At 73.6% G+C, this 57,671-nt stretch carries 35 protein-coding genes and 1 riboswitch (1 of these 36 only partly in view); of the genes, 18 read left to right on the top strand and 17 right to left on the bottom strand.

Features of this window, described 5'->3' with window-relative positions:
* Positions 1 to 215: 215 nt before the first annotated feature.
* The gene (locus WME85_RS35830) at positions 216 to 5,150 is read right to left on the bottom strand and encodes a hypothetical protein (RefSeq protein WP_437827586.1); all 4,935 of its coding nucleotides are present in this window, start codon (positions 5,148 to 5,150) and stop codon (positions 216 to 218) included.
* Positions 5,151 to 5,749: 599 nt separating this feature from the next.
* On the opposite strand from WME85_RS35830, the gene WME85_RS35825 reads away from it, so the two are divergent.
* Positions 5,750 to 7,783: a protein kinase domain-containing protein gene (locus WME85_RS35825; protein ID WP_437827585.1), complete on the top strand. Its 2,034-nt coding sequence runs from the start codon at positions 5,750 to 5,752 to the stop codon at positions 7,781 to 7,783.
* Between the two features lie 51 nt (positions 7,784 to 7,834).
* Here WME85_RS35825 and WME85_RS35820 read toward each other — a convergent pair whose 3' ends face one another.
* Positions 7,835 to 8,944 carry a THUMP domain-containing class I SAM-dependent RNA methyltransferase gene (locus tag WME85_RS35820; RefSeq protein WP_437827584.1) on the bottom strand — a complete coding sequence of 370 codons (1,110 nt, stop codon included), beginning with the start codon at positions 8,942 to 8,944 and terminating at the stop codon, positions 7,835 to 7,837.
* Between the two features lie 302 nt (positions 8,945 to 9,246).
* Between WME85_RS35820 and WME85_RS35815 the strand changes: the two genes are divergently transcribed.
* The 8 genes from WME85_RS35815 to WME85_RS35780 all read left to right on the top strand — a co-directional run bounded on the left by WME85_RS35815 (position 9,247) and on the right by WME85_RS35780 (position 18,393).
* On the top strand, positions 9,247 to 9,597 hold the full coding sequence (locus tag WME85_RS35815; protein ID WP_437827583.1) for an SPW repeat domain-containing protein: 351 nt from the start codon (positions 9,247 to 9,249) through the stop codon (positions 9,595 to 9,597).
* Between the two features lie 239 nt (positions 9,598 to 9,836).
* A complete protein-coding gene (locus WME85_RS35810) occupies positions 9,837 to 10,574 on the top strand; it encodes a pyridoxine 5'-phosphate synthase (protein ID WP_437827582.1) in 738 nt (245 codons plus the stop codon).
* A gap of 566 nt (positions 10,575 to 11,140) precedes the next feature.
* On the top strand, positions 11,141 to 12,580 hold the full coding sequence (locus tag WME85_RS35805) for a pectate lyase family protein (RefSeq protein ID WP_437827581.1): 1,440 nt from the start codon (positions 11,141 to 11,143) through the stop codon (positions 12,578 to 12,580).
* 158 nt (positions 12,581 to 12,738) lie between these two features.
* A riboswitch (guanidine-III (ykkC-III) riboswitch) is annotated at positions 12,739 to 12,799 on the top strand.
* Positions 12,800 to 12,820: 21 nt separating this feature from the next.
* Entirely contained in the window at positions 12,821 to 13,138 is a 318-nt protein-coding gene (gene sugE, locus WME85_RS35800) for a quaternary ammonium compound efflux SMR transporter SugE (RefSeq protein WP_437827580.1), read from the top strand.
* Between the two features lie 74 nt (positions 13,139 to 13,212).
* On the top strand, positions 13,213 to 14,238 hold the full coding sequence (locus WME85_RS35795) for a dipeptidase (protein WP_437827579.1): 1,026 nt from the start codon (positions 13,213 to 13,215) through the stop codon (positions 14,236 to 14,238).
* Between the two features lie 82 nt (positions 14,239 to 14,320).
* Positions 14,321 to 15,085 carry a class I SAM-dependent methyltransferase gene (locus WME85_RS35790; protein WP_437827578.1) on the top strand — a complete coding sequence of 255 codons (765 nt, stop codon included), beginning with the start codon at positions 14,321 to 14,323 and terminating at the stop codon, positions 15,083 to 15,085.
* A 138-nt stretch (positions 15,086 to 15,223) separates the two neighbouring features.
* Complete coding sequence (locus WME85_RS35785) at positions 15,224 to 16,462, top strand: NAD(P)/FAD-dependent oxidoreductase (protein ID WP_437827577.1); 1,239 nt, start codon at positions 15,224 to 15,226, stop codon at positions 16,460 to 16,462.
* 155 nt (positions 16,463 to 16,617) lie between these two features.
* Entirely contained in the window at positions 16,618 to 18,393 is a 1,776-nt protein-coding gene (locus WME85_RS35780) for a serine/threonine protein kinase (RefSeq protein ID WP_437827576.1), read from the top strand.
* A gap of 38 nt (positions 18,394 to 18,431) precedes the next feature.
* On the opposite strand, the gene WME85_RS35775 is transcribed toward WME85_RS35780, so the two are convergent.
* The 3 genes from WME85_RS35775 to WME85_RS35765 are packed head-to-tail and all read right to left on the bottom strand — an operon-like array spanning position 18,432 to position 22,372.
* Positions 18,432 to 19,304, bottom strand: a complete 873-nt coding sequence (locus tag WME85_RS35775; RefSeq protein ID WP_437827575.1) for a hypothetical protein — start codon at positions 19,302 to 19,304, stop codon at positions 18,432 to 18,434.
* Positions 19,301 to 20,182, bottom strand: a complete 882-nt coding sequence (locus WME85_RS35770) for a hypothetical protein (protein WP_437827574.1) — start codon at positions 20,180 to 20,182, stop codon at positions 19,301 to 19,303. Before WME85_RS35770 ends, WME85_RS35775 begins: the two co-directional genes overlap by 4 nt.
* Positions 20,183 to 20,191: 9 nt before the next feature.
* The gene (locus tag WME85_RS35765; RefSeq protein WP_437827573.1) at positions 20,192 to 22,372 is read right to left on the bottom strand and encodes a TonB-dependent receptor; all 2,181 of its coding nucleotides are present in this window, start codon (positions 22,370 to 22,372) and stop codon (positions 20,192 to 20,194) included.
* Positions 22,373 to 22,694: 322 nt separating this feature from the next.
* Here WME85_RS35765 and WME85_RS35760 point away from each other — a divergent pair, with 322 nt between their 5' ends.
* The 3 genes from WME85_RS35760 to WME85_RS35750 are packed head-to-tail and all read left to right on the top strand — an operon-like array spanning position 22,695 to position 25,626.
* Positions 22,695 to 23,669: an MbnP family copper-binding protein gene (locus WME85_RS35760; protein WP_437827572.1), complete on the top strand. Its 975-nt coding sequence runs from the start codon at positions 22,695 to 22,697 to the stop codon at positions 23,667 to 23,669.
* 5 nt (positions 23,670 to 23,674) lie between these two features.
* Positions 23,675 to 24,934, top strand: a complete 1,260-nt coding sequence (locus WME85_RS35755) for an MbnH family di-heme enzyme (RefSeq protein WP_437827571.1) — start codon at positions 23,675 to 23,677, stop codon at positions 24,932 to 24,934.
* Between the two features lie 14 nt (positions 24,935 to 24,948).
* Positions 24,949 to 25,626 carry a hypothetical protein gene (locus WME85_RS35750; protein ID WP_437827570.1) on the top strand — a complete coding sequence of 226 codons (678 nt, stop codon included), beginning with the start codon at positions 24,949 to 24,951 and terminating at the stop codon, positions 25,624 to 25,626.
* Between the two features lie 24 nt (positions 25,627 to 25,650).
* On the opposite strand, the gene WME85_RS35745 is transcribed toward WME85_RS35750, so the two are convergent.
* The 3 genes from WME85_RS35745 to WME85_RS35735 are packed head-to-tail and all read right to left on the bottom strand — an operon-like array spanning position 25,651 to position 32,082.
* Positions 25,651 to 28,569, bottom strand: a complete 2,919-nt coding sequence (locus WME85_RS35745) for a hypothetical protein (RefSeq protein ID WP_437827569.1) — start codon at positions 28,567 to 28,569, stop codon at positions 25,651 to 25,653.
* 14 nt (positions 28,570 to 28,583) lie between these two features.
* Positions 28,584 to 30,377, bottom strand: a complete 1,794-nt coding sequence (locus WME85_RS35740; RefSeq protein ID WP_437827568.1) for a PEGA domain-containing protein — start codon at positions 30,375 to 30,377, stop codon at positions 28,584 to 28,586.
* Between the two features lie 25 nt (positions 30,378 to 30,402).
* Positions 30,403 to 32,082 carry a serine/threonine-protein kinase gene (locus WME85_RS35735; RefSeq protein WP_437827567.1) on the bottom strand — a complete coding sequence of 560 codons (1,680 nt, stop codon included), beginning with the start codon at positions 32,080 to 32,082 and terminating at the stop codon, positions 30,403 to 30,405.
* 375 nt (positions 32,083 to 32,457) lie between these two features.
* Between WME85_RS35735 and WME85_RS35730 the strand changes: the two genes are divergently transcribed.
* From WME85_RS35730 to WME85_RS35710, 5 genes are read left to right on the top strand one after another with little or no spacing between them, the layout of a single operon-like run.
* Positions 32,458 to 33,042 (top strand): hypothetical protein, encoded by a 585-nt coding sequence (locus tag WME85_RS35730; protein ID WP_437827566.1) that lies wholly within the window; start codon positions 32,458 to 32,460, stop codon positions 33,040 to 33,042.
* A gap of 49 nt (positions 33,043 to 33,091) precedes the next feature.
* Positions 33,092 to 34,870 carry an OmpA family protein gene (locus tag WME85_RS35725; protein WP_437827565.1) on the top strand — a complete coding sequence of 593 codons (1,779 nt, stop codon included), beginning with the start codon at positions 33,092 to 33,094 and terminating at the stop codon, positions 34,868 to 34,870.
* 3 nt (positions 34,871 to 34,873) lie between these two features.
* Positions 34,874 to 35,395 (top strand): Rab family GTPase, encoded by a 522-nt coding sequence (locus WME85_RS35720; RefSeq protein ID WP_437827564.1) that lies wholly within the window; start codon positions 34,874 to 34,876, stop codon positions 35,393 to 35,395.
* Positions 35,395 to 36,546, top strand: a complete 1,152-nt coding sequence (locus WME85_RS35715) for a sensor histidine kinase (protein WP_437827563.1) — start codon at positions 35,395 to 35,397, stop codon at positions 36,544 to 36,546. The genes WME85_RS35720 and WME85_RS35715 overlap by 1 nt, the downstream gene beginning before the upstream one ends.
* A 3-nt stretch (positions 36,547 to 36,549) precedes the next feature.
* A complete protein-coding gene (locus WME85_RS35710) occupies positions 36,550 to 37,311 on the top strand; it encodes a response regulator (protein WP_437303531.1) in 762 nt (253 codons plus the stop codon).
* Positions 37,312 to 37,458: 147 nt separating this feature from the next.
* Here WME85_RS35710 and WME85_RS35705 read toward each other — a convergent pair whose 3' ends face one another.
* From WME85_RS35705 to WME85_RS35665, 9 genes are all read right to left on the bottom strand, one after another.
* Positions 37,459 to 38,202, bottom strand: a complete 744-nt coding sequence (locus tag WME85_RS35705; protein WP_437827562.1) for a high-affinity nickel-transport family protein — start codon at positions 38,200 to 38,202, stop codon at positions 37,459 to 37,461.
* Positions 38,203 to 38,525: 323 nt separating this feature from the next.
* Entirely contained in the window at positions 38,526 to 38,768 is a 243-nt protein-coding gene (locus tag WME85_RS35700; RefSeq protein WP_437827561.1) for a hypothetical protein, read from the bottom strand.
* Positions 38,769 to 38,922: 154 nt separating this feature from the next.
* Positions 38,923 to 41,640, bottom strand: coding sequence for a vWA domain-containing protein (locus WME85_RS35695; protein ID WP_437827560.1), 2,718 nt, complete (start codon positions 41,638 to 41,640; stop codon positions 38,923 to 38,925).
* Between the two features lie 203 nt (positions 41,641 to 41,843).
* A complete protein-coding gene (locus WME85_RS35690; RefSeq protein WP_437827559.1) occupies positions 41,844 to 44,225 on the bottom strand; it encodes a protein kinase domain-containing protein in 2,382 nt (793 codons plus the stop codon).
* 45 nt (positions 44,226 to 44,270) lie between these two features.
* On the bottom strand, positions 44,271 to 47,909 hold the full coding sequence (locus WME85_RS35685) for a S8 family serine peptidase (protein WP_437827558.1): 3,639 nt from the start codon (positions 47,907 to 47,909) through the stop codon (positions 44,271 to 44,273).
* Between the two features lie 166 nt (positions 47,910 to 48,075).
* Positions 48,076 to 49,608: a hypothetical protein gene (locus WME85_RS35680; protein ID WP_437827557.1), complete on the bottom strand. Its 1,533-nt coding sequence runs from the start codon at positions 49,606 to 49,608 to the stop codon at positions 48,076 to 48,078.
* A gap of 8 nt (positions 49,609 to 49,616) precedes the next feature.
* Positions 49,617 to 52,304, bottom strand: a complete 2,688-nt coding sequence (locus WME85_RS35675) for a TonB-dependent receptor domain-containing protein (RefSeq protein ID WP_437827556.1) — start codon at positions 52,302 to 52,304, stop codon at positions 49,617 to 49,619.
* Positions 52,305 to 52,563: 259 nt separating this feature from the next.
* Positions 52,564 to 54,261: a serine/threonine protein kinase gene (locus WME85_RS35670; protein ID WP_437827555.1), complete on the bottom strand. Its 1,698-nt coding sequence runs from the start codon at positions 54,259 to 54,261 to the stop codon at positions 52,564 to 52,566.
* A 380-nt stretch (positions 54,262 to 54,641) separates the two neighbouring features.
* The gene (locus WME85_RS35665) at positions 54,642 to 55,883 is read right to left on the bottom strand and encodes a hypothetical protein (protein WP_437827554.1); all 1,242 of its coding nucleotides are present in this window, start codon (positions 55,881 to 55,883) and stop codon (positions 54,642 to 54,644) included.
* A 301-nt stretch (positions 55,884 to 56,184) separates the two neighbouring features.
* Here WME85_RS35665 and WME85_RS35660 point away from each other — a divergent pair, with 301 nt between their 5' ends.
* A protein-coding gene (locus WME85_RS35660; protein ID WP_436622006.1) for a protein kinase domain-containing protein crosses the window boundary here: on the top strand, positions 56,185 to 57,671 show its 5' portion. 199 nt of this gene lie beyond the right edge of the window; only the first 1,487 of its 1,686 coding nucleotides appear in the window; its start codon is at positions 56,185 to 56,187; its stop codon lies off the right edge, out of view.

Below are 57,671 nucleotides of genomic sequence, written 5' to 3'. Positions count from 1 at the left end.
GGGAAGCGTAGTGCCCCCGCGGCGCCGGTGCGACCGGGAAGGCGACGGTGAGGCCCGAGCGCGGGCGATGCCCGGGCGCCCCGGCCTGACGAGCTGAGGGCCCGCGCGAGGGATGCCCGCGCGGGCTCAGGTCGCTGGAGCTTGTGGGGGGGAAGGAGAAGAGGAGAGGAGGGCGAGGGCCCCGGCGCGGGGCCCCCGGCGGAGCGAGGAGCGGATCAGTCGGGGTACACGCCGAGCTGATCGGGCAGAGCGAGACCGAAGTAGGTCATCATCTGGAGCATGTAGTCGGGGACCGACTTGTAGCTCTTCAGCTCGTACGCGTAGTGGTTCTTGTAGATCGTGAGCTGCGTGCAGGTCGGGTTGACGTTCTGATCGCAGGCCGGCACCTCCTTCAGCGCGCCGACCGGGGGCACGTCCTTGATCGCGGGATCCGGGACGATGATCGCGACGCCATCCGGGTGGTACGTCAGCATCGCGCGGCCGTACTTGTTGAAGCCGGGGCCGTACTCGGCGGCGTACGCGGGATCGCCGGCGACGGCGCCCTCGTACCGCGCGTCGAGCTGATAGCCCTTCGCCGTGAGGGTGTTGGCGTACTCGAGCACGCGGGCCGCGATGCCCTTCTGCACCCAGTTGCCGCCGGTGCCCTCGCACGACGCCCGGTCCGCGCCGGTCCCGAAGAGGCACTCCATGCCGTACGTGCGGGCGTAGTAGACCTGCCCGGACGTCGGGTCCTGCCACTCGATGCGCTGCTCGATCCCGGGCTCGGAGTCGGTGCCGAGGCGGTAGACGCGCATCATGTCCATCCAGTTCGTCTTGCCGTTCGCGGGGATGTACGCGAGCGTCCAGGCGATCAGGAACTTCTGCACCTCCCAGCCGACCTGGGGGTCGACCGCGATGGTCCGGGACACGGTCTCCGGGTTGAAGTCGCCGCCGAGGTAGTTCGAGCAGAGGTTCTTCCCGTCGCTCGGGAAGCAGACCTTCGGCCCCTCGTTCGGCCACCAGCTGACCCAGCCCATCGGGCGCGCCGGGAACTCCTTCGCCATCGGGTCGGGATCCGTGCTGTTCGCGTCGAGCACCGGGCGGCCGTTCTCGTCAGCCTCGAGGCGAGGCGCGAGGAGCGCGCGGTCGCCGGTGAGGGCGTTCGCGAGCAGGCGGCGGTACCCCTCGGGCAGCACGTCGGCCATGCCGACCGCGCGGAAGCGCGCGTCGTAGAAGTCGCGGCGGGAGCTGCTCACGAACCGGTCCTCCGACTCCGAGAGCAGGATCGCCGTGCTGATCTTGTCGTAGTAGCTGCCCGCGTTGATCGTGAAGTCGGTGTCGAAGTCGCCGTTGTTCTCCGAGTTCGCGTTCTCGAGCGGGTGACCGCCGAACCCGATGTCCTTCATGTAGCCGGTCGAGCCGTTCGGGATCTGCACCAGCACGGGGCTGTTCGTCGTGCCGCCGAAGGAGCCGAAGTCGGTGCCGGCGCCGTAGTCGTCGCCGTCCTTGTTCGAGCGGAGGACCGGATCGTTGAACAGCGGGTCGCGCAGGTAGTGCGGCCCCTCCTCCGGGCGGGAGAGCTGCCTGGCGAAGTGGTCGAAGGCCACCGTCGCGGCCACGACGTTCTCCTGCAGGCCGCCGTCGATGAGGAGCGGCCACAGCGTGTCGAACGACAGGCCCTGGTTCGTCGCGAGATCCTGGTAGATCGTCCCGAAGAACCCGATACCGCCGGCGATGCCGAGCAGCTTCTCGTTGTAGCGGCTGTAGGACCGATCCGCCGCGCCACGGACGCTGAACGTCGTGCGGCCGCGCCGGAAGTTGTCGAAGATGTGCCTGTTCTCCTGGGAGGTGATCAGGAACATCAGCTGCTCGTACGGGTCGGCGCCGTTGTCGTGGCGGAAGACCGAGACGTTGCCGGTGTCGGCCCAGTTGTCGCTCGCGAACGCGTAGGGCACGCGGACGCGCTTCTTCTCGTCGACCGCCGGACCGCCGCGGAAGCTCGTGAGCGAGGTCTCGCCGTCCTGCGGCTTGCGCAGGTTGCGCCAGGCCACGTAGTCGACCGGCTGCTGGCGGCAGCGCTTCGTCTCGCCGTCCACCGTGACGACGCCGCCGTCCATGACCTGGTGCCACTTGCCGTCGAGCGCCTCGTTCCAGCTCGCGGGCGGCTTCGCCGGCACGTCGTAGCAGTCCCGGATCACGCTGTACTGCGACTGCAGCTGCGAGTAGTGGAAGTCCGTGACGCTGTCGTCACCCCTCGCGAACGTGCCGTACTTGATGCCGGCCAGCCCGCCGAAGTTGTCGGTCGCCGCGAGGAGCGCGCCGCCGATCTTGCCGCCGGCCTGGTAGTTCTTGTCGCCGTTGTCGTAGACGCTCACCGTGTCGCCGTAGAAGAAGCGCGCGGCGGCGAAGTCGTAGACGCCGAGGCCGACCAGGTCCTGCGAGACGTCGCCCGGGTAGTCCATGACCGTGGAGTGCTGGAACATCCAGATCATGTTCTTCTGCTCTTCGTCCGTCATCGCGTCGAAGTAGCGGGGGCCGACGCACTCCGACGGATCCTCGCCCGCCTCACCGGTGCACGCGGCCTTGATCTTCCCGTTCCGCGTCCTGAGCTGCCAGTACTGGGGCCGGAAGAAGAGCGAGGCGTAGGTGCTCACGAAGTTGTGCCGGAGGCCGACGGAGTGACCCATCTCGTGCGCGATGACCGCGTACTGGTACCGGCGCTGGATGTACTTGAACATCCGCTCGTAGCGGCCGCGCTTCTCCGCGTCCGTCTCGTTCTCGCCCACGGGGAACTTCTCGCGGAGCGCCTCGGCGAGGCCCGTCATCGACGAGGCCTCGGGGGCCTCGTGCAGGATGCAGGCGCCGCGCTCGGCGAGCGCGTTGTCGTGCATGCGGCGGAGCTGCGACTGCACCTTCGGGTTGTTCATCCCGAACGGCGAGGCGGCGTCGGCGATCGCGCCCTGGACCGGCATGCCGGCCGGGATGCCCGATCGCTGGAGCATCGCCGGGTTCATGAGCTCCGCCTCGGCGACGCTGCCGCGGGCGGCCCTCATGCGCGCGCCCACGACCGCCTGCTGCGGCGAGGGGAGGTCGCCCCGCACCGCGATGTCGGCCACCTCGGCCTTCATCGGCTTGAGGATCGCCTTGATCTGCTGGGAAGCGCCCTGCGCGACGAGGCTCTTGTACTGGTCGGGGTCGAGCTTCGTGGCGCTCGCGAGCCGCGACGTGACCTCCTGCTTCGTCATCGTGGGCCCCTGGCCGCCGCCCGAGATGCGGCTCGCCTGCGCCCAGTCGCGGATGTACTTGCCCTCGGTGATCTCCGAGGTCGGGAGCTCGCCGTTGATGTAGCGGACGAGGTCGAGCAGCTGCTGCGCCGCGGAGTCGGTGACGTGGCTCCAGATGTTGATGCTGGCGGCCACCTTCTCGCCCGTCACCGGGTCGTCGGCGTCGACCATGATGCCCCACGCCGAGGGGGTCTGCGGCTTGTCGATGACGAGCACGCTGTTGTAGCGGAGGTCGCCGAGCCGCGGGGAGAGCCCCTCCTCGCCGCAGGACGGGTGATCGCCCGCGATGACGGGGTTGTGGCAGAGCACGATCACGGACGGCTGCGTCACGACGCTGCCGATGGCGAGCGTCGACTGATCGTTGCCGCGCCGCTCCGAGAGCTGCGCCACGGCGCCCCTCGCCGCGTCGTCGCACGCCGGCGCGTCCCAGCCGTTCGCGCGGCGGCACGCGTTCAGGTCGCGGGAGATCGCGACGGCCTCGTCGATGTCCTCCTGCTGGCCCTTCCACATCGGGAACCGCGCGTCGCAGTCCTGGCCGCCCGCCTTCCGGCACTCGACGAGGCGCGACGTCTGGATCGCGGTCTTCATCGCGAGATCCCACTCCTCGGTCGCCCAGTTGGTCGCCTCGAAGAGGTCCTCCGACGAGTTGCCGCCGATGTACCAGGGGATGGTGACGGCCTCGCGCTGCGCGTAGGGCAGCGTGCACTTCTGCTTGAACACGTCGCACTGCGAGCCGGGGCCGGCCGCGGCGCACTCGTCCGCGGTGCCGTCGTTGTTCTCGTCGCGGTTCGGGTCCGCGTTCAGGGCGCCGCCGGCCTGGGTCGTCTCCGGGGTGGCGCAGGCGATCGCGCCCTCCATCGTCTCCGGGTTCGCGTAGAAGTGGCTGCGCTTCCAGAGGTTGTAGCGGGCCGCGAAGCGCCGCCACTGGTTGTCGACGATGCCGTAGTTGCGCTCGTAGCCGTAGCGGTAGTCGAAGTTGAAGATGCCGAACGCCTGGAACCGGACGCCGTCGAAGTCGACCGGCTCGTAGTCGTTGTCGACCACCTTCTTGAACGACTGCCGGATCGTGATCTCGACCGGGTTGCAGTTGCCGTACGGGTCGGTGCCGCCGGCGAAATCGCCCGGGAGCATGCAGGACGGGTACTTGTCGATGCCCCAGCCGAGGCTGGACAGGTCGATCATGGCGGGCGTGGCGAACGCCTTCGTCGTCACGTCGAAGTAGCCGTTCTTGGCGTCGAACTGCGGGGCGTCGGCCGCGGCAGGATCGTTGACGTAGTAGGCGAGCGGCTCGTACTCGACGCCTCCGTAGAGGCCGAGCTGCGAGAGGGTGTCGAAGTTGTAGGCGTCGGTGGCGAGGTTGCGCGACCAGTCGACGCGCATGTACTGGCGCTCGTACCAGGGCTTGTCCGTCGTGTTCTCGACCACGACGTTCGACTTCTCGCCCGTCGCCGGGTTGTAGTCGTAGATGATGTCGAAGTGCGACTCGATCGCGTAGCTCGCGACGATCTGGCCGTCGTTCGTGGTCTTCTTGGTGAGGCCGTTATAGGCGTTGCCCTTGCCGTCGGTGCCCTCGATGCGCTCGTAAGCGAGCCGAGCATTGATCTGGTGCTCGGTGACCTCCCACTTGATCCGGGAGACGGGCTGGGCGTACGTCGACGTGAAAAGGCCATCTTGGGCAGCGCCGTACCCGACGTCGACGATCGTGCCCCGCATGTAGAACTCGGGGTCGTCGCCGATGTCCCGCAAGTCGCTCCCGATGAAGAACGATTTGGCGAGCGCGTCGCTCTGCACCCTGTTCATTTCCTGCCGCTCCTCGGCGCAGCCCGCCCCCACGACGCTCAGCGCGACGGTGCCGAGGAGCACCCCACGCTTGAAAATTCGATTCATCAACGATCCTCCGAAGCTGCCTGTCGAGATCGATGCACAAGCTGGCCCTTCACGACGCACGCGGCGCGTCGCGAGGCATTTCCCCCCAGGCAAGAACGCTGCCAACGTTCGAAGCCGTTCCCTTTCGATAAGTTAAGCACCTGTCGCACATTTGCACCGGGGGTGGCGTTAAAGAGTTAACTGCTGCCTGCCGAGTCCGCGACCGGCGCCGTGTGCGGGGTGACGGCGGTCTGGACGGTCGTCGGGACGGTCGTCGGGACGATCGATTGCGCGCTCGCGCGCTCACCGATGACCGTGCCGCAGCGCCCGACGTCGGGCAGCTGCGCCGCGGCGCCGGGCGCTGCGGTTCCCGGCGCGGGCGGCGCCGCTCTGCCCGACGCGCGCCGCCGCCGGGGTCGACAAGTCGTCCCCTGTCACGTTCTTTGGTATGGTCGCCGCGTGCACTCCCCCTCGCATCGGTCGCGCGGGTCGCGTATGCGCGCGGACAGCCCTGGAGGCGGAGCTCTTCTGCGCGAGCGGCGCGGCGGCCCGGGAGCGAGCGAGCGGTACGGGCGCGCGCCGGGAAGCGGGCGGCGCGAGCGGCGGCGGGTGCCAGGCGCATGAGGCATGAAGCTCTCCTCGGCCGCAAGGTGGCCGGGCGGTTCACGATCACCCGGTTCCTCGGCGAGGGCGGCATGGCGAGCGTCTTCGTCGCCGAGCGCGACGCCGAGCCCCGCCGGGTGGCGATCAAGATCATGAACCCGGAGTTCACCGCGGATCGCGCGTTCGTCCGGCGCTTCCAGCGCGAGGCGAAGGCGGCCGCGCGGGTGAAGCACCCGAACTCCGTGAAGATCTTCGAGTACGGGGTCGAGGGCGCCCTCAGCTACATCGTCATGGAGCTGCTCGTCGGCGACGACCTCTACGCGCTCCTCGAGCGCCACGGCGCGCTCGGCCAGGCGAGGGCCGTCCGCATCCTCTCGGAGGTGTGCGAGGCGCTCGCGGTCGCCCACGAGATGGGCGTCGTCCATCGCGACCTCAAGCCCGAGAACATCATGGTGATCGCCGACCCCACGCACCCTCACGGCGAGCGCGTGAAGGTGCTCGATTTCGGCATCGCCAAGATCCTCGACACGGCGTCGGGCGACGAGCCCGACCCCCACGCCGATCCGATGTCCGTCGTCACGCGCGCGGGCACGTTCATCGGCACCCCGGCCTACATGTCCCCGGAGCAGTGCGGGCTGCTGCCCATCGATCAGCGGGCCGATCTGTACACGTGCGGCGTGCTGCTGTTCCAGCTCATCACCGGGCGGCTTCCGTTCGAGGGTGAGACGCCGCTCCACACGGCGACGCTCCACATCCACGCCCCGGTGCCGGCGCCGAGCAGCTGCGCGCCGGGGCTCGACTCGCGGCTCGAGGCGCTGATCCTGAAGGCGCTCGCCAAGCAGCCGGAGGACAGGCACCAGACGGCGCGCGAGCTCGGGTACTCGCTGCACACCTTGCTCGCCACCCTGCCGGACACGGCGGTGGGCCTGGGGCCGATCTCGGCGCGGCAGCCGAGCTCGCTGTTCAGGCGCGACGCGCAGTCGGGACGGGTGCCGCTTTCCTCGCTGCCGAGCTCGACGTCCGTGCCTCTCTCCCCGTCCGAGGGGAGGTCGGAGGTCTCGATCGAGTCGGCGCGGACGCTCGTGTCGGGGACGTCCGGTTCCGGGGCCGATCACCCGCCGCCGGCGCTGATCCACGACCCGACGTCGGAGTTCCCGCCGACGCTCGAGCCTCCGGGGCTCTATCCGTCGATCAGCGACGAGCCGCGCGGCGAGCCGCCGCGGTGGACAGGCGAGTCGGTGCCCGAGATCTCGCTCCAGCTCCCGTCCTGGTCCCACAGCGCCAGCGAGGCGCTGCTCTCGGGGAACGGGCTGGCCACGCCGATCCCGCCCGACGAGGGGGGCGAGGACGAGAGCACGCTGACCATGGTCCGCGAGGACGAGCTCCGCGGTCCGGCGAAGGTCCGCGTCCACACGGCGTCCTACGACGAAGGCGACGAGCTCGACATCACGCCGCCAGGCCGCGAGGTGAAGGCGACGCTCCGCTCCGCCGAGGACTTCGGGCTGGGCACGCCGGAGAAGCGGGCCGAGGTCGGCCTGGTGCGCGTCGACTCCGCGCCGGCCGTCCCGCCGGTGACGCCGCAGAGCCCGCAGTTCGACGCCGGCGCGGCGTGGGATCGGAGGTCGAGGCGCGTCACCAACACGCTCCGGCTCGTCTCGTCGCACCCGCCGGCCGACAGCCAGATGCCCACGGTGACGCCCGGCGAGCTCCAGGCGTCGAGCCTGCACGGGCTGGGCGCGGCGGCGAGCGCCCAGGCCGCCGGGAGCGCGGCGTCGATGGCGCGGGGGAGCGCCGTCGGGGCCGGCGCCGCGCCTGCGGTCACGCCGGAGCCGTTGCCGCTGGAGCTCGCCTCGACCCTCGCGGAGCAGCGCGCTCTCCTCGAGCGCCGCGCGACGGTGCCCGACACGTTCGTGGTGCCCCAGGCGCCGCCCGCGCCGTCGCCGGTGCGGGAGCCGAGCTGGCTCGCCGGCAAGCGCGGGCTCATCATCGGCTTCGTCGCCGGGATGCTCATCACGGCGCTGGCGATGTTCCTCCTGATGCGCCAGCTCTGACGCGCAACGCGGGCCGCGCGCAGCCGAGGCGCGGCGCGCGGGCCGCGCGCCTCAGGGGATGTCGTACGTGAGCAGCCGGCACTCGATCGGGCCGTTGAAGACGGTGAGCGAGCGCTCCGGCCGGCGGCGCATCGCGCGCTCGACCTCCTCGGTGCCGGAGAGGATGGCGACGCGGTGGCCCGAGAGCCGCGAGAAAGCGGCCGCCATGTCGCGGTAGAGCGCCGCCGTCCCGGGGAGGCGCTCGCCGTAGGGCGGGTTGGTCATCACGTGGCCCGGCGGCGCGGTCTTCGCGAGCGCGGTGATGGGCTCGCAGCGGACCTCGATCTGCACGCCGGCCATCCGGGCGTTGCCGCGGGTGATCTCGGCGGTGCTGGGGTCGATGTCGGCGGCGAGGATCGGCGGGCCCTCGGGCCGGATCCGCGCGCGCGCGGCGTCGCGGAGCGCGGTCGTGCGCTGGGCGGCGGCCTGGTCGTGGCAGGCCCACCGCTCGAAGCCGAAGCGCTGCGCGCGCAGGCCGGGGGCGATGTCGCGTGCCCAGAGCGCGGCCTCGAGGGCGATCGTGCCGGCGCCGCACATCGGGTCCACGAGCGGGCGGGCGCGGTCCCAGCCGGAGAGGCGGAGCAGGGCGGCCGCGAGGGTCTCCTTGAGCGGCGCCCCGCCGATGTGCGTGCGGTAGCCGCGGCGGTGGAGCGCGGCGCCGCCGAGGTCGGCGTAGAGCGTCGCGCGGTCGCGGACGAGGTGGACGAAGAGGGCGAGGTCCGGGTCCTCGAGGTCGACGGACGGGCGGGCGCCGACGCGCCGCCGGATCTGATCGACGATGGCGTCCTTGGTGCGCTGGGCGATGAACTGGGTGTGCGTCAGCGCGCTCGAGCGGCACGAGGCGCGGACGGCGAGCGTGTGGACCGGGCTCAGGTAAGGGGCCCAGTCGATGCTGGAGACGCCGTCGTAGAGCGCGTCCCCGTCGGGCGCGTCGAAGGAGGCGAGCTCGGCGAGCACGCGCACGGCGGTGCGGAGCTCGATGCAGGCGCGGAAGCCCTCGTCGGGGGCGCCGGCGAAGTGGACGCCGCCGCGATCGGCGCGGACGCCGCGGAAGCGGTGCTCGCGGAGCTCGTCGCGGAGGGCGGGCTCGGTGCCTTTGGCGGCGGTCGCGAAGAAGTCCATGGCGACGGGGCTTGTAGCCGATCGATCGCGCCGCGGCCCTCACGAACGCGCCCGCCGGCTCCCGCGCGGCGGGCGGCGGCCGTGGCACTGGATTCGCACGGTGGTCGTTGATGTGTGGGCCGGGCGCAGCCGCGGCGGCGAAGGGGAGAGGGGATGAGCGGACTCGGCCCCTGGGGGCGTCCCGGGGGAGCGACGCCGCGCGTTCCACGCGGCGCGCGGCGAGCGGGCGGATCGGGGCGATGAGCGAGAGGGTCGGGCGGCGGAGGGCGCCGGCACGGCCACGCGAGGAGGAGGGGAAAGCCATGCAGCAGCAGATGACGGCGGCGCGCGGCATCAACGTCGCGCTCGGGATCTGGTTGTTCATCTCCGCCTTCCTCTGGCGGCACAGCCAGGGGCAGTTCACGAACACCTGGGTGGTGGGCGCGCTGTGCGTCGTCTTCGCCCTGCTCGCGATCTGGGCGCCATGGGCGCGGTACCTCAACACGATCCTGTCGATCTGGCTCTTCGTGAGCGCCTGGGCGATACCGGCGCTGTCGGTCGGGACGGTGTGGAACAACGTGCTGGTCTCCGTGGCCATCCTCATCGTGTCGCTCCTGCCGACCGTGCCCGCGGCGCGCGGGGTGCGGGGCCCGCGCGCCGCGCCGCGGTTGTAGGGGCGCCGGCCGCGCCGGGCGGGGCCTCCGGGGCCGGGCCGCGCGGCCTTCGGGGCGGCGCCGCGCGGCCTTCGGGGCGGCGCCGCGCGTCCTTCGGGGCGGCGCCGCGCGTCCTTCGGGGCGGCGCCGCGCCAGCCTGTCGCGCCGCCGCGGTCGGCTCGTGGCGTGTTCGCCTCGCGGCGTCGATCGTGTATAGCGGCGTCGCGAGCCCGCGCACAAGCCCGCGAGAGGATGCCCCGATGAAGCTCAGCGTCAACGTGAACAAGATCGCGCTCCTGCGGAACTCGAGGGGACACGACGCTCCCAACGTCCTATCCTTCGCGCAGAAGATCGTGTCGTACGGGGCGCACGGCATCACGATCCATCCGAGGGCCGATCGGCGGCACATCACGCCGGACGACGCGCGGGCGGTGACTCGCCACATCACCACGGTGGAGACGAACTTCGAGGGCGACCTCCGCGAGGAGTTCCTGGATCTCACGCTCGAGCTCAGGCCGACGCAGTGCACGCTGGTTCCGGTCACGCCCGGGGAGCTCACCTCGCACCGCGGCTGGGACGTCGCGAAGTGGCGCTTCCTCCTCCAGCCGGTGGTGAAGCGGCTCAAGGAGGAGGGCATCCGGACGAGCCTCTTCGTCGAGGCGGACCCGTCCGTGATCCCGGCGGTCGCGGACATGGGGGCCGATCGCATCGAGATCTACACGGGGCCCTACGCGCAGGCGTTCGATCGAGGCGATCACCGCGCGGAGCTCGACAAGATCGTCGCGACCGTGGCGGCGGCGGTAGGCGCGGGGGTCGGGATCAACGCGGGGCACGACCTCACCGTGGAGAACCTCGCGCCGCTCGTGCGCGAGGCGCCGCAGATCCAGGAGGTGTCGATCGGCCACCACCTCGTGGCGCACGCGCTGGAGGTCGGCATGCAGCAGGCCGTGGTCGACTACCTCATGGCGGTCGAGGGGCGCTACAAGCCCGCACGGTAGCGCGGCGCGGCCAGCCCGCCGGGGGCAGCGAGCCGGAACAGGATGGCCGCCAGGGGCCAAGGGCGCCAGGAGAGCGCGAGCTCGCGTCGTGGCTTCCTTGAGGCTCGTCTTATCTTGTTGGCCTGTTGAGCCTGAAAAGAAAATCTCTGTCTGTCTGTCTGTCTTGGCGTCTCGGCGGTTCATCTTCTTTCCTCCTATTGCTTCTCGATAGCCACCTGTCCTCTGCGCGCCAGCTGCGACCTGGTGCTTTGATGTTCACGCGTCCTGGTGGGATCTGTGCAGTCGTCGAGACTGGCAATCTCCTGCCCGTTCTCGCGTTTCCCCTGCGTCCCGCGCCGGATGTCGTGGCGGGTGGGAGCATCTCGGCGCTCCATGAGTCCGCTCGTGCGCTGCCCGCGCAGGATAAACCAGGTTCGCGCCATCTGGCGAGTTGAAATCGATGGATCGGTTTCGATGTGCCCTGTCGCACAGATAGTCAATTGGCGATTGCCGTCGATAAGGCGAGTCCTGTAGGGTCATCACATTAGGGCTTTGTTCTTGGACGTACGAAAGGGGATCGAGACGTCATGACATATCTGCCTACTTGTTCTTTCATCGGCGCACAGGCTCTTCGCCGCTTCGGCTACGCGATCGCGGCGCTCTCGGCGCTCACCGCGCTGTCGACTCCGGCGAGCGCGCTCCCGGCGTTTCCAGGCGCAGAGGGCTTTGGCGCCGTCGCCACGGGCGGGCGCGGCGGGCGCGTCATCAAGGTGACGAACCTGCGGACGAGCGGGGCGGGGAGCCTCCAGGCGGCCCTCGACGCGACCGGGCCGCGCACCATCGTCTTTGACGTGAGCGGCGTCATCGAGGGAGATGTCGTCGTCCGGAGTGGAAACGTGACGATCGCCGGCCAGACGGCGCCAGGCGCGGGCATCACCGTGCACGGCCGCCTGCTCTCCAGATACGCTGAAGGGATCGACAACGTCATTGTAAGATTCCTGCGTGTCCGCCCGGTGTTCGGCGGCGGGGACGGCGCGCAGTTCGATGGGGCGCAGTTCTCGCTGAACTCGAAGCTGATCCTCGATCACGTCTCGATCGCGTGGGGCGTCGACGAGACCCTCGACCTCTACGAGGCGGACGACGTGACCGTGCAGTGGTCGACCATCGAGTCGTCGTCGACCACCGGTCATCCAGAGGGGGCGCACAATTACGGTCTCATCAACGGCCCTGATGGACACCGGATCACGCTTCACCACAACCTGTTCGCGCACCACAAGGCGAGGTGCCCCGCGGTCGCGAACGGCCCCGCCGATATACGCAACAACGTGGCGTACAACGTCAGGCACGGGTTCGTGCACCACAACCAGGCGAGCGGCCAGTTCAACATCGTGGGCAACGCCTACATCAAGGGGCCGAGCGATCAGCTGATCCCCTTCTATTTCGACGGCAGCGCCGGCGCGGGGCTCAAGTACTTCCTCGCCGACAACTACATCGATGACCCGGGTAGGTTCACTGGCGTCGTCGACAACCCGTGGCAGAAGCCGTATCTCCACCCGAGCTTCAGCCGGCTCAACAGGCCCGAGTCGTACCGCGCGTCGACGCAGTTCAACTTCTCGCGCGACGTCCCGGGGTACGTCCCCGTGACGACCCACCGCGCGCAGGACGCCTATCGGCTCGTCCTCGCCCAGGCGGGCGCGCTGCCGCGCGACGTCGTGACCAAGGGTGTCCTCGCGAACATCGAGCGGCGCGACGGCGCGTGGGGCGCTCGCTACGAGCGAAACCTGATGGAAGGGCTCACCCCGGGGACGGCGCCCGCCGACGCCGACCGCGACGGCATGGCGGACGCATGGGAGCGCGAGCACGGGCTCAGCCCGTCGAACGCAGGTGACCACAGCAAGGTGATGCCGTCCGGGTACACCGCGATCGAGGAGTACATCAACGAGCGCGCCGCCGCGCTGATCAGCGACGCAGAGGGGAGCCTGGCGGCGCTGCAGGGCGAGGACGAGCGCGAGGACGAGATCGAGTAGCGCGGACCGCGGACCGCGCGAGGAGGGCCGCGCGCCGCGCTGTCGACGGGAGCTGACCGGCCGGCGCGACGGAAGCAGCGGCGACCGCCCGGCCGGCGCCGCGCCGGCTCGCCCTTTGCACGGATCACCACCCCTGCTAGGTTCCCCGCGGCGCCCCCGCGACGCGAGGGCCGCCCCGGACGAGACGCGCCGTACCCGGTCAGGACAAGACGACGCAGTCACACCACGAGGAGAGTCGTCTTGTCCTGGCTGACGTTGCTCCTGGCAGGCCTGCTCGAGGTCTGCTGGGCCATCGGGCTCAAGTACACGGAGGGGTTCACGCGCCCGCTGCCCACCGTGTTCACCATCGCGGCGATCGTCGCGAGCCTGTACCTGCTCGAGTCCGCCTCGCGCACCCTGCCGATCGGCACGGCCTACGCCGTCTGGGTCGGCATCGGCGCGTCCGGGGCGGCGATGGCGGGCATCTTCCTGTTCGGCGAGCCGGCCACACCCGCGCGCCTCGGCTTTCTCGGGCTGCTCGTCGTGGCCATCCTCGGCCTCAAGCTGTCGAGCCCCTGAACGTCCGCCGCGCGCGGCGTGGCGTTGCGCGCGGCGCGCCGGCCGACCGCCCCCGGCTCGACTAACCTCCCTTCATGCACGGAAGCCCCGAAGCTCGCGCCCTGCACGCGCAGTTCCCCGCCATCGATCTCCACGCCGACAGCCTCATGTGGTCGCGCTGGGTCGGCTACGATCTGCACGAGCGCCACGAGCCCCCGCTGCCCTTCGCGGCCCTCGGCGGGCACGTCGATGTCCCGCGGCTCGCCGAGGGCGGCGTCGGCGCGCAGTTCTTCGGCCTCGTCTCGCTGCCGATCGGACAGCGGCGCGGCCTCGCCGCCGTCGTCCACGAGCAGATCGATCTCCTGGAGCAGGCCGCCCGCGCGCAGCCGGGGCGCCTCGTCAAGGCGCTCACCGCCGAGGACATCGAGGCCGCGAGGGCCCGCGGCGCCGTCGCGGCGCTGCTCGGGGTCGAGGGGGCGCACGCGCTCGAGGGCGAGCTCGAGACGCTCGACCGCTTCGCCCGCCGCGGCGTGCGCTACCTCGGGCTCTGCCACTTCAGCGCCAACGAGGCGTGCTTCCCCGCCTACGGCAGCGGCCGCAAGGACGGGGAGGGGCTCACCCCCTTCGGCCGCGAGGTCGTGCGCCGCGCCGAGGACCTCGGCGTCATCGTCGACCTCGCGCACATCAACCGCGCAGGCTTCCTCGAGGCCTGCGCCCTCGCGCGCCGGCCGCCGGTGGTCAGCCACACCGGCGTCGCCGGCGCGTTCGCGCACTGGCGCAACATCGATGACGACCAGCTCCGCGCCGTCGCCGACCGCGGCGGGTGCGCCGGGATCATCTTCTGCCCGCTCTACCTCGGCGGCGACGGGCTCGCGCCCGTGGTCAAGCACCTGCTCCACATCATCAACGTTGCAGGCGAGGACACCCCCGCGCTCGGATCCGATTGGGACGGCTTCATCATCCCCACGCGCCAGCTGCGCGACGCCGCGCACCTTCCGCTCCTGACGGATGCGCTGCTTCAAGCGGGCTTGAGCGAGCGTGTGATCGGCAAGATGCTGCGAGGGAACGTGATGCGCATTTTGAGGGATAACCCGATTCCAACGGGCGTCTCGGTTGCGTAGCCTCAGCCTCCGAGGGGGGCAGTCGGGGCGGGTGGTCCCTCCGGCGCTGCATGGGATCCCTCTCGCGGAGCGGATGCAGCCTATGACTCTCCATCGCCTCGCTGCGCAGGGGTACGCGACTGCAGCGGATGCCTACGAGAAAGGGCGCCCCGACTATCCGCGCGCCGCGATCGAGCTCCTGCTCGACTCGCTGCGCATCGACGCCGCGAGCACGGTGCTCGATCTCGGCGCGGGGACCGGCAAGCTCACGCGCCTCCTCGCGCCGACGGGCGCGCGGCTCCTCGCGCTCGAGCCGGTGGAGGGGATGCGCCGCAAGCTGGGCCAGATGGTCCCGTCAGCCGCCGTGCTCGACGGGGTCGCCGAGGCCATCCCCCTGCCCGACGCGTCGGTCGACGCCGCGGTCGCCGCGCAGTCGTTCCACTGGTTCCACGGCGATCTCGCGCTCGCCGAGATCCAGCGCGTGCTCCGGCCGAGGCGGCGCCTCGCCCTGCTCTTCAACCTGCGGGACGAGCGTGTCGACTGGGTCGCCCGCATCTCCCGCATCCTCGACCGCTACGGCCGCGATGCCCCGGTCCACCGGATCGGCGCGTGGCGCCGGTCGTTCGTCGACAGCCGCCTGTTCGCGCCGCTCGGCGAGCACGAGTTCACCCACGCGCAGGAGCTCGACCTCGACGGGCTCCTCGAGCGGGTCGCCTCGATCAGCTACATCTCCGTGCTCCCCCTCCACGAGCGGTACTCGGTCCTGAACGAGATCCGCGATCTGGTCGGGACCCACCCGGACATGGCGGGCAAGGGGACGTACCTCTTCCCGTACCGCACGGTCGTCGCCCTGTACGAGCGGCGCTGAGCCGCCGGTCGAACGAGCGGCGCTGAGCCGCCGGTCGAACGAGCGGCGCTGAGCCGCCGGCGCGCGGCGCCGGACGCTGCGCGGGGCGCGAGCATCCCGCGCGCCCGCTGAGGGGGCGCCGTGCTAGAGCGGCGCCGCATGTCGGCGAACGAAGTCGTGATCGTCGGCGGCGGGCCGGCGGGCATCAGCACGGCGATCTTCCTCGCCCACCGTCGCCCGGCCCTCGCCGACAGGATCGTGGTGCTCGAGAAGGAGCGCTACCCCAGGGACAAGTTCTGCGCGGGCGGGCTCGGCGAGCGGGCGGACAGGGCGCTGTCCGCGATCGGGGTGAGGGTCGACGTGCCCTCGGTCCCGGTGAACGGCGTCAGCGCGGCGTTCCAGATCGGCGAGATCGCGCTCCGCGAGGGGAGCATCGGCCGGGTCGTCCGGCGGGTCGAGTTCGACCGCGCGCTCGCGCTCGCCGCGCGGGCGCGGGGCGTCCGGATCGTCGAGGGGGCGCGGGTCACCGCCGCGTCGACGAGCCCGCGCGGCGCCCTCGTCGAGAGCTCGGCCGGGACGTTCGCCGGCCGCGCCGTCGTGGGCGCCGACGGCGTCGGCAGCGTCGTTCGCCGCGCGCTGGGGCTGCCGTTCGGCAGGCTGCGCGCGCAGGCCGTCGAGGTCGACACCGAGCCCGTCGCGGGCGATCGCTCGCGCGACCTCTTGCACTTCGAGATGCGGGATCGCTCGTTCCCGGGCTACCTCTGGGACTTCCCGACGGTCGTGGACGGGCGGGAGCTCGTCTGCCGGGGCGCGTACGTGCTGCACGAGGGCGCGCTCGGCGTCGGGAGCGGCGCGGGCCCCGCGCCTGACGCCGAGCGCGTCCTCCGCGGCAGGCTCGCGGCGCTCGGGCTCGACCCGGACCGCTACCGGCGGAAGCGCTTCGCCGAGCGCGGCCTCGACCGCGCGGCCGCGATCGCCCGGCCCGCGGCGCTGCTCGTCGGCGAGGCCGCGGGCATCGATCCGATGCTCGGGGAGGGGATCGCCCAGGCGGTCGCGTACGGCGCGCTCGCGGGCGAGTACCTCGCCGAGAAGCTCGAGGCCGGCGACCTCCGCTTCGACGACTGGGACCGGCGGGTCGAGCGATCGCTGCTGGGGATCGACATCCGCTTCCGGCGCCGGGTGATGCGCGCCTTCTACGGAGCGCCGCGCGAGCGTGTGGAGCGCTACCTCCTCGACGAGCCGTCGTTCCTGCGCTTCGGCATGCGCCACTTCGCCGGCAGGCCGCAGCCGGCGCCGGACGCGCTGCGCGCCGCGGCGACGGGCGTGCTCGTCGTCGGACGGATCGGGATCGAGCGCCTCCTCGCGTCGCTCCCGCCGCGCGCCGCCGCGCACCTGTAGCGAGCGCGGCGACGACGCCCCGCGCGGCGCGGCGTTGCGCGCGCGTGGCGTGGCTTGCGTTGCGCGCGGCATGGCGTTGCGCGCGGCATGGCGTTGCGCGCAGCGGTGAAGAGGGCGAACACCCCGCGGCGGCGAGCGTGATAGCATCGGCCGCCATGATCGCGCCGTTCCAGCCGGCGGCCGGGATGCTCTTCGGGGAGTTCCGGATCGTACGGCCTCTCAGCGCCGGGGGCATGGGCGCCGTGTACGTCGCCGAGCAGGCGAGCACCGGCAAGCTGCGGGCCCTCAAGCTGATGCACCCCCAGCTCTGCGCCGACACCCGGCTGCGCGAGCGCTTCGAGCAGGAGGCGCGCGTCGGCGCGCTCGTCGAGAGCGATCACGTCGTGCAGGTGATCGGCGCCGGCATCGACGCGGCGAGCGGCGTGCCGTGGCTCGCGATGGAGCTGCTCGACGGGGAGGACCTCTCGCTGCGGATGCGGCGCTGCGGGCTGTTCTCGCCGCAGGACATGTACGAGATCTTCCGGCAGCTCTGCCACGCGCTCGGCGCCGCCCACCGGGCCGGCGTCGTCCACCGGGACATCAAGCCGCAGAACATCTTCCTCGCGAAGAAGAGCAGCGCGACGGCGCCGTGGTCGATCAAGGTCCTCGACTTCGGCATCGCCAGGGTCGCCGCGGAGGCGAACACGATGGCGACCGCGTCGCTCGGCACGCCCCTCTGGATGGCGCCCGAGCAGACGGAGGCGCGCGGGCAGATCACGCCGGCGACCGACGTGTGGGCGCTCGGGCTCATCGCGTTCGCGATGCTCACGGGGCGGATGTACTGGCGCGCCGCGAACGACCCGATGGGCACCGCGATGCCCGTGCTGCTCCGCGAGATCCTCATCGAGCCGCTCGACCCGGCGTCGGTGCGCGCGACGGCGCTCGGGCGCGCGGGCTGTGTCGTGCACCCGTTCGACGCCTGGTTCGCGCGCTGCGTCGCGCGCGAGCCGTCGCACCGCTTCCCGACGGCGCACGAGGCCTTCGACGCGCTCGGGCCCGCGCTCTTCGCCGACCCGCGCGCCGTGCGCGCCCCGATCTCGGTGACGCCGCCCGGGGCCGCGGCCGTCGGGGCGGGGTCGCCGCTCTCGCTGAGCGGACCGACCGAGGTGTCCCTCGACACGCAGCGTCCGCCCCCCGCGACGGACGGCGCGCGCGGGCGCGCGTCGCTCGCGGCGGAGCCGGTCGCCGCGCGGTCTTCTCCTTCTCCTGGCGCGCGCCCGGGCGCGTCGGTCCCGCCGGCGAGCGCGCCGCTCCTGGCGAGCAGCGCGCCCGCGGAGGGCCCCCGCAAGCCGTCCCGGTGGGGGCCGCTGCTCCTCGCGTTCTGCCTGCTCGGCGGCGCCACGCTGGCGGCGATCGCGTACCACGCCGGCAGCGCGCCGCGCGAGGTCCGCCTGGCGCAGCGCCTGCCCGCGCCGGCGCACCCCACGCTCGCCAGCGCCGCCGGCGACGCGCGCGCGACGGCGCTGGCAGGCGCGCAGGAGAAGGAGAAGGAGAAGGCGGCCGGCCCCCCGCACAACCCGATGCCGCTGCTCCTGCCCAAGGCGCCGCGCCCCACGCGCGACGCCGACGCCCCCGCGACGACGTCGCAGCCGGCGGCGACGACGCCGCAGTCAGCCGCGGCGCGGCCGTTCGATCACGCCGCGGCGCACGCGGCGCTGCAGCAGAAGGGGGCGACCGCGCGGTTCCACTGCAAGGGCAAGGCAGGGCCGAAGGCGGTTTCGGCGCGGGTGTTCTTCAACCCCGCGGGCGCCGCGCAGCGCGTCATGATCGATCCGCAGGTCGCGACGACCCAGTCCGGGCTCTGCGTGCAGATGATGCTCAGCAGCACGCGGGTGCCGGCGTTCGACGGGACCGAGCTCCAGGAGGTCCCGACGACGGTCGCGATCGAGTGAGCGCGCTCGCGCTCGCGCTCGCCGCGCGCCGGCGCCGGTCACGGATCGACGGAGACGCACTCGCCCTCGCCGCGGTAGTGCCCGATCGTGCGCGAGAGCGCCGCGACGAACGCGCCGAGGTCGTCGACGTTCCCCGCGCTGCCCGTCCCGTACGTGCCCTCCTCGATCGCGCCGAGGCGCACCGCGGCGAGCTCCTCCAGGGTGACGGCCCCGTCGTCGTCGGCGTCCGCGGCCGCGATGGGCGCGAAGCGGCGCGCCGCGGTCGCGGCCTGGAGGTCGTCGTAGAAGAAGTGGTCGCCGTGGATCGTGAGCTCGACCGTGTCCGTGCCGCCGTTCGTGACGAGGACGCCGTCGGTCTCCTTGCCGGCCCGCTCGCCCTTGCAGTCGGCGTAGCGCGTCGCGAGCGAGAAGGTCCAGTCGAGGCGCTTCTCGACGTCGCCTTTGCGCGCCGTCGCCTCGATGTGCACCGACGCGCCCGCCGCGAGCATGAGCGCCCGGTCCTCCTCCGTCGCCCCCTCGAGCGCGGTGTCCGCGTCGACGGGGCCGATCTCGTAGGAGACGCTCTCCCAGGGCCTCGCCTCGAGGTCGTCGAACGTCACCACCGGCTTCGCGCCGGCCTTCGTGTGATCGAACAGGATCGAGCCCTGCATGCGCGCCCCGACGTTCCCCTCGCGATCGGCGACGGTCACGTTCCGGAGGACGAACAGGAACTTCTGGTACTGGATGCTCCAGCCGTCCGCGAGATCGGCGGCCGGGATCTCCTGCTCGATGTAGTCCTCTCCCCACGTCGAGAACGCCACGCTCCCGGTCCCCGACGCGCCGTCGCCGCCGCAGCCGGCGAGCGCCCCCGCCGCGAGCGCCGCCACGGCGAGCGCCCGCGCCGCCGCGCCCTGTCCTTCGCTGTACCTCATCGGTCTTTCTCCTCCAGCTCCTCCGGGGAGCCTGGCGCGAACGAGAGCGCGTAGGCGGTCCCCTTCTTCAGCCCGCGCGTGAAGCCGCGCAGCGCCTGGCTCTCCGGCTCGAGATCGACAGGCGCGCCGCCCTCACCCTCGGCCACCTCCTCGAAGTCGACCTGATCGAGCCAGACGGCGGGCTTCACCACGAGCGTGACGACGCCGGGCCCGTCGAGGAAGACCTCCTCGAAGACGCACCCTTCCACCGCCGGCTCGCCGGTCACGTCGCTGGCGACGTCCGCGGCCATGGCGCGCGCGCGAAAGACCCGCGCGAGGTCGCCCTTCTCGGCGCGGCCCTCGACGGCGACGACGTGCCCGTCGAGCTCCGCGGCGAACGGGCCCGCGGGCGGCGCGCCGAACGTGAACCGCGCGGACCGCACGACGCCGCTCACCGCGTCCGCTTCCGCGAGCGCCGTCGTCCCCCGCAGCAGGTCGACCGAGGTGGGCTCCGCCATCAGGCCCCGCGCCTCGCCGGCCTGGTAGTGGCCGGGGTGCGCGTGCGCCTCGGGCACGGCCCACCGGGCGAGCTGCTCGAGCAGCGAGGGGGCGCGGGCGGGCGGCGCGCGCCGCGCCGTGACCGGGGCGCCCTCGAAGTAGTGGAGCGCCCCGATCGAGAGGTGCGCTTTCGAGAGCGTGACGGTCCAACCGAGCCCGTTCGTGAACGGCTCGACCGAGGCCGCGTCCGGGGCGACCTGCGTCGCGAGCGTGAGGCGCTTGCCGGTCGTCGTCTCGCCGTCCCCGGCGCCGCACCCGGCGGCGAGCGCGCCCGCGGTGAGCGCGCCCGCGGTGAGCGCGAGGAGCCGCCGTGATCTGCCTTGTGTTGCGGTGGATGTCATCGATGGACCTCAGCCGATGGTGAGCGAGAGCGACGCGAAGAGGCTGCGCGGGGCGCCGACCGTCACGTGCCGCGCGGGCAGGAGATCGGGCGCGGCGCCCCGGGTGAAGCTCGACGGGTAGACGAACTCGCCGTCGAACCAGGCCGCGTCGAGGAGGTTGTAGACGTCGAGCCCGAGCTCGACGCGGTGGTAGCGGAGGTGCGCCGTCACGTCCGTGAGGAGCGCGTCGTGGCCGATCTCCCCGTAGGGCAGGGGGCGGCGGTGGAGCAGCGTCACGCCGGCGCCGGCGCGGGCCTCGAGGCGCCGGCCGAAGAGCGCGCCGAGGCGCGGCGTCACCGCGAGGTCGGCGCGCGCGACGACCTGCGGAACGAACGGCAGGAGGTCGCCCGCCGCGTAGCGCCCCCCGGCGGCGGTGAAGGCGGCCCGGGTGTACGTCAGGCCGACGCTCGACACGAGCCACGGCGCGGGGTGCGCGACGGCGTCGAGGGCCACCCCGGTGCGGGCCGTGGCGGGCACGGGCTCGTTGCGGCCGGTCGCCTCGTCGAAGACGAGGTCGTCGCTGAGGCGCGTGTGGAACAGCGCCGCCGACGCCCTGACGCGCTCGTCCGCGTAGCGGAGCCCTGCCTCGGCGGAGAGCACGCGCGTGAAGGGCGCCCGCTCGCCGTCGCCGAGGCTGCGCGCCTGGGGCGAGCGGAACCCCTGGCCCACGCTGGCGAGCGCGTGCAGCCCGGGGAGCAGCGCCGCGTCGACCGTGCCCTTGCCGCCGACGTGGACGCCCTGCGCGCCGCGCGCCGCCGCGCGCTCGTCGGCGCCGGCGCCGTCGAGGACCTGGTACGCGAGCCCGTCGGCGCGCAGCCCGCCGCGCACCTCGATCCGCCGCGCCGGCCGGATCGACGCGTCGAGGTAGCCGGCGATGTCGGTCGCGCGCACCCGGCCGTCGACGAGCGTGGCGGTCGGCCGGTCGTCGACGGCCGCGAGGCGCCGCTGCGACTGCTCGATCCAGTCGCTGCGCGCGACGACGCCCGCCTCGAAGGTGTCGCGCTCCGAGAGCAGCGGGAACCTGAGCCGGTACGACGCCGTCGCGCCCACCGTGACCGCCTCGTTGAGCTGCTGCGTGGCGTCGCCGGAGGTCGGATCCTCCAGGTAGCCGGTGAAGTTCGAGCGCAGCCGGAGCGCGCGCAGCACGACGAACGGCGCGAGCGACAGGCCCTCGCCGGGGGCAGCGCCCGCGGCGCGCAGATCGACGACGAGCTGCGCGCGCGACGAGTCGCCGCCCTGGTCCGGGTCGTACGAGGCGAGCCGGTCGACCCTTCCCGCCTCGAGGTCGTCGAGGCGCAGGACGCCGGCGGAGGCGAAGCGCGCGGCGAACGCCGACGCCATCACGCGCGCGCTGACCCCCGCGGCCAGCGGGTAGACGCCCTGGGCGACGAGCGAGGTCCGGCTGGCGGCGCGGGCGGGGCCGAAGCCGTCGGTCGCGTACGCCTCGAACGCGGCGAACGTGGCCTCGTCGGCCTGCTCGGGGTGGTAGGCGAGGAAGAGCCGGCGCGCGCCGTCCGACCCGGCGCCGGCGGCGACGGTGATCCCCGGCTCGTCGTAGCCGAGCTCGAACCGCACGGTGCCGGCGACGGCGAAGTCTCCCTGGCGGGGGTCGTACGACCCGGGCTGGGCGCGGAGCTCGCGGATCACCTCGGGCATGATGAAGTGGAGGTCGGCGTAGCCCTGCCCGTGGACGTTGGAGACCTCGTTCACCGGCGCGCCCGCGACCCAGAGCTCGAGGTCCTGCCCGTGGACGGCGTCGAAGCCGCGGAAGAAGATCTGGTGCGCCTTGCCCTCGCCGCTGTGCTGGGAGGCGAACAGGCCGGGCACGAGCTGCAGCACGTCGCTCGCGGTCCGGTGCGGCGCGGCCCTCACCTCCGCCCGCTCCCGCACCGTCTCCGAGGCGCTGCGCGGCGCCGGCGCGCCCTGCACGACGACCGTGAGGGGCGCGCCGACGGCGGTCGCGGCGGGGTCACCGCCGCCCTCCGGCGCCGCCGCCGGGGTCCCGGGAGCCGCGGCGGGGTCACCGTCGCCCTCCGGCGCCGCCGCCGGGGCGCCGGGAGCCGCGGCGGAGGCTGCCGGCGCGTCGTCGTCGCCGGCGCGCGCCGGCACGGCGGCGGTGGTGATAAGGAGCGGCACGAGCGCCGTGCGCAAGGAGAGGATCATCCAGCCGGGCGGGACCGTAGCACGATTTTTCTATTTCGTGCTACGACCTGAAGGCGCGGTCGCCCGCGGCGCTGGCGTGCCTGTGCGGCGTCCTGCGCGACGTTCCCGCCGGTGGTCGCGCGGCGTCCGCGGCGCTCCCGGTCGCTCGCTGGCCGCCGGGCGCGGCGACGGGGCGGTGGAGGCTCTTTTGTGACGTCGACCCGACTCGCGCTCTGGATCCGATCGCGATAGCGATCGCGACAACATGTCGCATTCAGCTTGGTTGCGACGCGGCCTATCGTGGCGCGCGTCGTTCCCCAGGAGGGCTCTCATGAAATCCGGTATTCGTGCAACAAGGCTCCTGTTCCCGCTCGTCGGGGCGGCGCTCTCGGTGATGGCGTGCGGCGGCGAGAACGGTGTGAATCCTGTCGATGCCACATCGACCTCGACGGGCTCTGGCGGCGCCGGCGGGAGCGGCGGGGCGGGCGACGCCGGCGGGAGCGGCGGAGCGGGAGGCGACGCCGCAGGGGGCGGCGGGGCAGGCGGCGGCGACGGTACGATTCCTGTGGAGCTGAAGTTCGAGGGGCGCGTCGGTGATGACGTGTTCTCCTGCGAGGAGTCCTACGCTGTCGGCACCTCGGCGACGGAGGTGAGGCTCAACGACTTCCGCCTGTACATCCACGATGTACGCCTGCACCGCGCAGACGGCGAGACGGTGCCGGTGGCGCTCGAACAGGACGAGCTATGGCAGTTCCAGGACGTCGCGCTGCTCGATTTCGAGGACAAGACGGGCAGCTGCGCCAACGGTACGCAAGAGACGAACTCCACGGTGCGCGGGTCGGTTCCGGCCGGGGAGTACGACGGCCTCTCGTTCAAGCTGGGCGTCCCGTCCGAGCTCAACCACGGCGACGCGTCGTCAGCGCCCTCGCCGCTCAACCTGTCGGGGCTGTTCTGGAACTGGACCAACGGTTACAAGTTCCTGCGCATCGACAGCGCCGCCGAGGCGGACCAGGGCGCTTTCCTCGTGCATGTCGGCAGCACCGGCTGCATCAACGGCGCGGACGGCAAGGTGACGTGCGATCGCCTCAATATCGCCGAGGTCGTCCTCGAGGGGGTCGATCCGCTCACGACGAAGGTGCTCGTCGACTACGCAACGCTCGTGCTGGACAGCGACGTGGCGGGGAGCGAGGGCTGCATGTCGGAGCCGACCAATCCCGAATGTGCGCTGGTGTTCACCCGGCTCGGTATCGATATCACCGATGGCTCGCCTCGCCCCGAGCATCAGGCGTTCTTCAGGGTAGAGTAGGAGCCATGCCGATGTCTGGTCTGGTGATCGCCCTACGTCGCTTCGCGACCTCCTCCGTCGTCCTCGCCGCGCTCGCGGCCCTCTCCTCTGGCTGCGGCGGCGGGGGCCAGCCGGACCCGGGCGTGTCGGCGGGGGAGGGCGCCGGCGGCCAGGGGGGCGGCGCGGGCGGCGCGGGCGGCGCGGGGGGAGAGGACGCGGGCGTCTACGACTGGGGGCTGCCGCCGGGGTTCCCGGTGCCGAAGGTGCCGGAGGGCAACCCGATGTCGGCGGCCAAGGTCGAGCTCGGGAGGCGGCTCTTCTACGACAGGCGCCTGTCGGGCAACGGCACGTACTCCTGCGGCTCGTGCCATGCCCAGGAACTCGCGTTCTCCGACGGCCTCGCGTGCGCCAAGGGGTCGACTGGCCAGATGCACACGCGCGGCTCGATGAGCCTGGCCAACGTCGCGTACCTCACGACGTTGACCTGGGGGAATCCGCTCATCGACACGCTCGAGGAGCAGGCGCTCTCCCCGATGTTCGGCGAGACGCCGGTCGAGCTCGGGCTGGCGGGCAGGGAAGACGAGATGATCGAGCGGCTCCAGGACGAGCCGCTGTACCGCGATCTCTTCCCCGAGGCCTTCCCGGGCGACGGCGACCCCATCCGCCTCGACAACATCACCAGGGCGATCGGCGCGTTCGAGCGGTCGCTCCTCTCGTACCGCTCGCCCTATGATCGGTACCGCTACGACGGCGACCCCTCGGGGATGCCGGAGGCGGCGCTGCGCGGCATGGATCTCTTCTTCTCCGAGAAGCTGGAGTGCTTCCACTGCCATGGCGGCTTCAACCTGTCGGACTCGGTGCAGCACGACGGGACCACGTTCACGGAGGTGATGTTCCACAACACGGGCCTCTACAACATCGGCGGGACCGGGGCTTACCCGGAGGGCAACGCCGGGGTGTACGAGATCTCGGGCAAAGAGGCGGACATGGGCCGGTTCCGCGCGCCCACGCTGCGCAACATCGCGGTCACGGCGCCGTACATGCACGACGGCAGCATCGAGACGCTCGAGGAGGTGCTCGACCATTACGCGGCGGGAGGGCGCACCATCGAGTCCGGTCCCAACGCCGGTGTGGGGAGCGAGAACAGGTTCAAGAGCGAGCTCATCAGCGGGTTCGATCTCACAGCAGAGGAGAAAGCAGACGTGATCGCCTTCTTGAAGACCCTGACGGACGAAGCGTTCTTGACGGACCCGCGCTTCGCGGATCCGTGGACGGAGGCGCCGTGAGCCGCGGACCCTCCATGCGCCGAGCGCTCCTCATCCCCGCCCTGGCGGCGCTCGCGTCGGCCGCGATGTACGCCGGAGCGTGCGGCGGCGGCCACGACCACGGCGACGCGTCGAGCGGGACGTCGTCCGGGCCGAGCCTCGACGACGTGATCTACGAGGGGGGCGCGACCGACGAGGCGCTGGTCGTGCTGCTCGCGGCGGAGCCGAAGGACGACGCCTCGCAGGCGACGGTGTTCGACGCGCCCGAGGAGGGCGCGGCGCTCCCGGGCGACGCCGCGCCGGAGCTGACCTTCCACATCGCGGGCGCGGCGCAGGGGGCGGCGCCTCGGGCGGCCCCGTGGCGCGCGGCGGGCGCCGCGCCGGGAGCGCGGGAGTCCGGCCCCGTGGGGGCGTCGGTGCTCGCGGAGCTCGGCGCGCTCCTCGGGCCGGTGCGCGCGGCGCGGGCTCACGGCACGCCCGTCAACGGGCGCGCCTACTTCCTGGTCTTCTCGACGGCCGAGCGCGAAGGGCTGCTCCGGGTGTTCACGACCAAGCTGAGCTACACGCCCGACGCGGCGGCCTGGGACAAGCTCCGCGCGGCCGGCGCGCCGATCACGGTCGACGTGGTCAACGCGGTGTTCGAGAACAACCGCATCGCGCCGGGCGGGGGGCCCTTCACGGGCGAGCCGGTCACGTTCTCCGTCGCGCCCTGAGGGCGCGGCGGGGCCCCCCCGGGCTCAGCGCCGGCCGCGGCCGCTCGGGCTGCCGCGCGGCGGCGAGCGCCTGCGCGCCATCGCTCCCGCGGCGGCGAGCGCGACGAGCCAGCCCGACCGGGGCAGCTGGCCGCTCCCCGGCGCCGCGCAGCCGCAGGCCGGCGGCTCCGTGGTCCAGCTGCCGGGCAGCACGCAGGTCCTCGTCGTCGCGTCGCACACGGCGGGCGCCGCGCAGTCGTCCACCGTGGCGCACGCGACCGAGGGGACGCAGGCGCCGCCGCTGCACGCGTAGCCCTTCGCGCAATCGTCCTTGCCCTCGCAGCGCGTCTTGCAGGTCCGGGCGTCCTCGCAGACGAACCCGTCGCAGGACACCTCGAGCGCCGCCGCGCACCGGTGCTCGCCGTCGCACTCCATCACCGAGAAGCGGGCGCCGTCGCACGCGGCGCCGCACCTCGTGCCGGTCGCGGGGTACGCGGCGCACGTGTCCGGATCTCTGCCGTCGCACTGCGGCTGGTCGCAAGGATCCTCGCCGGTGGGGCACCTCGGTCGCCCCCCGTGCGGCTCGCCGGTGACGGGCGAGCACGTCCCCCGCGCCGCGCCGTCGCACGCCTCGCACTGGCCGTCGCACGCCTCGTTGCAGCAGACGCCGTCGACGCAGAACAGCCCCGGCTCGCAGACCGCGCAGCCGCTCTCCAGGCACTCCGCGCCCGGCTCGCACGCCTCTCCGCGCCGCCTCTTCGGCACGCGCGCGCACGTTCGATCGGCGGCGCAGCGGCTCCCCTCGGCGCACTCGGCATCGGAGCTGCAGCGCGTCAGGCAGACGTCGCTGCCTTTCCTGCACGTGTACGGCGCGCACGTCAGCTTCGTACACACCCCGTCCGCCGTCGCCCCGAGGCTGGAGGCGCACACGTCGCACCCGTCGTCACAGGCCGTGTCGCAGCAGAGCCCGCGCACGCAGTGCCCCGTGGCGCACTGGTCATCTCGCTCGCACCGATCTCCACCCACGCGCGCGAGCGTGAAGACCCGGGCGAAGCCCGCGCCGCCGCCGTCCTCTGACCTGACGACGATCGTGTCCCCCGAGATCGCGACCGCATCGCCGAGCAAGCGGCCGTCCGAGCCGTCGGGAGACAGCAGCTCTTGCTGCTCGTACCAGGCGGCGCCGGCGCGCGCGAAGACGCGGGCGAAGCCCGACTCCGCGCCGTTGTCGTCCTTGAAATAGGCCCCCACGACGATCGCTTCCCGCGCGATCGCGTCCCCCGCGATCGCGACCGACGAGCCGAAGAAGTCGGACGAGAGGCCGTCCGCGAGCGCGAGCCTTTGCGGCTCGGACCAGCTGGAGCCGGCGTGGCCGAAGACGTAGGCAGCGCCCGAGTTCGCGCCGTTGCGCTCGTCGTCCTCTCCGCGCGCACCCACGACGATCGTGCTCCCCGAGATCGCGACCGACGAGCCGAACCGGTCGCCTGTCGCCGGGCGCAACGGCAGGAGCTTCTGCCGCTGCGACCAGGCGGAGTCGGCGCGGGCGAAGACAACCGCGGAGCCCGACCCCACGCCTCGAACGACGTCCCCGGGCGACCCCACGACGATCGTGTCCTCTTCCACCGCGAGCGCGTGGCCGAAGTGGTCGCCCGCTGCCCCGTCGGCGGGCAGGAGCTTCTGCTGCTGCGACCAGGTTGAGCCGACGCGGCCGAAGATGTAGGCGGCGCCCGACCCGGCGCCCCGGTCGCCGTCCTCGTCGGCCCCCACGACGATCGTGTCCCCCGAGATCGCGACCGACGAGCCGAACCGGTCGCCCGCCGCCTCGCCGTCGGGGAGCAGCTTTTTCGGCTGAGACCACGCGGAGCCAGCGCGGGTGAAGACGTAGGCGGCGCCGGAAGCCACGCCCCGCGCGTCGTCCCCGGGCGCGCCCACGACGATCGTGTCCCCCGAGATCGCGACCGCGGCGCCGAACTGGTCAGCCGGCGACGCTCCGGCGGCGGGGGCGAGCCGTTGCTGCTCGGACCAGGCGGAGCCCGCGCGGACGAAGACATGGGCAGAGCCCGATGCGCCGCCGCGCTCGCCGTGCTCGTTGACGCCCACGACGGCAGTGTCCTCCCAGACGGCGACCGACCGCCCGACAGGGGCCTTGCCCGGCTCGCTGGCCACGAGCACGCCCTGATCCGCCCAGACCAGGGGATCGATCACCACCGGATAGACCGCGCCCGCCGCGTCGACCCGGATCGCCAGCCGCCGCTCCTCCACCTCGAGCCGCGCGGGCAGCGCCCGCCCCGCCGCGTCGACCCCGTGCAGGTCCGTGTACCGCAGCACCTCGCGGCCAGAGGGGGCCCGCAGCGACACGGCGGCGCCGCCCTCGACGAGCGTCGCATCGAGCCCGTCGCCGAGCGACAGCTCGATGACGACCTCCGCGCCCTCGTCCGCGCACGGGCGCGCCGGCAGCGTGAACCCCTGCTCCAGCCCGAGCGGGCCGTTGACGTACCACTCCGTCAGCCCCGCGCGCCGGTACTCGATCCGGTGACCGCGCGCCTCGGGCTCCGCGGCCGCGACAGGCGCGAGCTGGCCCGCGCACCCCCAGCGCGACGCGGCGATGGACCAGCTCCAGCCGGCGTCGCGACGGGGCGCGAGCCGCACGCCCGCGCCGGTGAGCCGGGCGGCGAACCCCTGCGCCGGGTTGTCGACGCGCACGCCGTCCGCGGTCGGCGCCGCGCTGTACGCCGCGGGAGCGCGCGCCTGCACGGCCTCGATGTACGCGGCCCGCGGCGTGGCCAGCGCCGTGTCCGGCGCCGAGGCGGAGGAGGCGCCGGCGGGCTCGCCCGCCGGGCTGTCCGGCGTGCACGACACGGCGGCCACCCCGCCGGCGGACACGGCGGCCGCGACGCCGAGCCCGAGCCCCAGCCGCCGCGCCCAGGGGATCCCAACGTGCGCGGTCTCGCAGGCGACTCGCACCATCGCGCTCTCCTCCTTCAGAACTGATACAGCGCGATGAGCCCCGGTGTGAAGGCGGTGAGCACGGAGCCGCTCACGCGCGCTCCCGGGAATTGACCCTGACCGTCGGAGCCAGCCAGGACATAGCCCTCCTCGGGAGCCCACCGGGGCTGCCTCGGGAGCACGACGACGATCGCCCTCACGCCGGCGCCGAGCTCCAGCCGCTCGCCGAGCCGCGCCCGGATGTGGACCGCGGGCGCGACGTAAAGCCCGTGCGCGGCCAGCGCCTCGGTCGCGCCGACCTCGTACGGGGAGCCCGAGCGCGGCGTGAAGCGGCCGTTGCGCCGATCCACGAGCGTGCCGAGGAACGCGCCGGCGCCGAGCGCGAACGTGAGCGGGACAGGCGCATCGAGCCGCACGCCCGGCGACACGCCCAGGAGCGCGCCGCGGAGCAGGAGCGTGTCGTCCGCCGTACCGGGGTTGGGCGCGAGGCCCGTGGGGGTCACGGCCTCGGGGCGACCGGCGATCGTCTGGCGCGCGGTCAGGTAGCCCGCCTCGACCGCGAGCAGGACGCCCGCGGGGAGGCGGTAGCCGGCGCGCCCGAGCGCGGCGAAGGCGAGCCCCGGCGGCGCCGAGCAGCCCCCCGCGCACCGCCCCGCGACGTCGCCCCCGAACCCGGGGAGCACGCCCAGGTAGCCTTCCGCCTCGACGAAGGGCCGCGCCTGCGCCCACCAGAGCGGCGGGCCCCGGACCGGCTCCAGCGCCGCGCGGAGCACCTCCCGCGCGCTCTCCCGCAGCGTCACGTCGCGCGCCTGGGGGACGAACCCCTCGGCGGCGATCGCGACGCGGTGCACCCCTGGCCGGAGGGCGCCGTCCCAGCTCCCGCGCCCGACGTTGACCCCGTCGATGACGACGCTGGCGCTCGCCGGCGTGGGCTCGACGCGCAGCGCGGCCGAGAGCCTCTCGGCGAGCAGCTTCAGCTCCGTGACCTGGTTGAGCCGCACCGACGCCGGGGCCGGCTGCGTCCCGAGCCGTCCTTCGCCCCTCGACTCGCCCCTCAGGAAGACGACGTGATCGCCGGGTGGGACCAGCCCCTTCCACGGCGTCTTGCCGACGACCACGTTGTCGACGACGACGTCGAGCGCCTTGCCCGCGACCTCCTCCACCCGGATCCACCCGGAGTGCACGAGCGGCGTGAGCTCGATCCGGACCGGGACCGACTGCCCGCCCGCCACGTCCACGCGCACCTCCGCCGGCGCGAATCCGGGCTTGAAGACGCGCACGACGCGCGATCCGGCCGGCACGCGGAGCGGCGCGGGCGCGGGCGTCGCGCCGCGGGCGCGGCCGTCGATGGAGATGGCGGCGCCGGGCTCGGCGACGTCGAGCACCAGCGAGCCCACGAGCCCGCGGACCGCGGCGAGCTCGCGCTCGGTCCAGGCGCGCTCGGGCGCGGTGAGCTCCGGGAACGCGAGCAGGAGCTCGAGCATCTCGAGCTCCTCGTCGTACCGCCCGAGGCGGCGGAGGCAGAGCGCCGCGTTCTGGGTGGCCGCGCGGGTGGGATGGAGGCTGCGCGACCGGAGAAACTCGGCATACGCGGCGTCCCAGGCGCCGGCGTCGTAGAGCGAGAGCCCCTTGTCGAAGTGCCAGCGCGCGCTCTCCCGCGCCCCGGTCTCCTCGCCCCCGGGACGGGCCTCCGCGCCGGGAGCCGGCGCGCTCGGCGCATCGCGGGGCGCGTCCGGCGCGGCCCCCGCGGGCACGGGCGGCGACGAGAGCGCGACAAGGCCGGCGATGGCCGCGGCGCGGCGCCGCGATCCCGCGCTCGCCTTGATCATGAGCCTCGGCGCGCTCTGGCCTGGCTCACTCGAACTGCCTGTTCAGGTCGGGCTCGAGCGGCGCGGCGGCAGGCGTGGCGGCCGACGCTCTCGCGGGAGACGCGGATCGATCGGCGCGGGCGGAGGCCTGCGCCGGAGCGGGCGCGCCGTCGCGCGGGGCGGAGCTGGCGCGCCGGGCGGGCGCATCGCCGCGGGTGGGCGCATCGGCGCGGGCGGGCGCCGGCGCGGCGAGCACCAGCCTGTCCGGCACGGCGCCCGACGCCTCGACGACGACGGCGCGGGTCATCTGGCGGCCGTCCTTCTGCACGTCGACCACGTGCGTGCTCCCGATCGCGCCGTGGATCTCGACGGCGCCGCCGTCCACGGCCACCGCGCGGCCGTCCACCTTCACGATGGCGCCGGGCGGCTCGATGGCGAGCCGCACCGGCGCGCCGCGGGCCGCGGGCGACGTGAGCGCGGGCGGTGCGGGCGCAGCAGCGGGCGCCTGGGCCGACGCTGCGGGGGCTGCGGCCGCGGTCGGTTCCCCGGTCCCGCGCTCCGGGCGCAGCTTGAGCGCGGCAGCGGCGGCCATGCCCGTCGCGCCCGCGGCGAGCAGCCAGGCCAGCTTGCCCCAGGCCCGCTTCTTCTTCGGCGCTCGCGTGGCGAGCGCGGCCAGGGTTGTGTCGTCCGCCGGGGCGCGCGGCGCGACCTCCGGCGGCGCGACCTCCGGCGCCGCGGCCGGCGCGACCTCCGGCGCGGAGCCGGCGCCGTCGTGGCGCGCCGCGATCCCGTCCTGGGGAGCCGTCGACGCCGTGGGATCGACCGGGGCGTCGCTCCTCTCCGCGCGCAGCAGGGCGGACTCCGAGCGCATCGGCGGCCGCGCCCCCACGAGCGCGGCGAAGGCGTCGACCATCTCGTCCGCGCTCTGGAAGCGCGCCGCCGGGTCACGCTCGAGCGCGCGGGCCATGAAGCGGTCCACCCCGGCGTCGAGCGCTGGCACGAGCGCTGACGGGAGCGGCCACGGCTCGGCGCAGATGGCGATGATCAGCCCGCCGAGGGTCTCGTCCTCGAACGGCGTCCGCCCCGTGAGCGCCTGGTACACGATCACGCCCATCGACCAGAGATCGCTCCGGTGATCGAGCTGCTTGGCCGCGCGCACCTGCTCGGGGCTCATGTAGCGCGGCGAGCCGATGATCACGCTGGAGGTCGTCACCGCGGACGGCGGCTGCTCGTGGACCTGCTTGGCGATGCCGAAGTCGAGCACCTTGACGATCACCTCATCGCCGCAGCGCGCGAGGAAGATGTTGCTCGGCTTGAGGTCGCGGTGCACGAGGCCGATGCTGTGGGCGCGCCGCAGCGCCCTGCCGAGCGGCGCGAGCAGCTGGTAGGTCGCCTCCAGGGAGAGCCGCCCGGCGCGCTCGAGGTGGGCGCGCAGATCCTCGCCCTCGAGCAGCTCCATCACCATGAACGGCGTGCCGTCCTCGACGCCGTAGTCGAGCACCTGCACCACATGAGGGCTCTTGATACGGAGCGAGGCCTTGGCCTCTTGCAGGAACCGCGCGCGCAGCGACCCTGGCGCGTCGCCCTCGGTGTTGATGAACTTGACCGCGACGTCCGTGTCGAGGAGCAGGTGCCGCGCGACCCAGACCGCCCCCATTCCGCCGCTGGCGAGCGGTCGCTCCAGGCGGAGCTTGCCCGCGATGAGCGCGCCCTCCCTAGCGAGCACAGAACGCTTCGAGGTCGTGGCGTCGCTGACCACAGGAGAGCGCCCCCATGCGCTCCCTTGTATCATGAGCCACAGCGCTCGGGGAAACTCAGGTCCTCCGAGCTCCCCCGCGCGGCGCGGCGCGCCCCTCGGCCTCCCCGCGCGCTGCGCCGGCCATGCCTTCTCGAGGGCTACCAGCGGCCATGGCGCTGACCCATGGAGCGCGGTGCGTGACGCGATGAACGAGGGCCTCGTATCCAGACAAGAAAGAAAACCCTGAGCGGGCCGGCGTCGCGGGCGCGACCGCGCGACTGGCAGGGTGCGGTGACGGGCGGGCTCGGCTCTCACCGTGGAACACGCGCCGCACGCAGGGGAGAGGGGGAATTGATCATGGTCATGAGGGTGAGCGGACGGACGGAGCACGATGCGAGCGCAGGACACGCAGAGTCCGCCGTCATCAACAGCCTGGAGCAGGTACGCGACATCCTGTGCGGCGCGCAGCTCCGCGAGTTCGCTCGCCGGCTCTCGCACACCGACGCGCAGCTCGCCGCCCAGGCGGAGGAGATCCGGGGCGAGGCGCGACGGCGCCTGGACGTGCTGGAGGCCCACGTGCGCAGGGAGATCGAGTCGCTCAGCGCGTCGCTCGAGGCCCACCGTTCGTCCGGCGCCTGCGCGCTCGGCAACGTCGCGCGCGAGTCGAGGGAAGCGCTCGGGCTGTTCGAGCAGCGGGTCCAGCGGCTGGAAGATCTCGTGGCGCGCACGCAGCGCGAGTTCCGGCAGCAGCTGCTGGAGCAGTCCAAGTCGTTCCTGGACGAGACGCGGCGCACGCGGGACGAGCTGAGCGCCGCGCTCGAGCGCGAGCTCGCCGCGGCCTGGGACGACAGCGCCGACGCAGGCGCGCCCGACGCGCCCGCGGCCGAAGGGAGCGCGGAGGCGGAGCGGTACCAGAAGGCGGAGCGCCGCTCGGACGAAGCCGCGTGACGCGGCGCCGCCGCCTCGGCGAGCGGGCACGGACATCCGGAGACGAACGATGGGACCACCGAGAGCGCGCCGCGGGACACCCCCGCCGCCGAAGACGCTCGAAGACCTCCGCCCCCTGCTCGTGGGCCCCGAGCAGCGCCGGATCCGGCGGATCGAGGAGCGGCTGGACGGGTCCATGGCCGGGATGGTCGCGGACGTGCTGCCGCAGGCCGTCGTCGCGAGCCGCAAGAGCGGCGAGGCGCTCGCGTGGGCGATGGATCCGCTCATCACCCGCGCGATCCACGAGAGCGTGCGCAGGGACCCCGGGGCGTTCGCGGAGGCGATCTCCCCCGCGATGGGGCCGGCGATCCGCAGGTCGGTGACCTGCGTCCTCCGGGCGATGCTCCAGCGCCTCGACGAGGCGCTCGCCCTCGGCTTCTCCCTGAAGAGCGTGCGCTGGCGCATCGAGGCGCGGCGCACGGGGCGCCCTTTCGCGGAGGTGGTGCTGCTCCGCACGATGGTTTACCGGACCGAACAGCTCTTCCTGGTCCACCGCGGCACGGGGATCGTCCTCGGCCACGTGAGCGCCGAGGGGGTCCCCTTCAGGGATCCCGATCAGGTCTCGGCGATGCTCACCGCGATCGACGCGTTCGCGCACGACGCCTTCCGGACCGAGGAGCGGCTGGAGCACTTCCGCGTGGGCGATCTCACGGGGTGGGTCGAGCACGGCCCTTCGGCCCTCCTCGTGGCCATCGTGCGCGGCGCGGCGCCGCAGGAGTACGAGACCGTCCTGCGCGAGGCGCTGGAGCGCCTCCACCTCACCTACGGGGATGAGCTCGCCGGATTCCGCGGAGATCAGGCGCCGTTCTCCGGCAGCCGCGAGCTGCTGGCGAGCTGCCTGCGCGAGCAGCGCAACCCGGTCTCGCGCGGGGGTCGGCCCGCGCTCGCGGTTGCCGCCGTGCTGGCCGCGATCGGCGCGATCGTCCTCGGCTCCTGGGCGAGCTCCGCGTGGCGGGATCAGCGCCGCTTCGCCGGCTGCGTCGAGGCGCTGCGGCGCGAGCCAGGCCTGCTCGTGAGCGCGGCGGAGCGGCACGACGGTCAGTATGCGTTCACTGGCCTGCGCGATCCGCTCGCCGCGGACCCGAGGGCGGTGATCGAGCGCGGCGGCCCCGTGCGCCGGGCCGTCACGCTGCGCTTCGAGCCGTTCTACTCGCTGCACCCGCAGATCGTCGAGCAGCGGGTGAGGCAGGCGCTGCGGCCGCCGCCGGGGGTCTCTCTGGTCCTCCGCGGCGGCGCCCTCGTGGCGAGCGGGGTCGCGCCCGAGCGTTGGATCGAGCGCGCGCGGTGGTCGGCGGCGGTGCTCCCGGGCGTGGCGTCGTTCGACGGCGAGCGCCTCCAAGCGCAGGAATCGGTGGATCGGGCGCGCGCCGCGGCGAGCGCCGTCGAGGCGATCGAGCTCCGCTTCTCCCGCGGCGCCGCCCGGCTTACCGCCGAGCAGGCCGCGCGCGCCGGCGAGGCCGCGGCCGCGGCAGAGCGGCTGCTCGCGCTCGCGCGCGAGGCCGGCATGGCCGCCGAGATCCGCGTGATCGGCTATGCGGATCCGGCCGGCGCGGAGGCGTCGAACCAGGCGCTCAGCCTGGCCCGCGCGGAGCACGTCGCGGCCGAGCTCCGCGCGCGCGGCGTCCCGCCCGACCGGCTGCGCGCGGTCGGCGCGGGCGTGCGGCCCGCGCCCCTCTCCCCGTCCTGCGAAGGACGAGCGGCCGGCGCCGGGTGCGCTCCCGGCGAGGCCGAGCGGCGCGCGCGCAGCGTGATCTTCCTTGTGGACCTGCGCGCGGCGTCCAAGGACTAGCGCATGGCGGAGAAGCGCAAGGTCTGCATGCTGGGAGCCACCGGGGTCGGCAAGACCAGCCTCGTCGACCGCTTCGTGCGCAGCATCTTCTCCGGGTCTTACCGGACGACCATCGGTGTGACGATCGAGACGCGGCGGGTGAGGTGCGATGATCGAGAGCTCGATCTCATCCTCTGGGACCTCAGCGGAGAGGACGAGTTCCAGGAGGTCCAGATATCGTATGTGCGCGGCTCCGCGGGCTTCCTCCTCGTCATCGACGGCACGCGGCGCCCCACCGTGGAGACCGGGCTCCGGCTCCACGCTGCCGCGCGGGCGGTCGCCGGGGAGCTCCCGTCCGTCATCGTCCTGAACAAGGCCGATCTCGCGGCCGCCTGGGAGATCGACCGGGCCGCCGAGGCCGCGCTGGAGAGCGCCGGCGCGCTGGTCACGAGGACGAGCGCCAAGACCGGCGCCGGGGTCGAGGGCGCTTTCAGCGCGCTCGCGCGCGCGATGCTGGCGAGCGAAGCGCTCCTGTGGCGAGGCTGATGGACGTGGCCACCTCGCTCCTCTCGGCGCTGGACAAGCTCGTGATCGAGCGCCTGCACGACGGCAGCTTCGTCGTCCGCGGGGAGCCGCCGCCGTGGTTCCTCCGGCTCGAGGGCGCGGCGTCGTGGCGCGAGGAGCCGCTCCGGCTCGACGGCGCGCTGCCGTTCCTGGAGGTGTTCCTCCCCGAGGCGGAGCGGGCCTGGGTGACCGAAGGAGCGCCGATCGCGCGGTCCGACTGCTGGACGCAGAGGACCGACGACGACGAGGCGCTGCACCTGGAGGCGACGGCGCTCCGCGTGGGCCCGTCGCGGCTGCTCGTGATCACCCGGAGCGACGCGCTCGTGCACGAGCGCCGCCGGGTGCTCCAGCGGGCGCGCGAGCTGCGCCTCCTGCACGAGGCGCTGGCGCGCGAGGTCGAGCGCAAGGAGGTCCTGGTCCACTGCATCGTCCATGACCTCTCCGGCCCGCTGAACAGCCTCCTCGGCGCCCTGTCCCTCCTGCAGGAGCAGCCGCTCCCGCAGAAGAGCGCGGCGCTCGCCGACCTCGCGCTGAGGGCCGCCCTGCGCCAGCGCGAGCTGATCCGCGAGATCCTCGACGCCTTCGCGGGCGACGGGGCCGCGCTCGAGGACCCCGGCGACGACCTCCCCGTGTCGGCGGACCTGCGCGGCACCATCGCGCAGGTCCTCGAGGCGCTCGCGCCCGCGGCGTGCGGCCGCGGCGTTCGCCTGGAGGGGCCGCCGGAGCCCTGCGGGGGACCGCCGTGCAACGTCGTCGGCGAGGAGCGCAGGCTCGCCCGCGTGCTCTCCAACCTCGTCGAGAACGCGCTCCGGTTCACGGTCGCGCGGACGTCGGTGCGTCTCCTGGTGCACGAGGAGCCCGGGTGGGTCCGCGTGACGGTGGACGACGAGGGGCCGGGCGTCTCGCCTTCCGTGGCGCCGCACCTGTTCCAGAAATTCGCGCGCGGCGGCGATCCGGGGGCGGGCAGCGGCCTCGGGCTCTACGGCGCCCGGATCGCGGTGGAGGCGTGGGGCGGCGCGATCGGGTACGAGGCGCGCCCGGAAGGCGGAGCGAGGTTCTGGCTCCGGTTGCGGCGTGCCGGCGCGGGTGGCGCGACGGGCCCAGGGGCCCAGGAAGGGACGCAGAGAGGGTGAGCCATGGCCAAGCTCTTGGTGATCGACGATGACTCGGGGACGCTCGCGTGGATGGCCGAGGCGCTGGAGGGCGCCGCGCACGACGTCCGGGCCGTGAGCAGCGGGAGCGCGGCGCTGGAGCTGCTCAGGACGTGGAAGCCGGACCTCATCGTCACCGACTTCCTGATGCCCGAGATGGACGGCTTCACCTTCAGCCGCCTGGTGCAGTCGCGCGATCGGGTGCCCGTGATGCTCGTCTCCGCGGTGAACAAGCCGGCGGAGGCGATCCTTCGCGGGGTCGCCGGCTACGTGGAGAAGCCCGTCACCATGCAGGAGCTCCGGGCCGCGGTCGAGCGCGTGCTCGGCGCTGCCGCCGAGGGGGTCACCCTGCTGGTCGTGGACGACGACGCCAGCATCCGGGAGTGCTACCGGATGATCCTCGAGCCGCGCTTCGTCGTGCGCGAGGCCGAGAACGGGCGCGACGCCCTCGCGCTCCTCTCGACCGAGGCGGTGGCGCTGGCCATCGTGGACGTCCACATGCCCGTGATGAACGGGGTGGAGCTCATCCGCGCGATGCGCGACGACGTGCGGTTCTGCACGATCCCGGTCGTGGTGCAGACGAGCGACCGGACGGCGGCGCGCGCCCCCGTCTGGACCGACCTGCACGTGGCGCAGACGATCATGAAGGACGAGTTCATGGACTGGCTCCTGACCCAGATCGACGCGCACATCGCGCCGGCGCCGCCGCGGGAGGCCGAGCGCGCGTGGTCGGCCGCGAGCCGCTGAGCGGCGCGAGCAGGGAGAGCTGGAGTGAGCTCACCGACGTCGGCGCGGCGAGGAGCGCCGAGCTCCCCGCCACGGTTCCGCCGCGGGCCTGGCGAGGGCAGGTGGCCTGTCCGTCATCGAGCCGACGAAGGGTCGGCCCGGGCGCCTTCAGCCGGGCGTCCACTGCGGGTTCGCCGTGAACAGGCCGGACCCGACGCTGATATCGTAGGCCAGGAACAGGCCGAAGCCCACGCTGACGACGGCCGCGACCGCGGCGAGCGCGTTGTGCATCCCGCTGGAGCGCGCGCGCGTGAACGCGAACGGCACCGCGAGCGCCCCCGTGATCAGCATCATCCCGGCGACCGTGCCCACGCCGAACAGCGCGATGTAGCCGACGCCCCACCGCGGGTCGCGCACCGTGGTGAGCACGAGGAGCGCCACCGCGGCCGAGCCCGCGAGCCCGTGGACCACGCCGATGAGCAGCGGCCGGAGGCTCACGTAGACGCGCGACGCTCCGAACGCGCGGTCCACCCAGCCGAGGTCGTGCCGGTGGCCGTCGCGGTGCTCGGCCGCGTGTCCCGGCGACCCGCGCGACCCGCCCCGCCGCGCCGCCCGGCGGAGCCGCGTCAGGTGGTACCCCCCGAGGCCGATGAGCATCAGCGCGACGGCGAGCTCCATGGCCAGGCCGACGTGCGGCGGCACCACGAGGCCGAACAGCAGGATGGCGCCGCCGATGATCATCAGCGTGAGCGTGTGGCCCAGGCCCCACATCGCGCCGATCAGCAGCGCCACGCCGAGGCTCCGCACCCGGCTCACGACCGTCGCCACGGCGATCACGTGATCCGCGTCGGTCGCGTGGCGCATGCCGAGGGAGAACCCGAGGAGCAGCAGCGGAAACGCCGAGGCGAGCATGCCCCGTCTCGTAGCACGGACCGCGCGTACCGTGCTACGGCGGCGTACGGTGGCCCGATCTTCCAGCGCAACCGGCCACAGCCGGCCTTCCAGCGCGACCGGTCACGCCGGCCGCGGGCTCATCGCAGTCATCACAAGAGGAGATCTGGCGAGCTCACCAGGTCAATCCGGAGACACCCGATCAGCGCGGCCTCTCTGGCGCGCTCATCCATGACAGGGAAACAGCGATCGTCCTCTGGCGCACTGCGCTTCTTCCAGCTCGCCTCGAGGAATACAGACTCCTTGTACCCAGCGTCAGGAGCGGCGCTGTTCAACCGAGCATGTCAGTTCGCGGTGTCTCGACTCAGCGCGTCGATGGCCTGCTGCATCCAGATCGCGTCCTCCTCGGCTTGCTTCAGGCCATGCATCATCTGCGCGCGCAGCGTCCCCGAGGTCTCGCGGATCCCGCGCCGAAAGACCTCTGCCGCGCGCTCGTGGACGACCTTGAGCCACGGGGCAAGGAGGCGTCTGTCGAGAGGGCCGGGGGTGTCCAGGACGGTGATGCAGGCCTCGATGGCCTCGCGCATGGAACGGGATTCGAGCGCGTCGGCGAAGGCGGAGAACTGGAGAAGCGACTCTCGCAGCGCAGCGCGACCGGTCGATGAGACTCTCTCTGTCATGGCCGCGCTCAGCCTACCACCTGACCGGCGCCTCCGCCCGTGCGCGCGCGGCGATCGCGCATCAATGCAGGTGCGATCGCCCCGCCGTCTCCAGCAGCATCGCGAGCACGAGCGGATCGCCGAGGCCTTGCTCTGCGCCCATGTGCGCGCGGAGGCGCGCTAACCGCGCCGCGTCCTCCAGGAACAGCGGCTCGTTCAGCCGGGCCGCGGCCTCATGGAGGATGCCCTCGCGCTCGGCGAGCAGCGCGGCGGCGCCGTCGCGGTCGCCTCGCCCGACACGGGCCGCCGCCTCGGCGAGCGACTCGCCCGCGGCGAAGCCCTGAAGAGTCCGCGCCACAGAGGCGTCGACGGACGCCGCGCTCGCCGCGTCGCTGTCCGCATAGCGCACCTCGATCGGGATCTCCTCGATCACGTTCTTCCTGGAGGTGCGGTCCTTGTACCTGAGCTCGACGGTCGCGACGGTGCGCTTCCCCACGCCCGGGCCGGCCCTCAGCTTCAGCAGCAGGGCGTGCCGGTCATCCCGCGCGAACACTGGCATGAAGAAGCGCATGCCGCCCGCGGCGTCCTCGTGGCGATCGGCCGCGATCCGGTCCCGAGAGAGGGCGGCGATGTCCGCCGCGATCTCCTGGGCGCGCACGCGGGAGGCCTCGGCGTCGTTCAGCCGCCGCGAGCCGTAGACGCGGAGCACGTCGACGCCGCCCTTCAGGCGCACGCGCACCTCGACGGCTGTCGCGACAGGGTCGAGGCGCCGGTCGAGCTCGGTGGCGAGCGCCGGCGCGATCTGCTCGGGGTCGCGCAGGTAGTAATAGCCGCCGGCCCCGTCGCTGGCGATCGCGCTCATGAGCTCACCGTCGAAGTCGTCGCCCAGCCCGAGCGCGCTCGTCTGGACGCCGCGCTGGAAGGCGTCGAGCGCGAGCCGCGCGAGCCGCCCGCCGTGGGTGAGCCCGCTCGTGGCGCGGCCGTCGGAGAGGAGCAGCACCACGCGCACCGCGTCCTCCGGGATGTCCGGCCGGCCCGCCTGCGCGTAGCCCAGCGAGAGCCCCGCGCCGATGTTCGTGCCGCCGCCCTCGCGGAGCCCGGCGATGACGCGGCGGATCGCCTCGCGGCGGGCGCCCACCGGGCCGTCCTCGATCATCACCTCGGCCTCGCTCGAGAAGGTGGTGAGCGAGAAGTCGTCGGTCGGCGCGAGCCGGTCGACGAGCGCCTGCGCCGCGCGGCGGGCGCCGTCGATCGGCGCGCCGGCCATCGAGCCGCTCGTGTCGAGGACGAGGTGCACCGAGAGGTGCGGCCGCGCGGGCGACGCCACGGCGGAGGAGCGGAGCGCGAGGCGCATGTGGAAGGCGCCGCCGCCGGGGGCGAGCGCGGCCCGCTCCAGGTCGGTCCGCAGGCCGAGCGCCTTGCCGGGATCGATCGGGATCACCGGGGCGTAGCGGGCGCCGACGTCGCTGACGAGCTCGCGCTCCTCCGCGGGCACGACGCCGCGCGCGAGGGCGGCCTCGAACGCGGCGAGGTGGCCGCCCCCGGGCCGGTAGGTGGTGGCGAAGCGGCCGTTCGGATCGAGGGGGGCCTCGGCGTGCGGGGCGTAGTCGCCCGGCGCGGCGATCGACGGCGCGGAGCCGCCGGGGCGCCCGTGCCCGCTGCCGAAGCCCTGGCCAGATCCGGCGCCCGCCCCGTGGCCGATCGTCCCGACGGAGCCGAGGCCGAGCCCACCGCCGCCGCGGGCGTCTCCGACGCCGTGCAGGGGGAAGCCCGCGCCTCCGGGCGGGCTGTCGTTGCCCCACGCCGCCGTGGGCGCGCTCGGGTCGCCGCCGGCCCCGGCGTTGAGCAAGCCGATCATCCCGAACTCGGCCGAGTCGCGCAGCGCCTCCGCCCGCGTCACGTGCGGATCGGGGCTGTCGATCGGGCCCGTCACCCCCCACCGGTTGCCCATCGCCTCCGCGCGCCCGCGCGGGTCGCCCATCGAGCCCTCCTCGCGCTTCGCCCTCGTCCCGCTGCCGCCCTCCTTCGCGTCCGCGGCGGGCTCCGCTGCGAGCTCGTGCTCGGGCGATGCGCGCAGCTCGCGCTCGTCCGCGGAGGCGAGGTACTGCTGCACGAGCGCGATCCGCTCCGCGCTCATCCCGGACGACGTGTCGAGGAGGGGCGGCGCGCAGCGCGCGAGGGCGCCGAGGAGCCCGAGGTGCAGGGCCGCCGAGGCGGCGTGCAGCGCGAGGCTCTTGCGGCTCACGAGCGAGCGGCGCACGCGCTCGCCTGCGGCGACGTCCGCGCCGACCTGGATCCGCACGCCCCCGAGCTCGACGTCGATCCGGGCGTGCGCGGGGAGGGGCACGAGCACCGCGCCTTCTACGTCCGCGCGCGTCGCGCCGGCGTGCCGCTCCCGCGCCGCGGCGGCGGACACGGGCGCGCCGCCCAGGGCGAGCGTCCCGGTCGCGGCGGCGAGCAGGACGAAGCGGACGCGCCCCGCGCGGTCGACCTCGAGGAGCGGCGCGCGGCGCGCGCCGAGCACGCGCTCGGGGAGGAACACGTCGCACGGGCGGCCGTCGTCGCGCCGCTCGCCGGCGTCGAGCGCGCGCGGCGGCGTCAGGTGCTGGACGAAGAGGACGGTCGCGCCCCAGGAGATGAGGATCTCCACGGAGCGCACGGCGGCCTCGGTCGCCTCGCAGGTGCTCGCCGCGTCGGGCTGCCCCGCGGCCGTGGGGTTCGCGTCGGTCGTCGCGTCGGTCGTCGCGTTGGTCGCCGCGTCGTCGCCACGCCCGGCGCGCGTCGTGTTCGCGTTGCGCATAGATCTCCCTGTGCGCCGCGAGAGCGGCGCGCTGGCGTCGTTGGATGCGGTGGAGGACGCGTCGCCCCGCGCCCTCGCGGCGAGGCCCTCCGGCCGCGGCGGCCAGCCGTCCCTCGCGCCCTGAGAGACAGCGGCCCCGCGGCGAGGTTCCGGGCCGATGGGGCGGCGCCGCGCGCCGGCGCCGCGTCACCGCGGCGGCGCGATCAGCTCCACCCCACCTGCAGCACGCACGCCCCCGCGCAGCCGGACCCGCAGCGCAGCTCGAGGAGGCGCGTCGAGCGCCCCGACGTCGCGAGCAGCGCCCGCAGGAAGCCGCTCACGTAGCGGCACATCACCGGCGCGAGCCCCTCTGGCAGCCAGAGCTCGACCTTTGCGCTGTGGGTCGAGGTGCGCTCGAACTGGACGCGTCCCCAGGCGTGGAACCGGCGGAGCAGCGGCCCGGCCATCTCCAGCAGCGCCTCCGGCGTCCGCGCGACCTGGAGCCTGCGCAGCATCTCGGTGAGCGCCGCGCTCGCGAGCGCGCCGCCGAGCGCCTCCGCGCTCACGGAGACCTCGCCGTCGAGCGCGCGCAGGTACGCCACGAAGGGCGCCACCGGGTAGAGCGCTCCGTCGTCCGTCGCCGCGGCGAGCGCCTCGCGGTCCGCGGGGGCGAGGCCGCCCAGCACGCGCGCCTCGCCCTTCTCGCCGAGCCGCCGCGCCACCTCGGCCCTGCAGAGGCGGAAGGCCAGGCCGCGGCTCTGCGGCACGCCGTCCTGCGGCGCCGAGATCGGGCCCTGCGCGCGCTCCCCGGGGCTCGCGAGGAGCGCGGCCGCGAGCGCGTCGGCGAAGGCGACGGACGAGGTGAAGCGCCGCGACGGCTCCGGATCGAGCGCCCGCGAGAGGAGGGCGTCCACGCTCGGGGAGAGCCCCGGCCGCGCGCGCGAGGCGGGCGTGACCTCCCCGCGCTGCTGCATCGCGAGGATGCCGTACGAGCTCGCGGCCTCGAAGGGCGCCCTGCCCGTCAGCATGGCGTAGGTGACCGCCGCGAGGGCGTAGGTGTCGAGCGCCGGCTCCGGGCGGGCCGCCCCGGGGATCATCTGCTCCGGCGCCGCGTAGCCGCGCGTCCCGCCGACGAGGTGCGGCCTCTGGCTGCCCAGGCGGAGCCCGAGCCCGAAATCGATGAGCACGGCCCGCTCGATCCGCGTGTCGAGCAGGATGTTCCCCGGCTTCACGTCCGCGTGCACGTACCCCTCGGCGTGCATGCTCGCGAGCGCGCCCGCGATCTGGCGGATGACCGCGAGGACCTGGTGGAAGGGCATGAGCCCGCCCTGCGGCGCGCGGTCGACGATGTGGCGGTGGATCGTCTCTCCCTCGACGTACTCCAGGATGAGGTACATGCGCGCGCGATCGAGCTGCCCCCAGCCGTAGAGCTGGACGATGCTCTGGTGCCTCAGCCGCACGAGCGCCTCGGCCTCGCGGAGCAGCGAGCCGTCGTCCGGCTGCGTCAGCACCTTCAGCGCGACGAGCTGGCCGAGCAGCTTCTCGCGCGCCAGGTAGACCTGCGACTGCCCGCCCTCGCCCAGGATCGCGGTGATCCAGTACTTGTCGTCCACGAGATCGCCGGGGGCGAGCCGCGCGCAGCGCTCGCCCCCGTCGCCCCGCGCGGGCGCCTCGGCGCTCTCCGGCGCGCCCGGCGACGTCGGCTGCTGGTTCGGCTCGGTCAGCTGGGGTGCCAGCCCGGAGCGCCGCGCGAGCTGCTCGCTGACGAGCCTGGCCGCGAGCTGGAGGGTCGCGATGCTCCCCGCGTCGAACTGCCGGGGCTCGCCGGAGACCGCGCACACGCTCCCGACGGCCCCGACCCCCTCCAGCACGACGGGGAACCCCGCGTAGGACCGGACCAGGTTCATGGCCACGAGCGGGTTGTCCGACAGGACGGGGTGCTCGCGGGCGTCCTCGACGATGAGCGGGGCGTTGTCGCGCGCGACGTGCTGGCAGAACGACCACGAGCGCAGCGTCCCTCCGGCGATGGACAGGTCGCGGGGGAGGCCGGTCGCGCCGATGAAGATCTGCTTCGCGGAGTCGACGATCGTCACGACGCTGGCCGGCGTGCCCACGCCCCGCGCGACGAGCTCGGCGACGGCGACGAGCTCGGGGTCGGGCGTCGTGCTGCGCAGGCCTCGCCGCTCGAGCTCGGCGTCGCGCGCGGGGTCGTCGAGGGGGTCGGCCGCGCCGTCCGCCGCCACGCGGCTCAGGGTGGCGACGTCGTTCCTCGACGGGAGCAGGGCGTCGAGGAGCGCCTCCGCGGTGACCGGCTTGTGAACGACCGCGGCCACCTGCTCGTGCCCGCGCAGCCGCTCGAGGAAGGCGCGGAACCGGGATGTGACGATCAGCCGCGCGGGCGGCGGCGTCGGGTCCACAGCGCGGATCCAGCCCTGGCCGACGGCGCTGTCGAGGTCCGCGACGATGGCGTCGGCGGCCGCGCAGTCCTCGGGGGTGGGGCGCGCGCCGGGGGGCGTGCAGACCGACCACCCGGCGTCCCGCAGCACCTCGGCCATGTAGTCGCGCTCGGTGAGGATGGGCTCCAGCAGCAGGACGTTGCGCGTCATGGCATCGCCAGCGTACCTCGCCGGGGCGGCGGGAGGCGCGGGGCTTCAGCGCCGCCTGCGCCAGAGCGCCGCCGCGCCGACCAGCATCGCCCCCAGCGCCGCGCCCTCGCCGCGATCGCCCGGCCCGCGCCGCGGCTCGCCCCCCGGGGTCGCGCAGTCGCAGCCGCCGCTCAGCCGGAGGATGAGCGGGTCCGGCTGCCGCGCCTCGCACATGTCCACGGTGAGCGGGCGCGCCGCGCGCCGCGCGCTCCCTTGGCCGAGCGGCGTCTCGAGGTTGCCCGTGTTCCGGTTGTCGTGGTGGAAGCTCTCCCACGCGACGAGCGCGTCCGCCGGCGCCTCGGTGTGCCAGGCGAAGAGCCAGCCGTCGCGGGTGCCCACCACGACCTCGAGCCTGCCGTCGCCGTCGACGTCGCCCACGGCGGGCGTCGTGGAGATCGACTGGCCGGTGAACTTGGGGAACCCGCGCGGCTCCCGGCCGCACCCGTCGAAAGCGTGCAGGAAGTAGCCGCTCGATCCCGTCAGCACCTCGGGGTAGTCGTCGCCGTTCAGGTCGACGACCGCCTGGCTGTTCCCCAGCGTGTGATCCTCGAGGACGAAGGGGGCGCGCGGCAGCATCGCGCCCGACCTGCCGCTCCAGACGGCGAGCAGGTGGGGCCCGGAGTGCCCGGCGCCGCGCGCGCCCGTGAGGGCGATCGCGGTCGCCTCGGTGGCGCCCGAGGCGATGACGTCGGGGGTGCCGTCCTGATCGACGTCGCCGAGCGCGGGCTGCGAGAGCAGCGGGATCATCGTCCTGGCGCCCGCGGCGGGCGAGAGGGGACCGAACGTCGGATCGAGCCCGGCCTGCGCGCCCGCCCGCGCCCGCGGCAGCGCGCCCGCGGGCGTCGCCAGGAGCTCCTCCTGCGCGCCGGGCGAGGCCGGAAGGACGAGCGGCGGCGCGCCGTTGCCCTGGACGACGCCCGCCAGCGTGCCGTCGAACTGCCCGACGACGCCCGAGGCCGTGATCCCCTCCGCGAGCGGGCCGAGCGAGAGCGACGGCACCGTGACGGGCCAGCCCGCGAGCACGGGACCGGAGGGCGCGGCCGTGCCGCGCGCGTCGAGCACGTAGACAGCGCCGGCGGGGCCGTCCGTGCCGAGCCGCTCGGTCGAGCCGACGAGCAGGTCGGGGAGCGCGTCGCCGTTGAAGTCGGCGACGGCCGGGGTCGCGAGCAGGCGGCTCGGCGCCGGCTCCTGGGCGAGCGGCCCTGTGTAGTGCACCTCCACCGGCCAGCCGCGCAGCGCGCCGCCCCCGGCGTCGAACGCGTACACCTTGCCGTCGAACGCCGCCTGGATCACGTCGAGCCGGCCGTCGCCGTCGAGGTCCGCGAGGACCGGCGACGCGAGGGCCCCCCGCGCGATCCGCGCGCCGGCGGGCACGCACGGCGCGCCCGCCGGCGCCCCTTGATCGAGCGAGCAGGAGGGGACCTCGGGCAAGCGCACCGGCCACCCGTCCTTGACCCCGCCGTCCGCGCCGACGACGTAGATCGTGCCCGGCCAGGTGGAGATCGCGATCTCCTGAGCGCCGTCGCCGTCGAGGTCCGCGATCGCGGGCGCGCTCAGGATCGGCTCGCGGCCGAGCTCCCAGTCCACGTCGCTGTACGCCTGCGCGTCCCGGTAGAAGGGCACGCCCTCGGCCGGCGCGGGCTCGACGAGGCCGTCGGCGTGGCGCGTCCGGAACGGGAAGTCGAGCAGCTGCATCGGCCCCTTCGGCGTCACCTTCAGCACGTGCAGCGCGCCGTCGGCCGTCGGGTAGACGATCTCGCGGAGGCCGTCGCCGTCGATGTCCGAGAGCTTCGGGCTGCCCCCGCCGCTGTCGCCGACGAGGTAGGGGAACCCCTCGACGAGCGTCGGGTCGCTGTCGACGTAGTACGTGCGCCGCGCCTCGCCCTGCACTTCGTCCGTGGTCCCGCCGTAGTGGGCGAACGCGCGGACGCGCACCGTGATCGCGCGGTCGTTCTCTCCGTGGGGGCTGTCGGGGTCGCGCGCGTGGGACGTGTCGATGGTGCGCACGTCGAGCGAGGCCAGCGGGCCGTCGCTGCCGGTGACGACCGTCGGCGCGATGTTCTCCTCCCTGCGGATCGCCCTGAAGTCGGCCTCGAGCGGCTGCACGCCCGCGGCCCACTCGACAACGTAGTCGTAGGACCTCGCCCGCGCCGCCGAGATGGTGCCCTCGATGGGCACCGGCCCCTGGACCTGATCCTTGTAGAGGACCTCGAACCACCGCGGCGCCGTGAGGTCGACCGAGGGCGGCAAGCGCCCCTCGCGGAGCGCCTCGACGGCGCGGTTCGCGTTGACGCGGCCGTAGCCGAACCGCTGATCGAAGTTCGGCTGTGAAAAGCGGTACGCCGAGCCCGGCTCTCGCGACTCCGGCACGTCGATGTCGTCGGCTGTCGCGATGAGCAGCGCCTGCGCCTCTCCCGCGGTCAGCGTGACGTCGCCCTCGAGGGCGGCGGCGTAGAGCAGCCCCGCGACGCCGGCGATCCCGGCGGTCGCGTCGCTGGCGCAGCCGGGGCTCGACACGGCGAGCAGGTTGTTGCCGCCGAAGCTCGAGCACGGAGAGGCGTCGAGGAACGTGGTCGACGTCGTGACGCTCTGGCCGTCGAAGCGGACGGCGCTCACGGGCAGCGCGTGGTTGCTCGTCGCGGGCGCGCTGTGGTGGTGCGAGCCCGTGTTGCCCACCGACGCGACGACGAGCGTCCCCTCGCTGTGCGCGTGGTCGAGCGCCTCCTGGAGGAAGCCGGTGCTGTCGACCGCGGTCACCGGGCACTGCACGACGTCGGCCCGGCTGTCGGTCGCGTAGAGGAGCGCCTTCGCGAGGTCCTGCGCGTCGGCGACGCGGCTGTCGCCGACGCGCAGCGGGATCAGCCGACAGCGCGGGCAGACGCCGGCGCCGCCCAGCTGGTTGTTCGTCTGCGCCGCCGCGGTCTTCGCGCCCTCGGTGCCGTGGCCGTCGCGGGTGTCGTCGAACGGGTCGTTGTCGTTCTTGAAGAAGTCCCAGCCCGCGATGTCGTCCGCGTAGCCGTTGCGATCGTCGTCGGCCCCGTCCGAGAAGTGGAGGAGGAGATCGCCGGCGTCGAGCCGGCCGTTCTCGTTCCTGTCGCCCCTCGGCCGCCCTGCGGACCCTTCCGGCGTGAGCGTCGGCGTGTCCTTGTAGTCCGAGGCGGAGAGGATCCCGTCGCCGTTGCAGTCGAAGCCGGCGAGCTCGCCGTCGCCGCCGCACGGCGTGCCGTCCGCGTGCTGCGGCTTGTGGGCCGCGAGCTCGCCCTGGTTGAGCCACACCTTGTCGACGAGATCCCCGTCTTCCCAGAGGATCCCCGAGTCCGTGATCGCGATCCTGACGCGCGGATCCCCCTGGGTGAAGCGCCAGGCGAGATCGACGGACATGCCGGCGGCGGACTCCTCCGGGCGGGGGCGGAAGCGCCCGCTCGGGGTCGGGAGGAAGGAGTAGTGGCTCCACTGCCCGCTCTGCGTGGCCGAGGTGCCGTACTCGGGGTCGGTCGGCCAGTAGTCCGGATCGGCCATGTCCGACGCGTCGGCCGAGGTGGGGGGCGGCCAGTCGCCCGACGCGTCGGAGGGAACGAGCGCGCCGGCCGCGGCGCCCCCGAGCGCCCCCAGGAAAGCAAGCGAGGGAAAGCGAGCGCAGCGCATGCCGGGAACCTACCATCGGTCCATGCGCGCGAGGCAACCGGCGCTTTCAGCAGGAAATCGGCGCTCCCGCCGCGCGGTTCGCGCGGGGTCGCGCGCGGTCGCGCCCTGATTGCGCCCGGCTTGCGCTGATCTTTCCCGCTGCGATCGGACGAGCGCGGCGGCGTGCTCAGGGCGCGCAGAGCGCGGGGGTGGGGTGCTCGGCGCAGTACGCCGGATCGTCCGGGGGGCCGACGCGGAGCACGGCGTCTTGCGACGCGAGGCGCGGCCGCGCGCCGCAGATCTCGGCGGACGGCGCGGGCTCGGACGGCGCGCAGACGCCGGCCTCGTTGGGCACGGTCCACGCCTGGCCGGTGCCGTAGATGAGGTTGAGCGCGTAGCGCCCCTCGGGCAGGCAGCCGTAGACGATCTTGATCGCGCGCCCGAACTGCCGGGAGAGCGCCTCCTCGACGTCGGCCGCGCCCTCCTCGGCGATGATGGGGTTGCCCTCCCGGTCCTCCGCGTGGCTGATGACCAGGACGCCCCCCCGCGCCGGGTCGGTCGGGTGCATGCACAGCGCCGCGGGCCGGACGCCGACGAGGGCGCTCTCCTTCGGGTCGTTCAGGTCGTCCGAGCCGATCTGCCCGGCCGTGGTCAGGAGGTCCTCGTAGATCGTGAGCCCCTGGAGGATGACCGCGGGCGCGGCCTGGCTGACCAGCTTGCTGTCGCCCTCGAGCTTCGAGAACACCGAGAGCGGGAAGAGCGCCGGGATCAGGGGCGAGTCGGGGACGTGATCCTTCCCGTCGAGCGCTCCGTCGCCGTTCACGTCCTGCCGCGCGTACGTGAGGGTCGGCGCGGCGTCGCCGCCCACCGGCAGCGAGAGCGGGGGCGCCGCCGCCCTCGCGGCCTCCTTGCCGGGCACCCCGGCCGCGAGCCGCAGGCGCAGGAGCGACGCCTCGGTCTCCGCGGGGGCGGCAGGGCTGAACACGTCGAGCTGGAAGTCGGAGGCCATGACCACCTCGCCGGCGCTCTCCGTGACGCCCGACGGCGGCGCGAGCACCTCGGCGACGTGGAAGACCGGCCGCTCCAGCGGGAGCGGGAGGCCGAGGGTGACCGCGATGCCGCTGATGCGCGCGCCCGTCTCCGGGATGGGGGCGGCCAGCGTGACCTCGCGGTACCGCGGGGCTGCGCCGCCGAGCACCTCGGTCGCGTTCTCGATCGCGCCGCCGGCCACGTCTCCCTGGCTCGGCAGGTTGGCGATGCTGAAGGTGGGGTCGAAATCTCCATCGCGGTCGTAAAAGCCGCGGATCTGGTACGTGCCGGCGGGCAGCGGCGACATCCTCCAGGTGGCGCTCACGGTCACGGGCGGCGCGTCCGGCGCGGGGCAGCGGAGCGCGCCGTCGGGCGCCGGATCGAGCGCCGCCCCCAGGCCGCCGAACAGCTCGTCGCCGGTGATCACGTCGATGCTCGCGGCCGAGGCGCCGAGCCCCTCCGGCGGCGGCAGGAGGCGCGTGTCGAAGCCGAGCACGATCGCGGCCCCGACGACGTGGCCGTCCTTCGTGCAGGGCCGGGGGCCGGAGTACGTCACCGTGCCGTCGAGCACCCCGGCGGGGCCGCTCTGTTCCGGCAGCGGGATGAACACGTCCACCTCCTCGCAGCCCGGTGAGACCGCGAGGAGTGCGCCGAGCAGGAGGAGTCCGGTGCGGAGGCTGGGTCCGAGCATGGGGGTGCCTAGAGTGAGTACCGGAAGAAGCCCATGAAGCGCCGCCCGATCCGGTTGCCGAACGGGTGCATCTGCAGCGGCTGATCGCCGAGGCCGTCGAGCGCGTTGAAGACGGTCGCGGAGATCTCGGCGCGGTTGTTCAGGAAGCGGTAGCCGAGGCGCGCGTTGAGCAGCGTGTACGCGGGCAGCGGGTAGACGCTTGTCGCGATGACCGTCCCCGCCGGGACCTGCTCGGCCCACGCCTGCGACGACTGGTAGTGGAGCGTGACCTCGCCGTCGACGCCGACCGGCGAGCGGACCTGGACGCCGGCGTTCACCTTGTGCCGGCTGGTGCGCCGGTCCTCGATGGCGTCGCACCCGTCCGGGCGCTGCTGCTTCGACAGGTTGAGCGCGTAGTTGGCGAAGAGATCGAGCCCCTCGACCGGGTAGACGCGGCCGCCGAGCTCGCCGCCGACGACGTGGTAGATGTCGCACTGGTTCTCGAAGCCGCCGAGGCCGGAGGTGTAGCGCCCCGTCTCCGGGTTCAGCCCCCCGACGCCCTGCGCGCGCTGCGAGAGGGTCGTGCGCTCCGGCTCGGCGAGCGCGATGAGGTCGCTCACGCGGTTGTAGTACGCGGTGACCTCGAACTCGAAGTAGTCGCTCTGCTGGTTCAGGTAGCTCGCCTCGGCGGTGATGATCTGCTCGGGATCGATGATGAAGTCGGACCTCACCGGCGGCCTCGTGGTCGAGAGCAGCTCGAGGCCGGGCAGCGCGAGCTGGATCGGAAGATCCACGTACGCCTCGAGCGACGTCGGCGAGCGGAACGCGGTCGAGCCGGAGAGGCGGATCGCCTGGCGCGCGGTCGGCTTGACGATGACGGAGCCGCGCGGCGACGGGATCAGCCGCTCCAGGTACGGCACGTAGTCGAGCCTCCCCGAGGCGACGATCGTGACGCGCTCCCCGAGCTTCATCGAGTCCTGGAGGAAGACCGAGCCGTGGTGCTCGATCGGCATGTCGTCGTCGAGGTAGCTCCACTCGGTCGCCTTGAGCCGGTAGCCGAGGCCGATGTGGAAGTCGTGCACGACGGGCGCGGGCGCCCGGAGCGTCTTCACGAACTCGAGCTCGGCGTTCACGATGTGCTGCTGCGGCCGCCCCGCGTAGAGCGTGTGCCCGAGGTACGCGGCGTTGAGCAGCGAGTACCCGTCGAGGTTCGAGTAGTACGTCCGCGCGTTGACGTTCTCGCTGCGGTACGCGACCGCGACGTCGGCGTTCGTGACCTCCAGGTTGTAGTCGTTGAACGGGCCGATGCCGTAGATGTCGAGCTCGCTGCGCGAGTAGCCGGCGCCCACGTCGAGCGCGCGGCGCGGCCCGAGCCGCTGCGAGGCCCGGAGGTCGATCCGGACGTTCTGCGCGCCGATGTCCTGGTTCTGGACGCTCGTCTCGAGGTCGATGCGATCGCTCGCGACCTCGCGCGTCCACCGCGGGTAGCGGGTGTAGCCCGCGGAGAGGCGGTAGGCGAAGTCGCCCTCGCGCGCGGAGGCCCACACCGAGCCGTAGCCCTGCTGGTGATCGCCGTAGCCGGCGCGGAAGCCGCTCTTCCCGGCGCCGGGCTCGATCGTGATGATGTTGACGATGCCGGCGAAGGCGTCGGCGCCGTAGAGCGCGGAGCCCGGGCCGCGCACCACCTCGATGCGCTCGATCTGGTCGACGTCGATCGAGAGCGCCTCCCAGAAGGTCGAGCCGAGCACGTCGTTCTTGACCGTGCGCCCGTTCACGAGGACGAGGAGCTTGTTCGCGAGGCGGCTGTTGAACCCGCGCATCGAGACGTTCTCGTCGCCGCCCGTGATCTGCATGACGTCCATGCCCGCGACCCGCCGGAGCAGCTCCGGGATGCGGGTGATCCCGGAGAGCCGGATGTCCTGGCGGGTCACGATGGTCGTCGAGTTCGGCGAGTCGAGCGGGCTCTGGGCGCCGCGCGACGCGGTGATGACGGTCTCCTGGTAGACGTCCTCGGTGCGGGCGGCCCCGACGATCCCCGCGGCGTCGGCGGTCCCCTCGCCCGGCGCCGGCCTCGCGATCGCGGCCGGCGCGCCGGGGGCTGCCCGCGCGCGCGGCGGAGCGGGCTGCCCCGCGGCGGGCTGCCCCGCGGTGGGCTGGCCGCGCGCGCCGCTCGTGGTGGGCTGCTGCGGCCCGGGCTGCTGCGGCGCGGGCGCCGGCGGCTGCGAAGGCTGCTGCGGCTCGGCGCTCGCCGCGGCGCGCTGCGCGGCGAGGCGTTGCTCGAGCTGCGCCACGATGCGCGTCACCTGCTCCCGGTCCGGAGGGTCGCTCGCGATGTACTCGCGGTAGGCGGCGAGCGCCTGCTCGATGTTGCCGGCCTCGGCGTGCGCGCGCGCGATGTTGAAGACGACGTTCGGGTGCGGGAGGATCTCGTTCGCCGTCTGGAGCTGCCGGATCCCCTCGTCGAACTGCTTCTGCGCGATGAGCTCCATGCCCGCCCGGAAGTGGATGCGCGCCTCGGTGCGCGCGTCGGCGAGCGCGCCGCTCGCGGCGGTCACCGAGCCGAGGAGCACGGCGCAGGCGGAGAGCCTCCGCTCGAGCGCCGCCCGCGCTGTCCTGCGGCGCGGCGCCGCCGCGCGCGGGAAGCCGCCGTCGTTCGTCGGGGGGAGCGCCGTGCCGGCGTCGCGGCGGCCTTGCGAGCGGGAATCGGAAGACGACATGGGTTCGCCCTGTCCTCAAGCGGGCCGGGGGACAGCGATCGTCCCCCGGCGACAAAGGCCGGGGCGCGACCGCGATCCCGGCAGGAGCTCGGGAGCCTCCGTGGAGCTGCTCCCCACATCACATCGAACACGTCATCGGCGAGGGGAGCGCCCGGTACGCCCCTCGCGCGAGCGAGGCCACTGCGGCGGTGTCACGAGGCTGCAAACGCGAGAGCGCCGCGGACTCTAACAGAGTGGCCGGCGCGCGTCCGCGCGCTCGTCAGTACGGGTTGCTCTTGTACGGCTCGCTCTTCTGGACGTTCGCCCTGGGCTTGCTCGGGGGCCACGGCGCCGGGGTCGCGGCCGGGTCGAGCTTCGCCCGGACCCTCTCTTCCGCGCCGGAGACGCGCACGGTCGCGGGCTTGTAGCCCTTCTTCTCGAAGACGAGCTCGTGCTCCGACGCGAGCGCGGCCGCCGTCCCTCGCCAGATGATCTCGCACGGCGTCTCGGTGCAGAGCTCCTTGGCGCCCTCCCTGACGGCCGCCCCGGGCGGCGTGCTCTCGACCTGCAGCGCGCGGGCTGCGGGCGCGAGCGGCGCGGGCGACGCCGTCTCCGCGGGCGGCGTGCTCCCCGGGCCGGGCTCGCGCGCGAGCGCGCCTGTCTGCGAGGCCGGCGCGCGCGACGTCACGACGGCGGCGACGCCGAGCCCGGCCGCGAGCACCGCGGCGATCGCCCATGGGGCGACCTTCCGGCCCGGGCTCGCGCCGGGCTGGGTCGCGGAGAGCCCCTCCACGGCGGCCGCGGGGCGGGGGCCCATCGAGTCCGTGATCGATGGCGCGACGAAGGTGGGCGCGGTCGGCGCCTTGAGCGCGGTCTCCGTGGCGAGCGGGCCTGTGTACGTGGGGGTGGAGCTCGTGGGAGGCGCAGAGCTCGGCGTGGAGAGGCCAGGGAAGTCGCCCGTCGTCGAGTACGAGGGCATGGACGGGTACGAGGGCACCGACGGGCGGTGGCTCGTCGCGCCGGACCGCGTGGGCAGCGTCTCGCCCGTGTCGCGCGTGGAGATGCCGCCGGCGGTGAACTTGAGCGCGGCGACGAGCTCGTTCATCGAGGAGAAGCGCTGCGCCGGGTCCTTCTCGAGGCAGCGATACACGATCCCCTCCATCGTCTGCGAGATGGCGAGGTCCGGGTTGCGCGTCTGCATGGGCGGGACCGGATCGTGAACGTGCGACATGAGCGTCCCGACGCTGGCGCCCTTGTCGAAGGGGACATGGCCCGTCAGCATCTCGTACATCATCACGCCGAGCGCGTAGATATCGGTCCGCGCGGACACGTCGCCGTTGGTGATCTGCTCGGGCGCCATGTACTTCGGCGAGCCCATGAACAGGCCCTGTTGCGTGAGGTTCTCGCCGCTCTCGGTGTCCTTGACGAGCCCGAAATCCAGCACCTTCACGTGGTCGTGCTCGTCCTCGTGGTCGACGAGCAGCACGTTGCCCGGCTTGAGGTCGCGGTGCACGACGCCGAGCCCGTGCGCCTCGCGGAGCGACCGGCAGATCTGGCGGGCGATGTGCGCGGCGCGGGCTTCGGGGAACGGCCCTTCCTCGCGGAGCACGCGGTGGAGGGTCTTCCCCTCGATGTACTCCATCGCGATGTAGTAGATGTCGTCGTCGCTGTGGCCGTAGTCGAAGACGGTGACCGTGTTCGGGTGCGTGAGCTTCGCCGCGGTCGACGCTTCGAGGAAGAAGCGCCTGTGGAACTCGGGGTCGTGGTCGCCGTCGTACTTGGGGCTCAGCACCTTGAGCGCGCAGATGCGGCCGAGCGGCGCCTGCTCGGCCCGGTACACCTTCCCCATGCCCCCGCGCGCGATGACGCTGACGACCTTGAAGCGGCCGTTGATGACACGCCCTAGCAGCGGGTCCGGCGCGGCAGCCCTCGAGGGCCTCGAGCTGCCGGTAACGTCTCCCTGTCGGCCATCAGGCATGTCGTGCCTCTCCTCGGGCAGCGTGAGGAGGTGAAGATTGGACACACAGCAGCCGCCTCGAAGGCAGTGTGACTGAGGCGACTCTGGGGTGTCAATCTGCAGTGCCACGATACACGCAGGAAATGCGCGAAGCGCGGTGCGCTGCCGTCCGGACGGTCGGTGAGCGCGGCGCGCGGCTGCGTGGCGTCGAGCGCCGGCGGCCGGGGTGCACGTGGTTGTCGGGTGACCAACGTGGGTGACACGCAGGTCGGCGGGCCGGAGTGAGCCGCGTCGCGCTGCGTGGTCGGGTGGTCGCGGACGGAGCGCGCCGGGGCGCAGCGCGGGGCGGTGAGCGGCGCGCGGGGCGGCGCAGCGCGGGGGCGGTGACCAGCGCGCGGGGCTCAGCGGCGGACGGCGACCGCGAAGAGGAACCCACCGTCCGGCAGGGGGCCGCCGATCCAGAGGCGGTTCGCCTCGTCGGTGAGCAGCGAGAGCGACGTGCCTGCCTTCGCGAGCTCGACGAGCGCCGCCGGGGAGCCGTCGGCGCGCACGCGACCGCCGTCATCGCTGAAGGCGACGGCGATCGGCGCGAGGGCCTCGTAGGTCGCCGGGTCGGTGGGCTGAAAGACGACGAGGCCCGGCGCGTCCTGCGCGGGCGCGAGGGCGGCGAGGCTCATGCCGCCGCCGGGCAGCGTGAAGAGCACGTCGCCGTCCGTCGGATCGGCGCCGCGCGCGATCGCGCCGGCCGCGAAGCCGCGCGCCTCCTGCTGCCCGTCCGCGGACGCGAGCACGGCGAAGACGTCGCCGCGCTGATCCGCGGCGATCGCGCCGGAGTTGTCGCCCCACGTCGCGACGGCGGCGGGCGCCGCGCAGCTCGCGTCGCCCTCCGGCACGAGCCGGGCGTCCTGCCCCGCGGAGCCGCAGCGGTCGGCTGCATAGAGGCCGCTCGAGCCTGCGGCGGGCTCGCCGAGCGGCGAGAGCCCGGTGTAGAGCAGGCGCCCCTCGACGGCGGCGGCCGAGAAGAAGCCGTTCACCTCGTAGCGCTCCGCCACCGCGCCGTCCTCGACCAGCTGCAGCTCCCCGAGCGTGTCCGGGAACGCGTTGGTCCACGAGATCGCCGTCCAGTCGAAGAAGGGCAGATCCAGCGCCTGCCCGCCGAAGAAGGCGCCGTCGGGGATGCCGGCGTCGACCTTCGTCCGCGCCGCGGTGAGCGCCCCGCTGGCCCCGACCGGCGGCGTCAGCCGCACGATCTCCACCGCGCCCTCGGCGTCGCTCCGCGCGAACATCGGTCCGCCGTGGCGCCCCCACGTCACCGACGAGAAGCCGATCTCCTCGTCCGTCGTGTAGACGCCGACGGCGCACCACGCGGGATCGACCAGCGAGAAGAGCGCCTCGTGCGATCGCGCGTCCAGGCACCCGTCGCCGTTCGCTCCGCCGTCGCCGCCCGACGCCGTCCCGGCGCCTCCGTCATCGCCGCAGCCCGCCGCGAGCGTCGTCGCCGCCGCGCAGAGCGCCGCCGCGGCGACGCTCGCTCGTCTCTCCTGGATCCAGCCGTCCCAGCGCATCGTTGCCTCCGAGGGGCCGCGGCGCTGCGGTCCGCTGATCGCGCCCGTCCCGGGCTCCGCGCCCGCGCCGGGCTTCACGGCTCCACCGGCTCGCTGGCCCGGCGCGCCTCGCGTCGCCAGCGCCGGCGCGCGCCGGCGAACCCGCCGGGCTGGCGGACTCGCGTAAACAAATCCTCGGCCATCGTCAAGAGATCCCGGCAGCCAGGACGTCCGGAGGAGCGATCTCGGCCCAAACCAGCGGCGCGGCCGGGTTCTTTCGCTGAGTCCTGCCCATCCCCCAGAACGACCGTTGCGCTCCACGTTCAGATGGACGACGCTGTGCGCCGCAGCCGGTGTCGGGCACGCTCCGGTTCGCGCTCCTTTTGATCCACCGCGGGCCGTGACCAAGACACCTCCCCCTCCCATTACTGCCGGAACGGTCATCAACGATCGTTACGACATCCGTCAGAGCCTCGGTAAAGGCGGCATGGGCGAGGTCTTCCTGGCCTTCGATCGCTCCACGCAGCAGACCGTGGCGCTGAAGGTGGTCCGCGAAGAGTCGCGCATGCCGGGCGACGACGAGGCGCTCCGTCAGGAGCTCCTCCTCGCGCGCTCGGTCGGCCACCCGAACGTGTGCCGCGTGCACGACCTCGCGCCGAGCCCCTGGGGCCCCATCCTCGTGATGGAGCAGATCCCCGGGCAGACGCTCCACACGCACATCCGCAAGCGCAAGGCCCAGGGCGGCTACACGGCGGACGAGTTCCGCAAGATCGCGAGCGAGGTCTGCAACGGCCTCGCGGCGATCCACGCGCAGGGCCTCGTCCACGGCGACCTGAAGCCCGGCAACGTGATGGTCTCCGAGGGGCGCGCGGTGATCCTCGACTTCGGCTTCGCGCAGGAGCGCGCGCGCGCCTCGGCGCGGCGCCCGGGCGCGCCGCCCGACGGCGGGACGCCGAACTACATGTCTCCCGAGCGGCTCCGCAACGGCGGCGCCAGCCCCGAGGACGACGTGTACGCGATGGCCTTGACGCTCTGGGAGATGTGGACCTGCCGCGTCCCCGAGCCCGGCTACAAGCCGCGGCTCAAGACGATGAAGCAGCAGATCATGTTCGACGTCCCGGCGGGCCTGTCGATCGACGAGGTGCGGCAGATCTTCCGCGGCCTCAACGAGGATCCGGGGATGCGGCCGCAGGCGCGGCACATGCGCTTCTTCAACCCGTCGCAGCTCACGACGAGCCCGATCCAGCTGCCGCGCGAGCGCCTCGACCCGGGCCCGCCGCCCGGCGGCGCGCTCAAGCTGAACTTCACCCCCGGGGCGCAGTCGCTGCTCGTGACGTACGCGACGAACGCGCCGGAGATCGTCGGCTCGCTGCTCCCGCTTCACGACACGAAGCTCGCGCTCGGCCGGCGCAGCGATCAGAGCCTTTGCGTGCCCGAGGCGACCGTCTCGGGGGCGCACGCGATCCTGAAGTGGCAGACGGGCTCGTGGCTCATCGAGGATCAGGGCAGCACGAACGGCACGTACGCGGACTTCAACTACGAGCGCAAGTCGCAGGTCTCGCTGCTGCACGGCGGCGAGGTGCAGGTCGGCGAGTGCCGCATGAAGCTCGTGACCTTCGGCCCGGACTCGCCGCAGCACCGGCGCGCGAAGCAGTACCTCGCGAAGCGCGACGGCCTCACCGGCCTGCTCGTGCGCGAGCACCTGATGAAGGCGATCGACGAGGACGGCCTGTTCGCCGACTGGGCCGAGGTGCCGATGCAGGTCGCGCGCTACGAGCTGCGCGGCCCGAACCGCCAGGTGAGCGAGCGCCCGACCATCCTCGAGATGCTCGCCCTGCGGAAGGCGGCGCAGCGGGTGATCGACCTGACCGAGATGCTCCTGCTCAG

Origin of the sequence: Sorangium sp. So ce1153 (assembly GCF_051521595.1) — a bacterium.
GTDB lineage: Bacteria > Myxococcota_A > Polyangia > Polyangiales > Polyangiaceae > Sorangium.
This window is presented reverse-complemented; position numbering and strand designations above follow the sequence as displayed.

Bases quoted from the DNA above. Each gene is read 5' to 3' on its own strand.
- WME85_RS35830 (WP_437827586.1), bottom strand. From the start codon at position 5,150: ATGAATCGAATTTTCAAGCGTGGGGTGCTCCTCGGCACCGTCGCGCTG.
- WME85_RS35825 (WP_437827585.1), top strand. From the start codon at position 5,750: ATGAGGCATGAAGCTCTCCTCGGCCGCAAGGTGGCCGGGCGGTTCACG.
- WME85_RS35820 (WP_437827584.1), bottom strand. From the start codon at position 8,944: ATGGACTTCTTCGCGACCGCCGCCAAAGGCACCGAGCCCGCCCTCCGC.
- WME85_RS35815 (WP_437827583.1), top strand. From the start codon at position 9,247: ATGCAGCAGCAGATGACGGCGGCGCGCGGCATCAACGTCGCGCTCGGG.
- WME85_RS35810 (WP_437827582.1), top strand. From the start codon at position 9,837: ATGAAGCTCAGCGTCAACGTGAACAAGATCGCGCTCCTGCGGAACTCG.
- WME85_RS35805 (WP_437827581.1), top strand. From the start codon at position 11,141: ATGACATATCTGCCTACTTGTTCTTTCATCGGCGCACAGGCTCTTCGC.
- WME85_RS35795 (WP_437827579.1), top strand. From the start codon at position 13,213: ATGCACGGAAGCCCCGAAGCTCGCGCCCTGCACGCGCAGTTCCCCGCC.
- WME85_RS35790 (WP_437827578.1), top strand. From the start codon at position 14,321: ATGACTCTCCATCGCCTCGCTGCGCAGGGGTACGCGACTGCAGCGGAT.
- WME85_RS35785 (WP_437827577.1), top strand. From the start codon at position 15,224: ATGTCGGCGAACGAAGTCGTGATCGTCGGCGGCGGGCCGGCGGGCATC.
- WME85_RS35780 (WP_437827576.1), top strand. From the start codon at position 16,618: ATGATCGCGCCGTTCCAGCCGGCGGCCGGGATGCTCTTCGGGGAGTTC.
- WME85_RS35775 (WP_437827575.1), bottom strand. From the start codon at position 19,304: ATGAGGTACAGCGAAGGACAGGGCGCGGCGGCGCGGGCGCTCGCCGTG.
- WME85_RS35770 (WP_437827574.1), bottom strand. From the start codon at position 20,182: ATGACATCCACCGCAACACAAGGCAGATCACGGCGGCTCCTCGCGCTC.
- WME85_RS35760 (WP_437827572.1), top strand. From the start codon at position 22,695: ATGAAATCCGGTATTCGTGCAACAAGGCTCCTGTTCCCGCTCGTCGGG.
- WME85_RS35755 (WP_437827571.1), top strand. From the start codon at position 23,675: ATGCCGATGTCTGGTCTGGTGATCGCCCTACGTCGCTTCGCGACCTCC.
- WME85_RS35750 (WP_437827570.1), top strand. From the start codon at position 24,949: ATGCGCCGAGCGCTCCTCATCCCCGCCCTGGCGGCGCTCGCGTCGGCC.
- WME85_RS35745 (WP_437827569.1), bottom strand. From the start codon at position 28,569: ATGGTGCGAGTCGCCTGCGAGACCGCGCACGTTGGGATCCCCTGGGCG.
- WME85_RS35740 (WP_437827568.1), bottom strand. From the start codon at position 30,377: ATGATCAAGGCGAGCGCGGGATCGCGGCGCCGCGCCGCGGCCATCGCC.
- WME85_RS35730 (WP_437827566.1), top strand. From the start codon at position 32,458: ATGAGGGTGAGCGGACGGACGGAGCACGATGCGAGCGCAGGACACGCA.
- WME85_RS35725 (WP_437827565.1), top strand. From the start codon at position 33,092: ATGGGACCACCGAGAGCGCGCCGCGGGACACCCCCGCCGCCGAAGACG.
- WME85_RS35720 (WP_437827564.1), top strand. From the start codon at position 34,874: ATGGCGGAGAAGCGCAAGGTCTGCATGCTGGGAGCCACCGGGGTCGGC.
- WME85_RS35715 (WP_437827563.1), top strand. From the start codon at position 35,395: ATGGACGTGGCCACCTCGCTCCTCTCGGCGCTGGACAAGCTCGTGATC.
- WME85_RS35710 (WP_437303531.1), top strand. From the start codon at position 36,550: ATGGCCAAGCTCTTGGTGATCGACGATGACTCGGGGACGCTCGCGTGG.
- WME85_RS35705 (WP_437827562.1), bottom strand. From the start codon at position 38,202: ATGCTCGCCTCGGCGTTTCCGCTGCTGCTCCTCGGGTTCTCCCTCGGC.
- WME85_RS35700 (WP_437827561.1), bottom strand. From the start codon at position 38,768: ATGCGCGAGGCCATCGAGGCCTGCATCACCGTCCTGGACACCCCCGGC.
- WME85_RS35695 (WP_437827560.1), bottom strand. From the start codon at position 41,640: ATGCGCAACGCGAACACGACGCGCGCCGGGCGTGGCGACGACGCGGCG.
- WME85_RS35690 (WP_437827559.1), bottom strand. From the start codon at position 44,225: ATGACGCGCAACGTCCTGCTGCTGGAGCCCATCCTCACCGAGCGCGAC.
- WME85_RS35685 (WP_437827558.1), bottom strand. From the start codon at position 47,909: ATGCGCTGCGCTCGCTTTCCCTCGCTTGCTTTCCTGGGGGCGCTCGGG.
- WME85_RS35680 (WP_437827557.1), bottom strand. From the start codon at position 49,608: ATGCTCGGACCCAGCCTCCGCACCGGACTCCTCCTGCTCGGCGCACTC.
- WME85_RS35675 (WP_437827556.1), bottom strand. From the start codon at position 52,304: ATGTCGTCTTCCGATTCCCGCTCGCAAGGCCGCCGCGACGCCGGCACG.
- WME85_RS35670 (WP_437827555.1), bottom strand. From the start codon at position 54,261: ATGCCTGATGGCCGACAGGGAGACGTTACCGGCAGCTCGAGGCCCTCG.